This is a genomic window from Kitasatospora sp. NPDC090091 (assembly GCF_044747365.1).
Classification (GTDB): domain Bacteria; phylum Actinomycetota; class Actinomycetes; order Streptomycetales; family Streptomycetaceae; genus Kitasatospora.
The window spans coordinates 285,859-343,529 of the sequence record NZ_JBIVDY010000005.1; the positions used below are offsets into that span (position 1 = coordinate 285,859).

Genomic DNA, 57,671 nt, shown 5'->3' on the forward strand with positions numbered 1-57,671 from the left:
AGGAGCCCGAGGACGGCAAGGCCAAGCCCGAGGACGCCAAGGGCGGGCCCGGCGACGAGCAGAAGAAGGAGCAGGGCGGCCCGCAGTCGTTCGGCTTCGCCGGCGGGAACCCGTTCGGCGCGCTGTTCGGGATGGGCATGCCCGGCGGCCCCGGCACACCCGGTGCCCCCGGTGGAGCCGACAACCCGTTCGCGGCGATGTTCGGCGGCCTCAACCCCAACGACCTCGGCGCCGCGTTCCAGCAGCTCGGGCAGATGCTCTCGTTCGAGGGCGGCCCGGTGAACTGGGACCTCGCCAAGGACATCGCCCGGCAGACCGTGGTGGCCGAGCCCGCCGAGGGCAAGAGCAAGGACCGGTCGGTGAGCGCGGCCGAGCGCTCCGCCGTCGACGAGTCGCTGCGCCTCGCCGACCTCTGGCTGGACGGCGCCACCGAGTTCCCCTCCGGCGCCGGCACCGCCGTCGCCTGGAGCCGCGCCGAGTGGATCGAGGCCACCCTCCCGGTCTGGAAGGACCTCGTCGACCCGGTCGCCGAGCGGGTCGGCAACGCCATGGGCGGCGTGCTGCCCGAGGAGATGCAGGCCATGGCCGGCCCGCTGATGGGCGTGATGCGCTCCATGGGCGGCGCCATGTTCGGCACCCAGATCGGCCAGGCGCTCGGCGCGCTCGCCGCCGAGGTGGTCGGCTCGACCGACGTCGGCCTCCCGCTCGCCCCGGCCGGCCGGGCCGCGCTGCTGCCGCAGAACATCGCCGAGTTCGGCGAGGGCCTGAACGTCCCCGCCGACGAGGTCCGCCTCTACCTCGCCCTGCGCGAGGCCGCCCACCAGCGCCTCTTCGCCCACGTGCCGTGGCTGCGCGCCCACCTGTTCGGCGCCGTCGAGGCCTACGCCCGCGGCATCAAGGTCGACACCTCCCGGATGGAGGAGCTGGTCGGCCAGCTCGACCCGAGCAACCCCGAGGCGCTCCAGGAGGCGCTGGCCGGCGGCCTGCTCCAGCCCGAGGACACCCCCGAGCAGAAGGCCGCACTCGCCCGCCTGGAGACCGCCCTCGCGCTGGTCGAGGGCTGGGTCGACGCGGTCGTCCACGCCGCCGCCGAGCCGCACCTGCCGCAGGCCGCGGCGCTGCGCGAGACCGTCCGCCGCCGCCGTGCGGCCGGCGGGCCCGCCGAGCAGACCTTCGCCACCCTGGTCGGTCTGGAGCTGCGCCCGCGCCGGCTGCGCGACGCCTCCCGGCTCTGGGCGCTGCTCGCCGACGCCCGGGGCATCGAGGGCCGCGACGACCTCTGGCAGCACCCCGACATGCTCCCCACCGCCGCCGACCTGGACGACCCGGACGCCTTCGTGCACCGGGACGCCGCCGACGGTCTGGAGGGCGGTCTCGACTTCGCCGCGATCGACAAGCTGCTCGGCGAGGCCGCCGCGGGCGGCGCGCCGGGCGCCTCGAAGCCGGCCGAGCCGGGCACCGGAAAGCCGGACCTGCAGAAGAAGGACGACGAGGACGGAAAGGGCGAGCCCACCGCATGACGCTCACCGAGACGGGCTCCTCCGCCCTGCACGCGGACGCCGTCGCCACCCTGGAGCGCTGGCGCCCGGCCGACCCGGAGCAGGAGCTGCTGCGCCGGGACTACCTCGCCCACCTCGCCGAGCAGCCCGGGGGCCTGTTCCGCTCCTGCCTGCCCGCGCACATCACCGCGAGCGCCGCGGTCGTCGACCCGGCCGCCGGGCGGGTGCTGCTCACGCTGCACCCCAAGGTCGGCCGGTGGCTGCAGATGGGCGGCCACTGCGAGCCGGGCGACCGCGACCTGGCCTCGGCCGCGCTGCGCGAGGCCACCGAGGAGTCGGGCATCCCGGACCTCGTGCTGCTGGCCGTGGACGGCCTGCCGGTGCCGGCCAAGCTCGACCGGCACCAGGTCCGCTGCACCGGCAAGGACCAGCCGGAGAACACCCACCTGGACGTCCAGTACATCGCGGTCGCCCCGCCCGGGGCGCAGGCGCTGATCAGCGAGGAGTCGCTGGACCTGCGCTGGTTCGACTACGACCGCCTGCCCGAGCTGACCGACCACTCGGTGCGCGACCTGGTGGCTCGGGCGCGGAAGCTGACCGGCTGACGCCGGGGCGCGACACGGCGAAGGGGCGCGGACCTGTATGGTCCGCGCCCCTTCCGCGTGTCCGGGCGGCCGGCCCGGCCTGCCCCCGGGTGGGCCTGCTCAGCCGCAGGAGGCGGCGGGGTCCGGGTCCTGCGGCCCGGCGTGCCGGGCCCCGGGGATGTGCGGCAGCCGGGCCGCCGACACCACACCCTCCAGGTAGCCGCGGGCCCGCTCGGTGCGCGGGTAGGCCTCCAGCAGCGCCCAGAAGGCGGGCCCGTGGTCCGGCACCAGCAGGTGGGCCAGCTCGTGCAGCAGCACGTAGTCGACGACGTACTCCGGCATGCCCTGCAGCCGGTGGGAGAGCCGGATGGTCCGCTCGCTGGGCGTGCACGAGCCCCAGCGCGAGTTCTGGTTGGTGACCCAGCGGACCTGCAGCGGCCGGGCCCGGCCGCCGAGGTAGGCGGCGGACAGCTCCCGCGCCCGCGCAGCCAGGGCGTCGTCGCCGAGCACCCGGCGGCTCTCCTGGGCGGCCAGCTTCTCCAGCATCTGGGCGACCCAGCGCTGCTCCTCGGCGTGCGACATCCGGGCGGGGATCAGCACGATGGTGCGGTCGCCCTCGCGGTACGCGGAGACGGTGCGGCTGCGGCGGGCGCTGCGGCGGACCTCGACCCGGGAGCGGTCGGGGTACCGGTCGGCGTGGCCGTCCACGTGCGGGGCGGACGACGGGGCGTCCGCGGAGCTCGGCCGCTGGTCCGGGCGCCCGCGCGTGCTCGGCGCCGCCACCTGCGACCCGGACGCTGCACGGGCACGCCGACGCGACGCCGGGGGATGGGAGTCCCGTTCGGCTGCCATGGCACACGACGTTACCCGGTATCACTGACAGAAGTCCGCTGCCGTGGCCGAAATCTTTCGTGGAGTGATCGGGAACGAAAAGCCGACGGCAGGTGTCCGGAACCCGACCCCGGACCGACCGGCGGGTTATCCACAGGGCGTGCGAACGGATCTTGTGATCATGAGGCCGGGCCTGTGGACAACCCGGCGCACGGGAGCCGACCGGTCGGGCATGCTGCCGACAGCCGTCCGGAAACGATCGGAAGGGAGGCCGCCGTGCGCCTCGCCCTGAAGCCCGCCCTGTCCCGCGGCTGGCGGGACTCCGAGACCCTGCAGTTCGGCACCGTCCAGCGCTACGCCGGGGTGCTCGACAACGTGGACGCGATGCTGCGCGACTTCCTGGAGCTGCTCGACGGGACGCGCGACCGGGCCGCCCTGCTGGAGGCCGGCGAGCGGGTGGGCCTCGGGCGGGAGCCGGCCGGCGCCCTGCTCGACCGGCTGGAGCGGACCGGGCTGCTCGACGACCCCGACGCCGCGGGCGCCGCGCTGGCCTGCTTCCCGCAGCCGCTCCGGGAGCTGCTCGGCCCCGACCTCGCCTCTCTCTCGCTGGTGCACTCCGGCCCGGGCGCCGGGCCCGCCGTGCTGGCCCGGCGCGGCGAACGGCGGGTCGAGGTCCACGGCGCCGGGCGGGTCGGCGCGGCGATCGCCGCCGTCCTCGCGGCGGGCGGCACCGGCACGGTCACCGTGGCGGACCACGGCCGCGTCCGGCCCGGGGACTGCTCCCCCGCCGGGCTGCCGGCCTCCGACGTCGGACGGCTGCGGGCCACCGCCGCCCGCGAGGCCGTCGACCGGGCCTCGGCCCGGCGGGCACCGGCGGGCCCGCGGCACGACCCCGAGCGGCGCCCGCCCGACCTGGTGGTGCTGGCGCCCCGGGACGGCAGCGGCGCCTTCGCCGGCGGCACGCACGCCGCACGGCAGCTGCTGCGCAGCGGCGTCCCCCACCTGTACGTCGGGGTGGTCGAGGAGATCGGCGTGGTCGGCCCGCTGGTGGTGCCGGGCCGCTCGGCCTGCGGCCACTGCCTGGTGCTCGCCCGCGAGGACGAGGACGCGGCCTGGCCGCGGCTGCTCGCCCAGCTCGCCGACGAGGGCCCCGGCCGGGCCCGCACCCCGGCCTGCGACACGGCGCTCGCCACCGCCGTGGCCGGCCTCGCCTCCCTGCACGTCGGGCTCCACCTCGACGGACTCCGCGCGCCCAGCGTGAACGGCTGGTGCGAGGTCTCGGCGGCGGACGGCATGGCCCGCCGGCTCCGGCTGAAGGGGCATCCGGACTGCGGCTGCCTCTGGCAGCCCCTGCCGCCGGGCTGAGGCCCCGCCCGGACTCCGGGCAGTGTGACCCGAATCACAGTCGCGCCGGCCGGGCGGATCGCCCACCATGGGACGACCTTCCGCGGCCGGCCGGGGCCGGGGCCGGTCGTCCGAGACCGGCGCGGCACTCGCGGCGGCCGCAGGTGCCGTTCCCGCACGGCTCGGGCCTGCCCCTGCGGCGGGCCGACGCCCGGGCGGGAGCGTCCCCGGCAGTCGCGGCCCGGCCCGCGCGGCCGGGCGCGTCCGAGCTCCTGACCGCCCTTCAGGAGTTCCGGTGGTCGGCGGCGTCGCCGCCGGGCCGCACGACGGCTTCGGCCGACCGGCGCCCGGCTCGGCGGGTCCGGAGATCCGGGCCGGGGCCGGGGAGGTCAGCGGGCACAATGGCGTAGTGATGGTCGGCCCCCGAGGACGGGGTGCCGTGGGCGTGTGAATGGAGGCCCGGGTGAGCGATCTTCCGCGCAAGGCAGTGACCCGCACGGCACGGCTCGCCGCCCTGCCCCTGGGGATCGCGGGTCGAGCCACGCTCGGCCTGGGCAAGCGGATCGGCGGCCGGTCGGCCGACGTGGTGACGGCCGAGCTCCAGCAGGCCACCGCCGACCAGTTGTTCAAGGTCCTGGGCGAGCTCAAGGGCGGGGCGATGAAGTTCGGGCAGGTGCTGTCCGTCTTCGAGGCTGCGCTGCCGGAGGAGGTCGCCGGCCCCTACCGGGCGGCCCTGACCAAGCTGCAGGACGCCGCTCCCCCGATGCCCGCGGCCAAGGTGCACGCGGCGCTCGCCGAGCGGCTGGGCAAGGACTGGCGGAAGCTCTTCGTCGAGTTCGACGACCGGCCGGCCGCCGCCGCGTCGATCGGCCAGGTGCACAAGGCGGTCTGGCACGACGGCCGGACCGTCGCGGTCAAGGTCCAGTACCCGGGCGCGGGCGACGCCCTGCTGGCGGACCTCTCCCAGCTGAGCCGGGTGGCCTGGCTGCTCGGGCCGCTGATCCCCGGCCTCGACATCAAGCCGCTGATCACCGAGCTGCGCGAGCGGGTCGCCGAGGAGCTGGACTACGAGCTGGAGGCGCAGGCCCAGCGCCTGCACGCCGAGGAGTTCGCCGAGGACCCGGACATCGTGGTGCCCCAGGTGGTGGCGCAGGCCGACCAGGTGCTGGTCACCGAGTGGATGGACGGCACCCCGCTGGCCGAGGTGATCGCCGGCGGCACCCAGGAGGAGCGTGACCGGGCGGGACACCTGCTGGCCCGGTTCCTGTTCGCCGGCCCGTCCCGGACCGGACTGCTGCACGCCGACCCCCACCCCGGCAACTTCCGGCTGCTGAAGGACGACGGGCCGGCCGCCGGCTGGCGGCTGGGCGTGCTGGACTTCGGCACCGTGGACCGGCTGCCGGGCGGGCTGCCCGCCCCGATCGGGGCCTCGCTGCGGATGGCGCTGGACGGCGACGCGGCGGGCGTCCTGGAGATGCTGCGCGAGGAGGGCTTCGTCAAGCCCTCGATCGAGCTGGACCCGGACGCCGTGCTGGACTACCTGCTGCCGATCATCGAGCCGGCCACGGTGGACACCTTCCACTTCACCAGAGCCTGGATGCGGGCCCAGGCGGCCCGGATCGCCGATCCGCGCTCGCCCGCGTACAACCTGGGCAAGCAGCTCAACCTGCCCCCGGCCTACCTGCTGATCCACCGGGTCACCCTGAGCACCATCGGGGTGCTCTGCCAGCTGGGCGCCAACGCGCCGTTCCGGGCGGAGATGCTGCGCTGGCTCCCCGAGTTCGAGCCCGCCCCGAAGGTCTGAGCCCGACCTCACAACGGCCGCAGGCCGCTCCCCACTCCGGGGGGCGGCCTGCGGCACGACGGGGGTGAAGCTCTCCGGCTCCGGGCGCTACATCAGCGCGACGGCGAGGGCCTTGCGGGCCCGCAGCGAGGCCCGCTCGGCCTTCTGCTTGAGCCGCCGGGCGCGGACGACCCGGGAGACGAGCCGTTCGTGCTCGGCCTCCTGGAGGCGCTCTTGCATATGGGCCCGGGCCAGGGATTCGTGGAGGAGTTGCATTTCGAGGGTCCTGTTCTGGATCTGAAGTTCGGTGGTCTGCTCGGCGCGGACGGTCGGATCGATGGCGGCGGCGGTCATGTGGTGGTCCTGCTCGTGGTGATGCGCTGGGAAGTGGACGGTGCGGGCTGCGTCGGCCTTGGCGGCGGCGATTCGCACGGAGCGGCGGAGGGCGGTGTCCAGCGGGGGCTGCTCTCCCCGGCGGACGGCCTCGGCTCCGAGCGCGGGGTTCACGCTGCGACCTCGGTCTTGCGCGGACGGCCACGCGGCCGCTTGCGGGCCACGACGACGCCCTGGACGAAGAGCTCGCCACCCCAGACGCCCCACGGCTCACGCCGCTCCAGGGCGCCGGTCAGACAGGCGTCCTTGACCGGGCAGGTGCCGCAGAGGGACTTCGCGTACTCGACGTCGGCCGGCGTCTCCGCGAAGAAGACCTCCGGGTCGAAGGCGCGGCAGGGGATGGGGAGACCGAGCGCCTCGGCCTGCTCGATCGAGGTGAGCTGCATCAGGGAAACCTCCGGGGGGTCGGCCTGGTCGGCCTTGGTGATCTGACTTGTCGTCGGTACGGACGGGGTGGGCGGCGTGATGACCGTGGACACTGTGGGCGTCTTCCTCGTCTTCTCAGTGGGTCCGGCCAGCTGACTGGTGGGGCTGGGCCGGAGGCCCCGGGGGGCCTGGGTGGTCTTGCGTACCGGACAAAACAGAAGGGCCGCGGATCCCGGTGTGACGGGTTCCGCGGCCCTGGAGGTGCCGACCTGAGGCTGACTCAGGTTCGTTCTCTCCAGGGTTCAGGCCCGCGGAAGGCCCGCATCCGGATGGCCGTGGCGCCGGTAAAGGCGGCCGTGGCCGTGATGATCTGCTGCTTGTTCTGCTTCTGGGCGTTTCCGGCACCGATGACCTGCGCATAGCCGCCATGCTTGGCGGCGGCTACGGCCGCCTTCGGTGCCTGGGTCGGTCGCTCATCACGCAGGGAGCGCGACAGCTCGACCGAGGCCCAGTCACGGGACAGACCGGTCTCGACAGAGGTGCCGCCGATGCCACGCTCCATGCCCGTGCCGCACAGGTCAGTGTGTCCGAGACCACTGACAGCGGAGGCGAGGGAAGCGGGGACGACGGAGACACCGGTGGTGTCGAGACCCAGACCGGTTCCGCCCAGCACGGCGAGAGCCCTCAGGCGGGCGGCACGCAGGGAGGCAGCGACGGCGGTCTGGCCAGTCATTTTGGTGATCATCGTGGTTTCCACTGCCTTCGCCTCCTCTCGGCGTCTCGCGGAGCCTGGTCTCCCGGGCTCCGAACTGTTCGGATGTCTGTCTCGGTGGTGCAGGTGAAGCTCTGTGGTGCAAGTGAAGTCGGCGGGCGCACGAGGACATGGCACAGGCGTCACCCCGTGCGATCGCGTCCCCTTGACCGCTCCGGCAGGCTATTGCGCTCCCGGTACGGCGCGCAAACTATTTTTCCGGCGAGTTTCCCGATGAGTTCCCGGACGCCGCACGGCACCGACTCGCACCGCCCAGGACCGGCTCAGGCCGGTTCACCCGGCTCGCCGTCCTCGACGTCGACCGGATCCTCCTCGGGCTCCTCCCCCGCACACAACGAGAGCACGGCGGCCCCGTACTTGTCCAGCTTCATCGCGCCGACCCCCGAGATCACCGCCAGCTCCTGCCGGTTCGCGGGGACGTCCTCGGCGATCGCCATCAGCGTCGCGTCGGTGAAGACGACGTAGGCCGGCGCACCCTGCTTCCGGGCCTGCCCGGCCCGCCACTCGCGCAGCCGCTCGTACAGCGCCTCGTCCATCGTCGAGGGGCAGCTCTCGCAGCGGCGCAGCTTGCGCTCGACCGCCTCGGTGAGCACCCGCTCGCAGACCCGGCAGGTGACCGGGCCGCGCACCCTGCGGCCGGCCTGGCGCTCGCCCGGCTCGACGCCGCCGCGACCGCCCCGGCCCCCGGAGCGTGCGCCCGGAGCGCCGGACCCCGGGCGCAGCCCGTCCAGGAAGCGGGTCGGCTTCCGGCTCGCCCGGCCGCCCGGGGAGCGGGAGAGCGCCCAGGAGAGCGAGAGGTGCTTGCGGGCCCGGGTGACGCCGACGTAGAGCAGCCGGCGTTCCTCCTCGACCTGCTCGTCGGTCTTGGCGTAGATGATCGGCAGCGTGCCCTCGGTGAGGCCGACCAGGAAGACGGCGTCCCACTCCAGGCCCTTGGCGGCGTGCAGCGAGGCCAGCGTGACGCCCTCGACGGCCGGCGCGTGCTGCGCGGCGGCGCGGGCGTCCAGCTCGGCGACGTAGGCGGCGAGGTCGGCGGGCCCCCCGGCGGCGGCCTGGGCGCGCTCGAACTCCTCGGCCAGCCGGACCAGGGCGGCCAGCGACTCCCAGCGCTCGCGCACCGCGCCGGAGCCGGCCGGCGGCTCGGCGGTGAAGCCTCGGGTGGCGAGCACCGCGCGGACCTGGGCGGCGAGGCCCGGGGCGCCGTCGGTGAGCGGGTCGGAGCCGGCCCGGGCGGCGCCGCGCAGCAGCACGCCGGCGTCGCGCACCTCGGGCCGCTCGAAGAACCGCTCGGCGCCCTTGAGCTGGTAGGGGACGCCGAGGTCGGAGAGCGCCTGCTCGTAGACCTCGGACTGCCCGTTGGTGCGGAAGAGCACCGCGACCTCGCTGGCCCGCACCCCGGCCGCCAGCAGCTCCTGGATCCGGCGGCCGGTGGTCTCGGCCTCGGTCGGCTCGTCCTCGTACTCGGTGTAGACCGGCTCGGGGCCGGCCTCGCGCTGCGAGACCAGCTCCAGCCGGTGCCGGGCGGCCTGCCCGCGGGCCTGGGCGAGCAGCCCGTTGGCCAGGTGGACGACCTGAGGGGTGGAGCGGTAGTCGCGGACCAGCTTGACCACCGTCGCCTCGGGGTGGCGGGTGCGGAAGTTCAGCAGGTAGTCGGGGGTGGCGCCGGTGAACGAGTAGATCGTCTGGCTGGCGTCGCCGACCACGCAGAGGCTGGCCCCGCCGCCGGGGCCGGTCCACTGGTCGAGCAGCCGCTGCTGGAGCGGGGAGACGTCCTGGAACTCGTCGACCGTGAAGTGCCGGTACTGGGCGCGGACCTGGTCGGCGATGTCCGGCCGGTCCTCCAGGATGGCGGCGGTCAGCAGCAGGACGTCCTCGAAGTCGATGACGCCGCGGCGGGTCTTCGTCTCCTCGTAGACGCGGTAGACCTGGGCGGTCTCCGCCGGGTCGCGCGGGGCCTCGCGGCCGGACTTCTGCACCGCGGCCGGGTAGTCGTCGGGGCCGATCTGGGTGACCTTGGCCCACTCCAGCTCGGCGGTGAGGTCGCGCAGCTCGGTGCGCTGGACCCGCAGCCCGCAGCGCGCGGCGGCCTCGGCGACCAGCTGGACCTTGCGCTCCAGCAGCTGCGGCACCGGCCCGCCGACGGCGCGCGGCCAGAAGTACTGGAGCTGGCGAAGGGCGGCCGCGTGGAAGGTGCGGGCCTGGACGCCCTCGGCACCGAGCTGGCGCAGCCGGCCGCGCATCTCGCCCGCCGCGCGGGCGGTGAACGTGACGGCGAGGACCTGCGCGGGCTGGTAGACGCCGCTGCGCACGCCGTAGGCGATCCGGTGGGTGATGGCGCGCGTCTTGCCCGTCCCGGCGCCGGCCAGGACGCAGACGGGCCCGTGCAGGGCGGTGGCGACGGCGCGCTGCTCGGGGTCGAGCCCGGCGAGCACCGCGTCGGGGCCGGCGGCGGGCCCGGCACCGCCGAAGTCGAACGGGCTGCCGCTCAAGAGGTCTTCCTGCATGCGTTCCATCCTCTCAGCCCGGTGGGACAACCCGGGAGGAGTTGTCCACAGGAGCGGTGTGATCGCAGGATGATCGCTGCGCACACCGGCGCGCGCGGCCGACGTCACTCCGGGCGCATGCACCATGTACGCGGAATGACTGATGTCTTTGAGGCGTTCTCCTCCGAGATCGCACGCCCCCCTCTCCGAAGGAGTCCCCTCGATGTCCGGCAGCGTCACGATGTACAGCACGACCTGGTGCGGCTACTGCAACCGGCTCAAGAGCCAGCTGGACCGTGAAGGCATCGGCTACACCGAGATCAACATCGAGGAGGACCCGGCCTCGGCGTCCTTCGTCGAGTCCGTGAACAACGGCAACCAGACCGTGCCGACCGTGCTGGTGGTGCCGGAGGGCGGCGGCGAGCAGGTCGTCATGACCAACCCGAGCCTGCTGCAGGTCAAGAAGGCCCTCGCGGCCTGACCCGCCCCCGGGCACGACGGCCCGGTCCGGCGCGTCACGGCGCGTCGGCCCGGGCCGGGTCGACCGGGGCGGCGGGCGCCGGCAGCTGGGCGGCGCGGGCGGCGAGGTCGCCGACGCCGTAGACCAGCCGGCTGCGGTCGGCGGAGTAGCGCGTCTCGATCACCCGGACCGGCCCGCGCCGGTCGTACGTCACCCGGGTCTGGACCACCAGCGGCACCCCGGGGCCGCCCTGGAACCACTGCGCCTCCTCCGGTCCGGGCATCCGCGCCACCAGGTGGTCGACGGCGCCGATCTCGGTGCGGCCGAGCGCGGCGAGCACCGACTCGTCGCCGCCCTCGATCTGGTCCGGCTCCATCAGCGGGGTGCCGGCGGCGAGGCCGGCCCGGTAGTGGCTCTCCTCGATCGAGTAGGGCTCGCGGTCCAGCAGCCGCAGCTGGCGCCGGACCACGATGGCCTCGCCGGCCCGCAGCCCGAGCCGCTCGGCGATGTCGCCCCGGGCCCGGACGATCATCATCTCGAAGTCGACGGTGAGCTCCCGTCCGGCCTCGGCCGCCTCGCCCCGGTAGACGGCGGAGGGCAGCGCCAGGCAGTCCCGCATCCCGACCAGCGGGTCCCGCGGCGCGGACCGCAGCGCGGGTCCGTAGGCGCGGTGGTCCAGGACGGGGTGCTCCCGCAGATAGGTGCCCTTGCCCTGGAGGCGGACCAGCCGGCCCTCGTTGACCAGGACGTCGACGGCCAGCCGGACGGTGTTGCGGGCGACTCCGTACTGGCGCTCCAGTTCGCTCTCGACCGGCAGGGCGGCCTGGGCGGTGAACTCGCCCTCGGCGATCCGGCGGCGCAGATCGGCGGCGAGGCGCTGGTATTTGGGGGATTGGGCGGTGCCCCGTGGGATTGTCACCCGAGTGAATGTAGCGAGGGCGGTGACGTCGTTTCAGCCGATTCGGGCAATGTCGGCCAGGATCGCCGCCGGACCGCCCGGCGCACCCGCCCGTCGCGCCGGACGAGCTGCGGGAACCGGCCCCTCCGGATACGAACATCTGGCCGCCACGGCCTCGGAATATCCACCGGGATCACCCGTTCGGCCGTATCGGGCGACCGATCATCGGGCTCGAAAGCAGGCGCGGAACGGAAATAGGGGCGCGCGGCATTGGCCGCACGCCCCCAATCCGGGGAATTACCAGCGCGCCGCCGAGGGCAGCGGCCCGCCGTACCAGAGTTCGACCAGGTGACGCGCGATCGAAATCCCGGACGGCGGCAGGATCTCGCCCGCCGCCATGCCGGCCTTCAGCTCCTCGCGGGAGAACCAGCGCGCCTCGGCCAGCTCCTCGCCGTCCACGGTGATCTCCGTCCCCGCCGGGTCGGCCTTGCCCATGAAGCCGAGCATCAGGCTGGACGGGAACGGCCACGGCTGGCTCGCCACGTAGGAGACCTCGGCCACCCGGACCCCGGCCTCCTCGAAGACCTCCCGGACCACCGCCTGCTCGATCGACTCGCCGGGCTCGACGAAGCCCGCCAGGGTCGACCAGCGGCCCTCCGGCCAGAGTGCCTGGCGGCCGAGCAGGCAGCGGTCCTCCTCGTCGGTGATCATCATGATCACCGCCGGGTCGGTCCGCGGGTAGTGCTCCGCCGCGCACGAGGTGCAGCGCCGCACGTGCCCGGCGCCGGCCTTCTCGGTCGGGTGACCGCAGCGCGAGCAGAAGCTGTGCAGCCGGTGCCAGTGCTCCAGCGCGACGGCGTGCACCAGCAGCCCGGCGTCCCGGTCCGACAGCAGCCCGCCCACCTCGCGCAGCCCGGCCGGGCGGGCGTCGCCGTCCAGCCGTCCGGGCAGCGACTCGCCGGCCAGCGCGAAGTACGAGACGCCGTCCTCGTCGGTGCCGAGGAAGTAGCGGTCCCCGGTCTGCGGCGCCTCGAAGGAGGGCAGCAGGACCAGCTCGGTGCCCGCCCCGGTGTCCACCACGAACGCCTCGCCGCCCGCGATCGGCAGCACCTTGGTGGTCGGGTGGCTCCACGCGGCCGCCAGCCAGGGCTCGTCGAACCGGTGCTGCGCCGCCCGGTCCACCCCGGCCCGGGCCAGCGCCAGGTGCAGCGGGCGATCGGTCTCAGGCACGGTGCTCAACTGTTCCATCCCCACGTGAAATGCGTCATCCGGATGAGTGGTCCGCCCGCCGGGCGGGCGGCGGCGCCCTCAGGCACCGTCGCCGCCTCCCGGCCGCCAGTTCTCGGCCAGGTCGGCCCAGAGGTACGCGGCCGTCTCCACGCCCTTCGACAGCAGGTCCAGCTCGACCTTCTCGTCGACCGAGTGCCAGCCGTCCGAGGGCACCGAGATGCCGAGGAACAGCACCGGCGCGCCCAGCACGTCCTGCAGGTCGGCGGCCGGGCCGGAACCGCCCTCCCGGGTGAACAGGATCCGCTGCTCGAACGCCCGACCCATCGCCCGCACGGTGGACTGCAGCGCGGGGTGGTCCAGCGGGGTCAGGCAGGGCCGGGTCGCTCCCGGGAACACCAGCTCGTACCGGATGCCCTCCGGCACCCGCGCGGCCACCCACGCCCGGACGGCCTCCCGGACCTTCTCCACCTCCTGCCCGGCGACCAGCCGGAAGGAGAGCTTCAGGTGCGCCGAGGCCGGGACGATGGTCTTGCCGCCGGGGCCGGTGTAACCGCCCCAGATGCCGTTGACCTCGGCGGTCGGCCGGGCCCAGATCCGCTCCAGGGTCGAGTATCCCGCCTCGCCGCGGGTGCCGTACGACTTGGCGACCCGCAGCCACTGCTCCTCGTCGAACGGCAGCTCGGCGAAGAGCTCGCGCTCGCGCTCGGTCAGCTCGATCACGCCGTCGTAGAAGCCGGGGATGTCCACCCGCCGGTCCGCGTCGTGCAGCCCGGCGGCCAGCTCCGCGGCGACCGCGGCCGGGTTGGGAACGGCCCCGCCGAAGGAGCCGGAGTGGATGTCGGTGTCCGGGCCGAACAGGTCGATCTGGGCGTCGGCCAGACCGCGCATGCCGGTGCAGACGGTCGGCGTGGTCTCGGACCACATGCCGGTGTCCGAGATGATCACCACGTCGGCGGCCAGCCGCGCGGCCTCCCGGCGGACCAGGTCGGCGAAGTGCGGCGAGCCGGACTCCTCCTCGCCCTCGATCAGCAGCTTGAGGTTGACCGCCGGCGCGGTGCGCCCGGTGGCGGCCAGGTGGGCGCGGACGCCCAGGGTGTGGAAGAACACCTGCCCCTTGTCGTCGGCGGCGCCGCGGGCGAACAGCTGCCGGCCGACCACCGTCGGCTCGAACGGCTCGGTGGCCCAGCCGTCCTCCTTGGCGGCGGGCTGCACGTCGTGGTGCCCGTAGACCAGCACGGTCGGCGCGGACGAGTCCCCGGAGGGCCACTCGGCGAACACCGCCGGCAGGCCGTCCGTCTCCCAGACCTCGGCCACCGGGAAACCGGTGTCCCGCAGCTTCGCGGCCAGCCACTCGGCGGAGCGGCGCACGTCACCGGCCCGGCCGGGGTCGGCGGAGACCGAGGGGATGCTCAGCCACTCGGAGAGATCGGCGAGGAAGGCGGGCTGGTGCTGGTCGATGAAGGAGCGGACGACGCTGTCCGGGGTTCTCGTCATACGGACGACTTTAGTTCGCCCGTGAGGGTGTCCGCCCCGGCCGTCCGGCCAGCGGTCACCGCAGCGGCTGTAACCTCCGTCACCCCCGGCCGCACGGGGGCGGCGGCCGGGGGTGACGGGGCGGTGGCGAGGACGGATGGCCGGCTCAGCCCGTGCGACGCAGCAGCGAGATGCGCGAGCGGGTGAGCAGGGCGGCCAGCGCCACCGCGATCATGGGCAGGACGACGGCGGTGAGCCCGACCTGCAGCCACGGGAAGACCACCAGGCCCTTGTCCGCGACCTCGTCGGCGGTCATCCCCGGGAAGGTGTCGGCGGCGGCCTCCACCTTGCGCAGCGCCACCGCCGGGACGACGCCGGCGACGACCCCGAGCAGGGCGCCCATCGCCGCGATCACCCCGCACTGGAAGCCGGACAGGGTCCGGCGGATCCGGGGCGCGGCACCGACCGCGGCGAGCGTGGTCAGGTCGCGCTGGGAGTCGGCCGCGGCGAGGCCGGTGGCGATGCCGGCGGCGCCGAGGGCGACCAGTCCGGCGAAGCCGGCCAGGCCGAGGCTGATCAGGTCGCGGTCGGACTGGTAGCCGCGTTCGATCTCGAAGTGGGTGCCGTCGGAGAGCTTGCTGAGCGCTCCCGTGGCCTTCTGCTCGGCGCTGTCGGACGGCACGGTCTCGGGCAGCCAGACCGATCCGGCGTCGCTGGTGGTCAGGCCGACCTTGCGGGCGGTCTCCGGGCCCACCACGACCTGGCCGCCGGTCGGGGCGACCGCGGTGGCCAGCACGGCGTCCACCTGGACGTCGTGGGTGACCTCCTTGAAGTCCCCGTTCGGGGTCGGGGCGGCGTTCTCGTCCCGGGGCTCGGCCAGCCGGACGATGATCTTGCCGTCCTTGAGGTACTTGGGATCGAAGACCACCGCCTTGCCCTCGGCCACCGCCCGGGCCGCGGCCGGATCGGTCACGCCGAAGAGGTTGCGCAGCAGGGCGCCGTCACCGACGGCGAGGTCGCCGAAGGGGTTGGCCCGATAGGTCCGGCGCTCCTTGCAGCGCGGGTCGTCGTGGCGGATCCGCTCGATCTCCTGGTCCGAGACGGGCCGCGAGTCCCGCGAGCTCAGCGGGCACTTGCGCTCCTCGGGCATCTCGACGGTGGCGTAGCCGCAGGTGCCGTGGGCGGCGGCGCAGTCGCCCTTGTAGTTGGCCTTCTGGACGTCGGCCCTGGTACCGAGGGCGGGGATGTTGCCCTCCACCGCGCCGCGCAGCTTGGGCAGCAGCGCGCCGTCGGCGGCGGAGCCCCAGCCGCTGCTGAGCACGACCGCGCCGGCGGGGCCGGTGGCGACGTAGCCGCGGCGGATCTCCTCCTCACTGCTGGTGGTGTAGATGCCGACCGCGACCGAGCCGGCGACGGCCGCCATCACCGCGGCGACGGCGGGCGCGGTGCGGCCGCGGTGGCGGACGGAGTCGCGCAGGGCGAGCCGGGGGCCGAGCGGCAGCCAGCGGCCGAGCCGGCCGAAGAGCCCGACCAGGAAGGGCGTCAGGGCGACCATGCCGAGCTCGGCGATCACCGAGCCGCCGAGGACGGCCAGGCTGCGGCCGCCGAAGCCGCTGGTCCCGCCGAGCAGGGCCAGGGCGGCCCCGCCGCCGAGCATCACCAGGCCGAGGGCGGCCAGCCGGCGGCTCGGCGGCTTGAGCGAGTCGCGGCCGGTCAGCGCGGCGACGACGTCCTGCCGGGAGGCCTGCACGGCCGGGACGACGGCCGCGAGCAGGCCGGTGACCAGGCCGATGAGGAGGACGCCGAGCAGGTCGATCGGCTGCAGGTCGAAGTGGCCGAACCGCTCGCCGGCGAAGTCCTCGGCGCGGGTGCGCAGCAGCGCGACCAGGCCGACGCCGAGGCCGAGGCCCACCGCGGCGCCGGTGACGCCGAGCACGACGCCGCCGCCGAGGACGACCGCCCGGATGTTGGCGCGGTCACCGCCGCCGGCCGCGAGCAGGCCGAGCTGCCGCCGGGAGCGCCTGGCCCCGACGGCGAAGGCGGGGCCCGCCAGGAGCACGATCTCCAGCAGCGCCATGCCCACCACGGTGGCGACGATCACGACCGAGGTCTTGTCGAGGAGGCTGCCGGACCGGCCGCCGCCCTTCGCGTCCTGCTGGACGTAGAGCGGCACGTCGGCGCGGGCCGGCGGGTCGAGAAGGACGCTACGCGAGGCGGCGGTGAAGCCGTACTTGTTGAGCTCCGTCACCTTCGGCCAGTCGAGCGCGGCCCCGGCGGGGAGCTTGAGAAGCCACGTGGTGGTCTCGCCCGGCGCGGTGCCCCGGCCGTTGCGGGACTGGTCGGCGCCGGGCAGCTTGGCCAGCTGGTCGATCAGGGCGCCGGGCCGGGCGACCAGGCCGGTGGTCCGGAGTTCGCCGGGGTACTCGACGACGCCGGTGATCGTGTAGGGCGTGGCCTCCAGGCCGCGCAGGGCGGTGCGGTCGCCGAGCTTGAGCCCGGACCGGTCGAGGAAGTCCTGGGTGGCGGCGATCTCGTGGTCGGCGCCGGGGGCGCGGCCGTTGACCAGGTCGAACTTGCCCCGCCAGACCGGGTCGGTCAGGTCGGCCTCGACGGTCTGCACGCTGAGCAGGCCCTCGGCGGTGCTGGTGGGGGTGTACGGGCCCTGGCGGAGCGGGACGAACACGGTGCCGGCCGGGACCAGCTGGCGGGCGAGCGTGCCGGGCTCGGTGTCGAGGCTGCGGCGCTGCTCGGGGGTGTACTTGGGCTGCCCGTTCTCCGTCTTGGCCTCGGAGGGGCTCTCGTGCGAGTAGTCGGTGTCCGGGTCCGGCGCCTGGAGCACGATCGCGCCGCGCTCCATCAGGCGCAGCTCGGCGTCGGACTGCCCCATGGTGCGGACGACCCTCTCGACGGGGTCGAGTTCGGCGCTGCGGAACACCACGTCGGCGCCGGTGACGCCGAGGACGGGCAGGGCGACCATGGCGACGACGAGGGCGCTGCGGCCCTTGGCGCGCAGGGCGTCGCGGCGGGCGATGCGCAGGGCGACCCGCCAGGCACTGAGCCTCACTCCGCCACCGGGCCCTTCGCGTTGGCGGCCGCGGAGACGAGCAGGCTGCCGGCGTCCTGGCTGACGCTCTCGTCGACCATCCGGCCGTCGCGCAGGAAGACGACGCGGTCGGCCCAGGCGGCGTGGCGGGGTTCGTGGGTGACCATCATGGCGGCGGCGCCGTCGTCGCAGCGGGCGCGCAGGACGGCGAGGACGGCCTCGCCGGTGGTGGAGTCGAGGGCGCCGGTGGGCTCGTCGGCGAGGACGAGGCGGCGGTCGCCGATCAGGGCGCGGGCGATGGCCACGCGCTGCTGCTGGCCGCCGGACATGTCGTCCGGGAACCGGTCGGCGAGCTCGGGGATGCCGAGCTCGGTCAGCGCGGCCAGCGCCTCGCGGCGGGCGGCGCGGGCGGAGAGGCCGTCGAGCTCCCGCGGCAGGGCGATGTTCTCGGCGGCGGTGAGGGCGGGTATCAGGTTGTAGTCCTGGAAGACGTAGCCGACCGAGCGGCGCCGGACCTCGGCGAGCTTCTTGCGGCTGAGTCCGCCGAGCGCGACACCCTCCACCAGCACCCGGCCGGTGGTGGGGCTGTCCAGGCCGCCCGCGAGGGTCAGCAGGGTCGACTTGCCGGACCCGGAGGGGCCCATCACGGCGACGAACTCGCCCGGGCGCACCATCAGGTCGATGCCGCGCAGCGCCTGCACCTCGGCCGCGCCCTGGCCGTGCACCCGGGTGACGTTCTCCAGGTGCAGCACCGGCTCGGCGGCGCCCCTGGTCGGATCGGTGTGGGACACGATTCCCCCTGCTGTTCGTGGGCCCGGGCCGGATGACCGGCCGGACCGGGTGGTTCCTGTGGTCCGGACGGGTTTCAGGCCCTGGTCCGGCGGCGGCCGATCCGGCGGGTGCCGGCCTCGGGCGCGGCGGCGGTCTCGGCGGCCCTGGCCTGCTCGATCTCGGCCTGCTGGGCCAGCCTGGTCTCGCAGTGGTCGAGCCAGCGGATCTCGGCCTCGGTCTGGAAGATGAGCTGTTCCAGGACGAGCAGCCAGGCGAGGTCGGCACCGGGCCCGGCCGACTGGCCGCCCCCGGGCCGGGTCTCGCCGGCCAGCGCCCGGCCCTTGAGCCGGGTGTAGTCCTGGAGCGCCTTGATGCTGTGGCGGCGCTGGCCCTGGACGACGGCGGGCACGTCCACCCCGGGGACGGTCACCGCCATGGCCAGCTTGATCGCCAGCTCGTCGCGCGGCGGGTTGGTCCGGGGCACCGGGGTGTCGAACCAGGCGCGCAGCTCGTCCCGGCCGGACGCGGTGATCGCGTAGAACTGGTGCCCCTCCTCGTCCTCCCCCGCGGGCTCGACCAGGCCGTCGCGCTCCAGCCGGGACAGCGTGGTGTAGACCTGGCCGACGTTGAGCGGCCAGGTGGCGCCGGTGCGCGCCTCGAACTCGGTGCGCAGCTGGTAGCCGTAGCGCGGGCCCTGGTCGAGCAGGGCGAGGAGACCGTGACGGATGGACATACCGAGTATGTATACCCGGTATGCCCCGCAGGCTCAAGCGGCGCCCGCTCCGCCGGCGAGCGGGTACCGTCGTCCGGTGTGAGCCAGTTGCGCATCGCCACCTTCAACCTGTTGCACGGTCAGCCGCTCGCCCCGGACGGCGGTCCGCGGCCCTTCCCGGCCGACCCGGACGCGCCGCTGGCCGAGGCGGTGGCCGCGCTGGACGCCGACGTCCTGGCGCTCCAGGAGGTGGACCGGTACCAGGCCCGCTCCGGCGGCACCGACCAGACGGCGGCCGCCGCCAAGGCGATGGGCGCGGCGGACTGGCGGTTCGCCGCCGCACTGCACGGCCGCCCGGCCCCGGTGGCCGGCTGGCTGCCCGACCCCGCGGCACCGGCCGGGATCCAGGTGTACGGGCCGGGCGAGGTCGGCGACGACGCCCCGCCCTCGTACGGCACCGCACTGCTGACCCGGCTGCCGGTCCGGCACTGGCGGGCCCGCCGGTTCGCCCCGGCGCCGTTCGGGCTGCCGCTGCGGGTGGCCGGGCGGCGCGGGCTGACGCCGGTCCCGGACGAGCCGCGGGCGGCGCTGGCGGCCGTCCTGGAGGGCGGGCGCGGGCCGTTCACGGTGGTGGCCGCGCACCTGTCCTTCGTGCCGGGCTGGAACATGGCGCAGCTCGCCGCGATCCGGCGGTGGATCGCCGACCTGCCCCAGCCCTACCTGGTGCTGGGGGACTTCAACCTGGTCGGCGCGGTGCCGCGGACGGTGCTGGGCGGGGCGGCGGCGCTGGAGCGCACGGCGCCGCGGACCCGGGTCCGCGAACTGCGGGAGGCCCGGCGGGCCCGGCCGGCACTGGTGGAGCCGCGCCGGCGGCGGGTGCGCGAGCCGCGGGCCCGGCTGCAGGGCTGGCACGACCTGGCCCGCACGCCCACCTACCCCTCGCACCGGCCGGCCGTGCAGTTCGACCACGTGCTGGCGGTGGGCGTGCCGAGGGCGGCCGTCGGCCCGGCGGCCGCACCGCGGGCGGCGGTCTCGGACCACCGCCCGCTGGTGGTGCGGGTCAGCCTCTGACCGGCCCCGGACGCGGGCCGGCTCAGGCCCTGGGCTGCGCCGCCAGCCCGTTCTGGTGCGGCAGGTGGGCTCCCGGCGGCACCGGGGGGTCGTACTGGAGCAGCAGCATCGCCGCGTCGTCGCCGAGCTGGCGGCCGACGTGGCGCACGACGTCCTCGTGCAGCCGCTGCAGGACGTCCACCGGGCTCCCGTCCGCGCACCGGGGCAGCCGGTCGGCGAGCGGGTAGAAGGTGCCGGCCCGGTCGCGTGCCTCGATCACGCCGTCGGTGAAGAGCAGCACGCGATCACCCCGGCGCAGCGGGATCCGGTGCACCGGCGGCCGGACGTCGGCCGGGTCGAGCACACCGAGCGGGGGCACCGTCTCGGCGAGCTCCAGTTGCCGGACCGGCTCGCCGCCGCGCAGCAGCAGCGGCGCGGGGTGGCCGCAGTTGACGATCTCGGCGGTGCCGTCGGGGCGGACCCCGATCAGCACCAGGGTGACGAACTCCTCCTCCACTCCGGGGTGGTCGTTCTCGTGCAGCGCGCGGTCGAGGCTGACGGCGAGCCAGCCGGCCACCCGGTCCAGCGCGGGCTCCTGGTGGGCGGCCTCGCGGAAGGCGCCGAGCACGGCGGCGGCGGTCTCCACCGCGCCGAGCCCCTTGCCCCGGACGTCGCCGACCACGGCCCGGACGCCGTGCCGGGTGTTGACCACCTCGTAGAGGTCCCCGCCGATCCTGGCGTGCGCGGCGGCGGCCTCGTAGTGGACGGCGGCGCGAACGGTGCCGACCCGCTCGGGGACCGGCCGCAGCAGCACCCGGCGGGCGATCGAGGCGACCAGCTGGGCGTCGGCGAGCGCCTTCTCCTGGCGCAGCCGCAGGGTGGCGCTCACCCAGCCGATCACGGCGACCAGCACGATGGCGAAGACGGTGGCGCCGTGCACCGACTCGCCGAGCACGTCGTTGTGGAAGGCCATCAGGAAGGCGGCGGCCTCGGTCCAGAGGCCGATCGCGAGCGGGTACCAGGTTCGGCGGCTGACCACGGCGGCCAGCGCGGGGACGGCGGTGAGGGCCGGTTCGACGGTCACCGCGGCATCAGTGAAGTAGTCGAGGACGACGACCAGCGCCATGCCGATGAACGGCAGCGACAGTGCCGTCCTCGGCCAGGTGCCGGTCGCGCCCGGAGCGGCCCCCGGGGTCGGCCCGGCGAACCGCTCTCTGATCCATCCGGTCGCGCTCAACTTCGGTCTCTCCAGCAGAAGACGCCGATGCCCTTGGGCACCTGCGGTGATGACTGAGGGTTAGGGGATACGGGCCTCGCTGGCGGCCGGAGCACGGGGGTTGACCGGTTACCGACCCCACAATAGGCGCGAAACGTGCACTACGCACTGGTTTCGCCCGATGCCATGATGAGTTGGATGCTCTCCGTGACTCATTCTTCACTGTTCCCGATCAGGAGCCGTTCCAACTTCTTTCGGTCGGGAAGTCCTGCGGGTTGTTCGATCCGGCCGCTGCGGACGTACAGGAACGACGCGGTGACCTGCTCCAGCGGAACGCCCAACTGTTCGGCCCAGGCGACCCGGTAGACCGCGAGCTGGAGCGGATCGGCGGTCTCCTCGCGGTGCGTCTTCCAGTCCACCACTTCGTAGCGTGACGCGCCGCCGAATTCTGACCCGCCGTCACCGTCCCGGTAGACCGCGTCGATCCGGCCGCGCACCACCCGGCCCGCCAGCACCAGCTGGAACGGCGCCTCCACCCGGTAGGGCGTCCGGTTCGCGTACGGGGTGCGCAGGAACGCCTCCTTGAGCCGCTCCAGGTCCTGCTCGTCCTCGATGCCGTCGTCGTCGGCACCGGGCAGCGCGCCCGGCTCGACCAGCAGCAGCGGCTCGATCCGGGACTGCACCCAGGCGTGGAAGCGGGTGCCCCGGCGGGCCGCGGGCTGCGGCGGACGCGGCATCGGGCGGGCGAGGTCGTGCGCGAAGCCGTCCGGATCGGCGGCCAGCCGCATCAGCTGGGTCGCGGAGAGCGCCGCCGGCAGCGGCACGTCCCGGACGCTGCGCCGGGAGCGCGCGAGCTCGCCGAGCAGCGCCGTCAGGTCGCGGTCCCAGGACTCCACCAGGCGGCGGTCCTCCGCGGCCATCGGCTCCGGCTCGGGCGCGGGCCGCCCGGCGAGGCGCCGGTGCACCACCTCGGCGACCCGGCGCCGGGCGTGCTGGGCGGCCGGGTCCAGCGGCAGCGGCCACGGCCGCTCGACCGGCGCGGCCAGGGCCGGGTTCCCGGCGCCCTTCTCCGGCGGCTCGGCCCAGTGCTCGATCTCGCCCGCGCCGGGCTGCTCGCAGTGCTCCCGCAACTGCTCCAGGAAGGCGGACGGACCGCGCGGGGTCTTCTGGCTCGGGCCCCACCAGTGCCCGGAGGCGAGCAGCAGCGAGCGCGGCCGGGTGAAGGCGACGTAGCCGAGCCGCAGCTCCTCGGTGCCGGAGTGCTCGGCGAGCGCCTGCTTGAAGGCGGCCATCGACTTGGCGTTCCAGCCGCCGCGGACGTCGGGCAGGGTGGAGGCGTCGCCGCGCAGGGCGTGCGGGAGCACCCGCTTGGTGCTGGTCCAGCGCTCGCGCGCGGTCGAGGACGGGAACGCGCCCCGCACCAGGCCGGGGACGGCGACCACGTCCCACTCCAGGCCCTTGGACTTGTGCGCGGTGAGCACCTTCACGGTGTCCTCCCCGCCGGGCAGGCTGCTGTCCAGACCGCGCTCGTACTCCTGGGCGGCACGCAGGAAGCCGAGGAAGGCCGGCAGGCCCGGATCGCCGTCCAGGTCGGCGAAGCCGGCCGCGACGTCCAGGAAGGCGTGCAGGGTCTCCCGCCGGCGGGCGGCCAACGCCTGCGGGGAGGCGGCGAGTTCGACCTCCAGGCCGGTGACGGCGAGCACCCGGTGCAGCACGTCCATCAGCGGCTCGGCGAGCGAGCGGCGCAGCTCGCGCAGTTCCTGGGCGAGCCGGGCGAAGCGCGGCCGGGCCTCGGGCGAGAACGGCAGGTCGTCGGGCTGCGCCCCGTCCGCTCCGGCCGGGGCGGACAGGAAGGTCTCCAGCGCGTCGGCCAGCGAGACCACCTCGGTCGGGTCGGTCTCGGCGACGGCGGCGGCCAGCGCCTCGACGCCCTCCGCCCGGTCGGTGCGGACCAGTTCGGCAGCGCGGCGGCCGAGCAGGGCGAGGTCACGCGGACCGATCCGCCAGCGCGGACCGATCAGCAGCCGGACCAGCGCGGCGTTGGCGGTCGGGTCCTGGAGCACCTCGCAGACCGCCACCAGGTCCGCCACCTCGGGCAGCTGGAGCAGCCCGCCGAGGCCGACCACCTCGACCGGCACCTCCCGGGCGACCAGCGCCGCGTGGATGTCGGGGAAGGCAGCGCCGCCGCGGCAGAGCACCGCGATCCGGCCGGGGGCGGTGCCGGTGGCGACCAGGTGGGCGATCGAGTCGGCCAGCCAGTCGACCTCCTCGGCGTGGGTGGGCAGCAGCGCGGCCCGGACGTAGCCGTCCTGCTCGGCCCCCGGGGCCGGGCGCAGCGCCTCGACGCCCTCGTGCATGGCGCGCAGCGGCGCGGCCAGCCCGTTGGCGAAGGCGAGCAGCCACCCGCCGCTGCGGCGGTTCTCGCTCAGCGCGTACCGGGCGGCGGGGCTGCCGCCGGCCCGGGGGAAGTGCCGGGGGAACTCGTCCAGGTTGGCCACCGAGGCGCCGCGCCAGCCGTAGATCGCCTGGCACGGGTCGCCGACGGCGGTCACCGGATGGCCGCTCCCCCGCCCGTCCGGGCCGGCGCCGAACAGTCCGGCCAGCATCAGCCGCTGGGCGACCGAGGTGTCCTGGTACTCGTCGAGCAGCACCACCTTGAACTGGCCGCGCAGCAGCTCGCCGACCTCGGGGCGCTGCTGGGCGAGCCGGGCGGCGGCGGCTATCTGGTCGCCGAAGTCCATCAGCCCGGCGGCGGCCTTGCGGCGCCGGTACTCCTCGACCAGGCGGAGCAGCTCCAGCCGGGCCCGGGCGGCACCGGGGACGGCCCGCAGGTCCTCGTTGGTGAGCCTGGCCGTGGCCAGGGCGTCGAGCAGCTCCTCGTCGAAGGCGCGCAGCGCGTCCGGCTCGACCAGGTGCTCGGCAAGCTCGCCGTCCAGCGCCGTCAGGTCGGCGACCAGGTTGGCGAAGGTCCCGGTGAGGGCCGGGAACGGGCCGCGGGCGGTGCGCAGCACCTTGGCGGCGAGCTGGAACCGGGTGGCGTCGGCGAGCAGCCGCACGTCGGGCTCGATGCCGATCCGCAGGCCGTGCTCCTTGAGCAGGCGGCCGGCGAAGGCGTGGTAGGTGGAGATCTCCGGCTCGCCGAGCGACTCCCCGTCCGCCTCGGCGACGCTCCCCCAGCCTTCGGCCGGGGGCACCCCCAGCCCTCCGAGACGCAGGGCCGAGCGGACGCGTTCGGCGAGCTCGGCGGCGGCCTTGTTGGTGAAGGTGAGGCCGAGCACCTCGGCGGGGGCCACCGCCCCCGAGCCGACCAGCCAGACCACCCGGGCGGCCATCACGGTGGTCTTGCCGGAGCCGGCGCCGGCCACGATCACGGCCGGCTCCAGCGGGGCGCCGATGGCCGCCATCTGCTCCCGGTTGAAGGGGATGCCGAGCAGCTCCTTGAGCTGGTCGGGATGGCTGAGCACTGCGGTCACCCCGCAACGTTAACGGGGTGCACCGACAGGCCGGGCCGACGGCCGGGGTGACCCTCGCTACTCCGCGCCCCTTCTACCTACTCCGCGCCCGCCACCTCTACTCGACGAGCTGGGCGCCGTCCCGCTGGGCCGAGCAGCTGCGGCGGAACGAGCAGCGGTCGCAGCCGCCGCCGGTCTGCGGCACGAAGCGCTCGGCGAGCACCTTCCCGGCCGCCTCGGCGAGCAGGCTCTCGATCCACGGCTCGCCCTCGGGCGGATCCTGGCGCTGCACCTTCGGCACGTCCGGGCCGGACTTGTCCGGCTTGCGGAGCTGCACCAGCTCGGCACCGCCCGACTCGGGTGCCCCGCCGCCGAAGCCCGGCAGCTCGTTCAGCGCGCCCGCGCGGACGGCCAGCTGGTAGACGGCGAGCTGCTTGTGGTCGGGCAGCGACTTGTCGGTCGGCACCTCCTTGCCGGTCTTGAAGTCGACCACGTACGCGCGCCCGGCCTCGTCCTTCTCGACCCGGTCCATCGAGCCGCGGATCCGCACCCGGACCCCGCCCGCGTCCAGGGTGACGTCGAAGCCGTGCTCGGTGGCGACCACGTCCCGGCCGCGCTCCAGCACGTGCCAGTTGAGGAAGCGCTCCAGCGCCGCCCGCGCCTCGGTCTTCTCCTGCTGGGACTTCCAGGGCGCGTCGAAGGCCAGCGCGTCCCAGACCGTGTCCAGCCGCTCCATCAGGACGGCGAGGTCCGCCGGGGTGCGGCCGGAGCCCACCTCGTCGGCGAGGGCGTGCACCACGTTGCCGAAGCCCTGGGCCGCGGAGCCCACGGCGCGCGCCTTGACCTCCTTGTCCAGGAACCACTGCAGCGAGCAGTTCTCCAGCTGCTCCAGACCGCTGCCGGACAGCCGGACGGGCAGGTCGGCGCTGCGCAGCGGCTCCGGGGCGGCGGTGGCGTCGTCCAGGCCCCACCAGCGGTCGGGGTGGGCGGCCGGCACCAGCGGCAGGCCGTCCTCGTCGGCGGCCAGCGCCAGGGTGGCGAGGCGCTCGGCGGCGGCGCGGCGCAGCTCGGGCGAGCGGGCCGGGTCGACGGTGACCGCGCGCAGCTCGGCGACCAGCGCGGCGACCGAGAGCGGGCGGCGCGGGCGGTGGGTGACGTCCTCGACGGTGGCCGGCGGGGTGCGGCTCAGCACCCGGCCGGTCCTGGGGTCGACGTCCTCGCGGTAGAGCTCGCGCAGGAAGCGGGAGGGCTCGTCGCCGTCCTCGGCGGGCGCCTTGACGGCGGTGACGATCAGCCGCTCCTTGGCCCGGGTGGCGGCGACGTAGAAGAGCCGGCGTTCCTCGCCGAGCAGTGCGGCCGGGGAGAGCGGTTCGGCGAGGCCGTCGCGGCCGATCCGGTCCGCCTCCAGCAGCGAGCCGCGGCGGCGCAGGTCCGGCCAGAGGCCCTCCTGGACGCCCGCCACCACGACCAGGCGCCACTCCAGGCCCTTGGAGCGGTGCGCGGTCATCAGCCGGACGGCCTCCGGGCGGACGGCCCGCACGGTGAGGGTGTCGGCGGCGATGTCCTGCGCCTCCAGCTCGGCGAGCAGGTCGAGGGCGCTGCGGTGGCCGGTGACCTGCTCCTCGGCGCGGGCGGCGGTCTCGAACAGCGCGCAGAGCGCGTCGAGGTCCCGGTCGGCGTTGCGGCCGGCCGCGCCGCCGCGCAGTGCGGCCCGCTCCAGGCGTTCGCGCCAGCGGCGGCTGCCGTCCCAGAGCTCCCAGAGCGCGTCCTCGGCGGTGCAGCCGCCGGCCAGCCGCTCGCGGACCTTGCGCAGCAGCATGCCGAGGTCCCGGGCGCGCCGGGCGTACCCCGGGTCGAGCGCGATCAGCCGCTCCGGCTCGCCGAGGGCCTCCCGGATCAGCTCGCCGGCCGGGCGCGGCACGGTGGCGGGCCGGCCGTCGGCGCGCAGCGCGGCCCGCTCCTCCTCGCGCAGGGCGCGGCCGAGGCGTCGCAGGTCGGAGCCGTCCATGCCGCCCAGCGGGCCGGTGAGCAGGGTGTGGGCCAGCTCGGTGGTGAGCGGGTCGGGGGCGTCGGGGCCGGCGTGCCGGTCCCGGGCCGCCTGCTCGGCGCAGACCCGCAGGGCGAGCAGGAGCTGGGCGACGGCGGGCTCCTCGCGCAGCGGCAGGTCGTCGCCGTCTATCTCCAGCGGGACGCCGGCCGCGCTGAGCGCCCGCCGCACGCCGGGGATGGAGCGGCCTCCGGCCCGGACCAGGACGGCCATCTCCCCCCACGGCACGCCCTCCTCCAGGTGGGCGCGGCGCAACAGGTCGGCGATCGAGTCCAGTTCGGTGCCGGGGGTGGGGTAGGTGTACACCTCGACCCGGCCGCCCTCGCGGGAGGGCAGCAGGGCGCGGTGCTGGGCGAGCTTCTCGGCGGGCAGCCGGCCCATCGGCATCCGCCGGGCCAGCTCCCGGGAGGCGGCCAGCAGGACGGCGCCGGAGCGCCGGGAGACCCGCAGCACCCGGACGTCGGCGGGGGCGCCGTCGGCCTGCGGGAAGGTCCGGGGGAACTCCAGGATGCCGTTGATGTCGGCGCCCCGGAACGCGTAGATCGACTGGTCCGGGTCGCCGACCGCGACCAGGTCGCGCCCGCCGCCGGCCAGCCGGCGCAGCAGCCGGACCTGGGAGGGGTCGGTGTCCTGGTACTCGTCGACGAAGACCACGTCGTACCGCCCGCGCAGCTGCTCGCCGACCTCGGGGCGCTCGGCGAGCAGCACCGCGCGGTGGACCAGCTCCGCGTAGTCCAGGACGCCGCGCAGGTCGAGCACGTCCAGGTAGTCGGCGAGGAAGTGCGCGGCGGCGGCCCAGTCGGGGCGCCGGACGCCCTCGGCGAAGCGCTCCAGCTCGGCCTCGCCGAGGCCCAGCTCGCGGCTGCGGGCGAGCACGGCGCGGACCTCGTCGGCGAAGCCGCGGGTGGTCAGGCAGGCCCGCAGGTCGAGCGGCCAGGCGATGCGGGGACTGCCGAGCTTGGCGTCCTCGGCACCGCCGGCCAGCAGCTCGCGGACCATCACGTCCTGCTCGGGCCCGGAGAGCAGCCGCAGCGGCTCGGCGTAGTCGTGCGGGTCCTGGTGGGCGCGGAGCAGCGCGTAGCAGAAGGAGTGGAAGGTGGTGGCCTGCGGCGCGGCGGCCGAGGCGCCGAGCCGGCCGGACATCCGGTCGCGCAGCTCCATCGCGGCCTTGCGGCTGAAGGTCAGCACCAGGATCCGCTCGGGGTCGGTGCCGCGCTCGATCCGCCGGGCGACGGCCTCCACCAGCGTCGTGGTCTTGCCCGTGCCGGGCCCGGCGAGCACCAGCAGCGGGCCGCCCGCGTGCTCGACCACGGCGCGTTGGTAGTCGTCCAGCACGGGCGGGTCGGGCTGTGCGAGGGGGCTGCGCACCAGACGGTAGGGGGAGCTCACGGATGTCCTGGGGGGTTGTGCTGCGGGCCACGGACGGCGGGCCCCGCCGGGGGCCCGCCGTATCGAGCCTACGATCCTGCCCCGTCATTCCCGTCCGCGCACCCGCTTCGGCTCAATCCCCCGCGGACCGGCCGTCCCACCGGGCCCGTCCGAGGTCGACCCGGGGCGGGTCGGCGAGCTCGCGCAGCGGCGTACCCTCGTCGCCGTAGTGGGCGAGGGCGCGCTGTTCGTGGCCGGGCAGCAGCCGGCCGTCGGCCCGGATCACCCGCCACCACGGCACGGCGCCGCCGTAGAGGGCCATCACCCGGCCGACCTGCCGGGGGCCGCCCTGGCCGAGGTACTCGGCAACGTCCCCGTAGGTCATCACCCGGCCGGGTGGAATCCGCTCGGTCAGGTCGAGCACCAGTTCGGCGAAGGGCGGCAGTTCCGCCCGGCCGCCGTCGTCGTCAGCGTCCGTCACCTGCGGCATTCTTCCTCATAGGGGCGGAGCGGCGGTCCGGTACGAACGATCCGCCGCGCCCGATCCGGCCCCTGTCCAGCACGGGGCGCCGAGGCATGCCACCATCTTCGGGGCGGTGAGTGGTGATACGAGGACAAGACCAGATGACCGGGACGGCTGACGTGGGCGTGCACGAGGACTCCGACGAGTCCGCCGACGCGCGGTCCGCGGCACCCTCCGGTGCACCCGGCGCCGAGCCGCCGCCGGCAGTCTCCCTGATCAAGGACCGGACGATCAAGACCCCGCAGCAGACCGACGCCGGGGCCGCAGCGGCGCCCGGCACCGCACCCGTACCCGCGGCCGAGGCGGCGCAATCCGCCGTACTGGCCCAGCCACCCGGGCCGGTCAACGGCCACGGGGCCGCCGCGGCCCACCAGCCACCGGCCCCGGTCGAACCGGCGGACACCGAACCGGACGGGCCCGGCGACGCTCACGAACCGGGCGAGGCGCACGAACCGGACGAGCCGGGCGACGCGGGCGACCCGGGCGACGCGGGCGAGGCGCACGACGACACCCCGCAGATCGACGTCGACGAGCCGCTGCTCGCCGCCCGCGCGCACCGGCCGTCCGACCTGATCCGCTTCCTGGCCGGCGTCCTCGGCATCGTCGCCGTCTTCGTCCTGGCCGGCGTGGCGACCTCGACCACCACCGGCATCGAGATAGACATCGCCTCCAACGCGCCGCGGTTCTCCCCGGTGCTCTCCACCATCACCGGCCTGGTCTCCAGCGTCGCCGTCCTCGCCGTCCCGCTCGCCTTCGCGGTCGAGCGGCTGATCAAACGCGACGGCCTGCGGGTCGCCGACGGCGTGCTCGCCTCGGTGCTCGCCTACGGGGTCTCGCTGGGCATCGACTGGTGGGTCGCCGAGGGCGCCTCGGAACACATCCGGGAGGCCCTCACCCGGTTCCCGCTGGACAGCACCAGCACCCTGACCGACCCGGTGCACGGCTACCTGGCCCCGGTGATCGCCTACATGACCGCGGTCGGCATGTCGAGCCGGCCCCGCTGGCGGGTCGCCCTCTGGGTGGTGGTCGTCTTCAGCGGGATCACCGAGCTGCTCGGCGGCTACACCACCCCGCTGTCGCTGGTGCTCACCGTCCTGATCGGCTGGTCCGTCGCCTACGGCACGCTGTACGCGATCGGCTCCCCGAACATCCGGCCCACCGGCCAGCACCTCATGATCGGCCTGCGCAAGGTCGGCTTCACCCCGGCCAGCGCCCACCGCGCCCAGGACGCGCCCGGCGGCACCCGCCGCTACTTCGTCGCCCAGCAGAGCGGCCCGCCGCTGGACGTCCACATCATCGACCGCGAGCAGCAGGCGTCCGGGTTCTTCTACCGCGCCTGGCGGCGGCTGCGGCTGCGCTCGGTGGCCGTCCGGCGCAGCCCGCAGTCGCTGCGCCAGGCGCTGGAGCAGGAGGCGCTGATCGCCTACGCGGCCGCCGCCTCCGGCGCCCGCGCCCCGCAGCTGGTCGCCACCTCCGAGCTGGGGCCGGACGCCGCGATCCTGGTCTACGAGAACGTCGAGGGCCGCCCCCTGGACGACCTCGCCGCCGAGGAGGTCACCGACCAGGTGATGGCCTCGCTCTGGGAGTCCGTCGCCGCCCTGCACGAGCGCCGGATCGCCCACCGCCGGCTCACCGGCGAGTCGCTGCTGGTCGTCGACGAGAAGACGGCCTGCCTGGTCAACCTCTCCGGCGGGGACATCGCCGCCACCGACCTGACGCTGCGCATCGACGTCGCCCAGCTGCTCACCACCTTCGCGCTGCGGATCGGCCCGGAGCGGGCGGTCGCCACCGCCAACGGGGTGCTCGGACCGGACCGGGTCGCCCAGGCGCTGCCACTGCTCCAGCCGGTCGGGATGAGCCGCTCCACCAGGGTCGACCTGAAGAAGCTGAGCAAGGAGCGGAAGGCCGCGGCCCAGGCCCGGGCGCTGGAGCAGGTCGCCGCCGGCGAGCGCACCCAGCAGCAGGCCGAGGAGGACATCGCGGCAGCCGGGGAGGACCTGCTCAGCCGGATCCGCGGCCAGATCCTCCAGATCGCCCCCGAGGCGCCGATGGAGCCGGCCAAGCTGGAGCGGCTCAAGCCGAAGAGCCTGATCATGGTGATCGCGCTCACCTTCGCCGCCTACCTGGCGCTGACCACCATCAAGCCGGCCCAGCTCAAGCTCTCCCAGATGAACTGGGCCTGGGCGGCGGTGGCCCTCGCCGCGGCGGCCTTCAGCTACGTGGCCGCGTCGATGAGCCTGACCGGCTTCGTGCCGGAGAAGCTGCCGTTCCGGCGGACGGTGGCGGCCCAGCTGGCCGGGTCGTTCGTCAAGCTGGTCGCCCCGGCGGCGATCGGCGGCATCGCGCTGAACACCCGCTACCTGCAGAAGGCCGGGATCCGCTCCGGGCAGGCGGTGGCCTCGGTCGGCGCCTCCCAGCTGGCCGGCCTGGCCGGGCACCTGCTGCTGCTGTTCAGCTTCGGCCTGATCACCGGCAGCCAGAACAACGGGGACCTCTCGGCCTCCCGCGCGGTGATCATCGGCGTGCTGACCGCCGCCGTGCTCTCCCTGGTGATCGCGGCCGTCGCCCCGCTGCGGCGGTTCGTGCTGAACCGGCTGCGCTCGCTCTTCTTCGGCGTGGTGCCGCGGATGCTCGACCTGATGCAGACGCCGAGCAAGCTGGTCACCGGCTTCGGCGGCATCCTGCTGCTGACCCTCTCCTTCACCGCCTGCCTGGACGCCTCGGTGCAGGCCTTCGGCGGCTCGATCAGCTTCTCGGCGGTCGCGGTGGTCTTCCTGACCGCCAACGCGGCCGGCTCCGCCATCCCCACCCCCGGTGGCATCGGCCCGGTCGAGGTCGCCCTGATCGGTGCGCTCACGGTCGCCGACGTGCCCCCGGCGGTCGCCACCCCGGCGGTCTTCCTCTACCGCGCGCTCACCTTCTGGCTGCCGGTGCTGCCCGGCTGGATCTCCTACAACGTGCTGCAGCGCAAGGGCGCCTTGTAGGGGCCGCCCGGGGAGCGGCTCCGCTCCCCCGAGGACGCCGAAGGGCCCGCCGGATCGCTCCGGCGGGCCCTTCCCGTCTGCCGACGGCTGTCTGTCAGTAGACCGGCTTGTGCGGCTCGACCTGGTTCACCCAGCCGAGCACGCCGCCGCCGAGGTGGACGGCGTTGGCGAAGCCGGCCGACTTCACCACGGCCAGCACCTCGGCCGAGCGCACGCCCGACTTGCAGTGCAGGACGATCTTCTTGTCCTGCGGCAGCGACTCCAGCGCGTTGCCCATCAGGAACTCGTTCTTCGGGATCAGCACGGCGCCGGGGATGCTGACGATCTCGTACTCGCCGGGCTCGCGGACGTCGACCAGGAAGATGTCCTCCTTGTCGTCCTGCCACTGCTTGAGCTGCTTCGAGGTGATCGTCGAGCCGGCGGCGGCGGCCTGCGCCTCCTCCGACACGACGCCGCAGAAGGCCTCGTAGTCGATCAGCTCGGTGACGGTCGGGTTCTCACCGCAGAGCGCGCAGTTCGGGTCCTTACGGACCTTCACCTGGCGGTAGTTCATCTCCAGGGCGTCGTAGATCATCAGTCGGCCGACCAGCGGCTCGCCGACGCCGGCCAGCAGCTTGATCGCCTCGGTGACCTGGATCGAGCCGATGGACGCGCAGAGCACGCCCAGCACGCCGCCCTCGGCGCAGGACGGGACCATGCCCGGCGGCGGGGCCTCCGGGTAGAGGCAGCGGTAGCAGGGGCCGTGCTCGGCCCAGAAGACGCTCGCCTGGCCGTCGAAGCGGTAGATCGAGCCCCACACGTACGGCTTGCCGAGCAGCACCGCGGCGTCGTTCACCAGGTAGCGGGTGGCGAAGTTGTCGGTGCCGTCCACGATCAGGTCGTAGCCGGAGAAGATCTCCATGACGTTGGAGTTGTCGAGGCGCTCCTCGTGGAGGATCACGTTGACGTAGGGGTTGATCTCCGTGACGGAGTCCCGCGCCGACTCGCCCTTGGAGCGGCCCACGTCCGACTGGCCGTGGATGATCTGCCGCTGCAGGTTGGACTCGTCCACCACGTCGAACTCGACGATCCCCAGCGTGCCCACACCCGCCGCGGCCAGGTACATCAGCGCGGGCGAGCCCAGGCCGCCGGCGCCGACACAGAGCACCTTGGCGTTCTTCAGCCGCTTCTGCCCGGCCATCCCCACGTCGGGGATGATCAGGTGGCGGGAGTACCTGCGGACCTCGTCAACGGTGAGCTCGGCGGCCGGCTCGACCAGGGGTGGCAGCGACACGGGGACTCCGATGGTCGTCGGTTCAGGTGGCCGGGGGCCAGCCTCTTCAAACTTGCGCGACGCCACCGACGGGTGGCTCTGCTACGCCAACAGTGTCATGCCGCACCGGTATTCCGAGACAGCCCGTCCGATGGGCGAGACGGGCATCCTCGGATGCTGGAACCGTGCCCGCCCCCCGGGGCACGGCCGCCCGAGGGCGCGCCGGCCCGCCCCGCACGGGCCGTTGCACCCTCGGCCGGCCGCCCGGCACCGCTCAGACCCGGCAGGCCGTCTCCAGCCAGACGTCCCCGAGCGACTCCTCCAGCGGCACCTGCGTCCGCCAGCCGAGACGGTCCCGGGCGGTCCGCACGTCCGCCTGCCGCCACGGCACCGGCTCGCCCGCCACGACCCGCGCCTCGCCCGGCCGCGGCTCCGGCCCCCGGTGGCCCGGCACGTGGTGGCCCAGGTGCGGGACGCCGTGCTCGGCCGGCCCGCCGGCCTGCGCAGGCAGCACGACCTGCCGGTTCTCCTCGACCACGGCCCCCTCGAAGCCCGACGCCCGGACCAGCAGCCGGGCCGCCTCCCGGGCCCGGACGGCGTGCCCGCTGCCGATGTTGATCACCCCGGTGGCCGCCGACACGGCCGCCGCCCGGATCGCCCGCGCAACGTCCCGGACATCCACGAAATCCCGGTATCCGGACAGGTCGGGCATCCGCACCTGCGCCTCGTCCCGCTCCAGCGCCCGCCGCAGCCCCTCGGCCAGGCGGCCGAACAGCGAGGCGGTCGGCGCGCCCGGGCCCACCACGTCGAACACCCGCAGCACCGTGGCGTCCAGCCCGGAGGCCAGCACCAGCTCCGTCCCGGCGAGCTTCGACACCCCGTACGGGCCGACCGGGCGCGGCTCTGCGCTCTCCGAGACCGGCACCCCGCCCGGCACCGGCCCGTACTCGGCCGCCGAGCCGACGTGCACCAGCCGGGCGGGCTCGCGGCTGCGCCGGATCGCCTCGCAGACGGTGGCGACGGCCAGCGTGTTGGCCCGGATCAGCGTGCGCGAGCTGCCGTAGGTGGCGCCCGCGCAGTTGATCACCACCTGGGGCGCGACCGCGTCCAGGAACCGGGCCAGCGCGCCCGGACTGCCGGTGGTCAGGTCGAAGCGGATGTCGGCCGAGTCACGCCGGCCGAGCACCGTCACCTGCAACTCCTGGTCCACGAGCAGACGATCGGTGACCCGGCGGCCGATGAAGCCGTCGGCGCCCAGCAGCAGCACCCTCATCGGGGGCGTCCTTCCACGAAGCGAGGTCGGGTACGACCTGGCGGACAGAGTGTGAGACGGATGGTGGGACAGAGTTCGAGCACAACGGGGCCGGCGCCCGCGGGAGCGGCGCCGACGGGCCGGTGGCCGGTCGGGGGCGGCCCTCAGCGGTGCGCACCGGCCCGGCCGAGCGCCGGCCATGCGTACGCCAGCACCGCCAGCGCGACGGCCGCGCCGCCGAGCAGCCCGGCCGCCGCCGCGGACCGGCCCAGGGCCGGCGGCAGCGCGGCGGCCGCCGCCCCGGCCAGCGCGCCCAGCGCCGCCGCGCCGCTGCGGCCGCAGTGCGCCAGCAGCGCCGGCAGCACCAGCAGCAGCCCGAGCACGCCCTGCGCCGCCAACTGGGCGGGCTCGGCCCGCTCGACCGCCAGATGCAGCAGCCCGCCGCCGTGGCCCGGCCCGGGGCGCGGCGCGACGGCCGTCAGCACGGCCAGCGCGGCGAAGCTGAGCACCGCAAGCACCGCCAGGTGCAGCGCGACCGCCACCGGCAGCACCGGCCGCATCCGGGCCCGGAACTCGGCGAGGGTGCCGGCGGCCCGCAGGTGGCCCCGGCCGACGTGCCGGAACCAGCGGGCGGCCCACTCGGCCGAACCGGCCGACAGCGCGGCCGCCAGCATCAGCGCGGCCGTCACCCGGCCGTCCGGCGCCCCGGCACCGGACGCCGCGAGCGGGAGCAGCAGCAGCCCGGCCACCCCGGCACCGTGGCCGAGCGCGGCCGGCCGCCACCGGCGGGGCGGCACTCCCGGCGGGGCTCCGGCCGGCCAGGGCGCGGCCTGCGGGCCGAGCTCACTGCCTGCAGCAAAGCCGGCGGTGGCCGCCGGATCGGCCGTGCCCACCGCCGCCCGGGCCGGCGGGCTCTCCCCGGCGGCCCCGGCCGGCAGCAGCACGAGCGGGACGGCGGCCGGCAGCAGCGCCGGCCACCGGCCACCGAGTCCGGCGGCCACCGCGACCGGCAGGGCCGTCAGCACCGCCGACCGCAGCGCCCCGCCGCCCCGCCACTGCCGGCTCTCCGGTGGCCCGGCGTCCCGCGGCGCGGGCGGACGGCGCGGCACCCGGGCGTACAGCTCCTCGGCGAGCGAGAACAGGTCGGCGTGCCGGCAGCGCGCGGCCGCCGCCGGGCCCAGCCCGGCCGCCTCCAGCCCGGCGGCGATCTCCAGCGGGTCGACGGCACGCTCGCAGAGCTCGCGGTGCTCCGCCATCACCTCCCGGACCGGGTCGACGCCGGGGGCCCCGGCCGCCGCCCCCTCCCGGGCGGCCCGCGGGCCGGCCATCAGACCGCCTCCGCGAGGGCACCCGCCCGGTCGGCCGCCGCACCGGCGCCGCCGTCCGCGGCCTCGTCGTCCGCCGCCCCCGCACCGACCGTGACGACCGCACGACCCGCACCGGCCGGAGCGCCGCCCTCCCCCGCGCTCCCCGCGCCGCGGCGGTCGGCCAGCCAGTACTCGGCGGGCCGGGCGAACGGGCGCGGCGGCGCGGCGGCCGCGCCGCCGGCCCCGGCCGCCGGGAAGGCCGGCCACTGCGAGACCAGCTCCAGGTAGATCTCCCGGAAGGCGCCGATCACCGGCTCCACGGCGAAGCGTTCCTGCGCCCGCAGCCGCCCGGCCAGCCCCAGCCGGGCCCGCCGCTCCTCGTCGCGCAGCAGTGCCAGGCAGGCCCCGGCCAGCGCCTGCGGGTCCCGCGGCGGGACGAGCAGCCCGGTCGGACCGACCACCTCCCGGGCCACCCCGACATCGGTGGAGACCACCGCCCGCCCGCTCAGCATCGCGTCCGCCAGCAGGCGGGGGCTGCGCTGGGAGAGGGCCGAGAAGACGATCACCGTGCCCCCCTCCCAGGCCCGCGCCACCGACTCCGGCCGCCCGGCGAACTCCACCGCCCCGGCGACCCCCAGCCGCGCCGCCACCGCCTCGCAGTGCACCCGGTAGCCGCCGGCCGCCTCCTCGCCGTGGATCACCAGCCGGGCCTCGGGCAGCTCCGCCCGGACCCGCGCGAAGGCGTGCAGCGCCAGCTCGGTGTCGCGCCCCGGCTCCAGCGCCCCGGCCCAGACCAGGGTCGGGACGGCCGGCTCCGGGCCGGCCGCCGCCCGGGACACCGCCGGGGTGCCCTCGTGGACCACCCGGGTCCGCGCCGCGTCGGCGCCGCAGCGCCGCTGCCACTCCTGGTCGTGGGCGCTGCCGGGGGTGAGTATCGCGGCCTGCCGGTAGGTCTCCTCGGTGAGCGCCCGGAAGAAGGAGAGCAGCAGCGCCCTGACCGGCCACCGGTACGGCGCCTCGCGGTAGCCGAGGTACTGCTCACGCAGGTGCAGGCCGTGCTCGGTGACCACGAACGGCACCCCGTGCAGCCGCTTGGCCACCAGGGCGGGCAGCGCCGCCGGGCCGCCGCCGACCACGTGGCAGAGGTCCGCCGCGCCGAGCCCGCCGGGCCCGGTGCCGTACCAGGACGCGGAGAGCGGGCGCAGGCACTGCTCCAGCAGGTCCGCGGCCACCAGCACGTCGCAGACCAGCGGCTGCCCGGCCGAGGTGTCGGCGCCCGGACCGCGCCAGACCCGCTCCAGGGTGCGGCGGGCGTGCGCGGAGGCCAGGAAGGCGGGCAGCGCGCCGTCCTCGGCGGCCAGCGCGGCCAGCCGGTACAGCCCGGCGCCGAAGCCGGCCCGCTCGCCGGGCACCACCAGCGCCCGGACCAGCTCCTCGTACGCCCGTGCGTACCGGCGTCTGCCCAGCGTCCCGGGCGCCCGGCCGGCCGGGCGGCGCCCCCAGAGCGCCAGCTCGTGCACGCCGAGCCACCGGCCGCGCGGGCTCCCGGCGATCCCGGACCCGGCCCGGCCTGCCAGGACGTACAGCTCGAAGTCGTGCTCGCGCAGGCCGTCGACCAGTCGGGCGCACCAGCCGCCGAGGCCACGCTGGGGGTGCGGACGCGCACCCTCGGTGAGCAGAGCAACGCGCACGGGAGACCTCCAGGGCAGAGCGGATCGGGAGCGGATCGACGGATTGCTTGAGCGGCCACGGCCGGCGCCCGGGCCCCGCGGGACGGCGCGGGGAGGAGCCCGGGGGTGGGGGAGCCCGGTCGGCCGGGCACACGGCGGCCCGGGCCGGCGGTCGCACCGGCCCTGCCGACCCGTCTGCCTGCGGCCACGCTCTCCGGACATTCCGGGGGTACTCCGGTGGCCGCGACTCCCCCACACCAGTTCGGTCCGACAGCAGAAAGGTAGGACCGGCCCCCGGCAATCCATCGGTCACATGCCTGGCTGCCACCTGAACGAGTGAACCGGCGTGACCTCGCCCCGAACGGGGGCGTTACGGCCGCCCCGCCGGCGGGCGGTCCGCCGCCCCGCCGGGCATGCCGGAACCGCCGCCGGCCCCGTGCCGGCGGCGTCCGCGCCGCTCAGGCCCCGCGCGAGCGGCCCCGCTCCGCCCGTACCGGCGGCCCCGCTCGGCTCAGACCCGGGCGAGCAGCTCCCGCACCGCGCGGGCCACCTCGTCGGGGTGCTCCATCATCGCCACGTGTCCGGAGTCCGGCAGGACCAGCAGCCGGGAGTCCTCGAAGGCCGCGCAGGCCCGCCGCGCCGAGCGGTAGGAGACCAGCTTGTCGCGCAGCCCGTAGACCAGCAGCGTCGGCACCTTCACCTGGCGGGCCTGCCGCCAGAGCGCCTGGTCGCCGCGCTCGGTGTAGGCCGTGACGATCCCGCGCGCCGAGCCGACCAGCGCCTGCATCGCGTACGGCACCTCGATCCGCCGCCGGTACTCGGCCACCGCCTCGGCCCGGGTGGCCGGCGGCAGGGCGGCCGGGTCGCCGTAGACCAGCCGCAGCAGCCCCTCGGTGGCCTCCTCGGGGGTGCGGCCGTTGGCCGGCAGCCGGCGCAGCAGGGACGGGACGCCGGGCACCGCGAGCAGACCGGTCGGCCAGGCGTACCGCTGCGGCGGCAGCTCGGGCAGCGCGGGCGAGATCAGCGTGAGGCTGCGCACCAGGTCCGGCCGGAGGGCGGCGAGCCGGACCGAGACCGCTCCGCCGAGCGAGTTGCCGAAGAGGTGGACCGGGCCGCGGCCGGTCGCCTCCAGGTAGCCGATCACCGCGCGGACGTGACCGTTGACCGTGAGGTTGCCGTCGGCCGGCGGCGCCGAGCGGCCGAAGCCGGGCAGGTCCACGGCCTCGCCGTCGACCAGGCCGCCCAGCCGTGCCATGAGGGCCGTCCAGTTGGCGGCCGAGCCGCCGAGGCCGTGCACGAAGAGGGCCGGCGCGTGCCCGTCGACCGGGCCGCCGTCCGCCTCGGAGCGGTGCACCGCGAGCACCGCTCCGGGCACCTCGACCGTGCGGAACGGTGCGGGCCGGCCCGCCTCCGGGCGTATCTGCTGCTCAGCGCTGCTCATGGTGGACGATGGTAGTGAGCCACCGGCCGGCCGGCCTCGATCGGGACCACCGTCTCAGACCTTGTCGCACCACTGCCGTTGCCCGTGGTCAGCGCCGTATTGTGGGCTCCTGACAAGGGGGCACCGTGCTTTTCTCAGGCTCGCCAAGCGCGAACGCGGTTACCGAAAAGTAGAATCGGTCACCTTGCCAGCCCCGAACAACCCGTGAAGTGAGGAGCGCCGTGACGGCCATCCAGGAGGCGCAGGAGCGCCCGCGCGGTGCCCGCCTGCCGCGAAGCGCCCGCCGTGAACAACTGCTCGGTGCCGCCCAGGAGGTGTTCGTCGCGCAGGGTTACCACGCGGCCGCCATGGACGACATCGCCGACCGCGCCGGGGTCAGCAAGCCGGTGCTGTACCAGCACTTCCCCGGGAAGCTGGAGCTCTACCTGGCGCTGCTCGACAAGCACTGCGACGCCCTGGTCGAGTCCACCCGCGAGGCGCTCTCGACGACCACCGACAACAAGCTGCGGGTCGCGGCGACCATGGAGGCGTACTTCAACTACGTCTCCAGCGAGTCCGGCGCCTTCCGCCTGGTCTTCGAGTCCGACCTGACCAACGAGCCGGCCGTGCGCGAGCGCGTCGAGCGGGCCTCGGAGGCCAGCGCGACGCTGGTCAGCCAGGTCATCCAGGAGGACACCGACCTCCCCGAGGCCGAGTCCAAGCTGCTCGCCGCCGGCGTCTGCGGCCTGGCCCAGATCACCGCGCGCTACTGGCTCTCGCAGGGCCTGGAGATCCCGCGCGACGAGGCGGTCCGGCTGGTCGCGAGCCTGGCCTGGCGCGGTCTGAAGGGCTTCCCGATGCACCCCGCCGCCGAGGCGGCCGAGGCCCCGTCCGCGGAGCACTGAGCCGCGGGGTGATCGGCCGACCTTCGCCTCGGCCTTGATCCCGTGCTCTATGGTGAAGCCGTACGGCGCGGTCGCCGCGATCGCCTGTCCCAGGTGGTCCGGTACCGCGCGTGGATGGCTGCAACCCCGGAGGGACGGAAGCCGTGGAGGTCAAGATCGGCGTGCAGAACGCGCCGCGCGAGATCGTGATCGAGAGCTCGCAGACTGCCGATGAGGTCCAGAGCGCGGTCGCCAAGGCGCTGGAGGGCACCGAGAAGCTCTTCACGCTGACCGACGAGCACGGCCGCCGCGTCATCGTCCCGGCCGAGCGCCTGGCGTACGTGGAGATCGGCGAGCAGGCCGCCCGCAAGGTCGGTTTCGGCACGCTCTGAAGTGTCCGGCGGTGCCCCGTCCCCCACCGGGGGGCGGGGCACCGCCGCGTGTACGGCCGGGGGCGCCGGGGTACGGCCTGGGGTGCGGACGCCCCGCGCCGCACGCCCGCGCCCCTGGGGAGGCACCCTTGCTGGTCGAGACGCTCGCCTTCGCCCTCATCGGCCTGATCGTCGGCGCGGCCGCGCTGGTGTCGCTGCCCGCCTACTTCCCGGGCGGCCGGGCGCTGACGGCCGGGACGGCCCTGGTGGCCGCGCTGCTCGGCGGGGTGATCATGCACTTCACCCTGGACGGCGCGTTCCCGGGGGTCAGCATCGCGGTCTCGGCGATCGTCTCGGGCCTGCTCACCTCGGTCCTGGCCCGGCCGGACCTCGCGGCCGGGCGGCTGCCCGTGCACCGGCACCAGCTGCACCGGTCCGACGGCGGGCGTCACCCGCACCGGGCCGGCGGCGCGCACCGGCGCCACCGGCACGCCTGACCGGCACCCGTGTCGGGCCGGCCGGGCCCGCGGGGCCCGGCGCCGGCCGCAGGCGTCAGGAGGCGAGGCCCAGGGCGGCCATCCGCTTGGTGTGCGCCTCGGTGATCCGGTTGAACATCTTGCCGACCTCGACCAGGTCGAAGCCCTGCACCTGGACGCCGCCGACCAGCAGGTTGGAGAGCGCGTCCCGTTCGGCGACCACCCGCTGGGCCTGGCTGAGCGCCTCGCCCATCAGCCGGCGGCCCCAGAGCGCGAGCCGGCCGCCGGCCCGCGGGTCGGCCTCGATCGCCTGCCGGACCTTGTCGACGGCGAACTGGGCGTGACCGGTGTCCGACATCACGCCGAGGACCAGCTCGCGGGTGTCGTCGTCCAGGCGGACGGCCACCTCGCGGTAGAAGTCGGTGGCGATCGCGTCGCCGACGTACGCCTTGACCAGGCCCTCCAGCCAGTCCGAGGGCGCGGTCATCCGGTGGAACAGCTCCAGCGGCTCGACGAACGGCCGCATCGCCTCCTGCGGGTCCGCGCCCACCTCGGCGAGGCGGTCGTGCAGCCGCTGGTAGTGCTGGAACTCGGCGGAGGCCATCCGGGCCAGCGCCGCCTTGTCGGCGAGGTCCGGCGCGAGCTTGGCGTCCTCGGCGAGCCGCTCGAACGCGCTCAGCTCCCCGTACGCGAGGGCGCCGAGCAGGTCCAGCACGGCCGCGCGGTACCCCGGGTCGGCCGAGCAGCTCGCCCAGTCGCCGATCGAGCCGGCCGCGATGTCCTGCGTCTCACCATGGGTCTCCATGACCCGCCACCTTAGTCCGGCCGGGGCCCGCGCACACGCACGCCGCCGCCCGGCCCGGGGCGGCGGCGCCCTGGCTCCCCGCCCGGTCCCGGGCGCCCGGGGCGGCGCCCGCGGACCCCGCCCCGGCGCACCGCCGACGGGCCCCGTCACCTGGGATGTCACCGGCGTCACGTGTTCGAGTCGTCGCGTGACTGTATGGTGGTAGGGAGACCCGTAGTGCTTGCACGGTGTCACCGCCGTCTCGGTGGCCCCGGCGAGTCCGCTCCGAAGCGGAGCCGTCCGACGGACGTGCCCGCACCGGAAGCCGGGTACTCACGTACGCGGATGCCCGGTCGGAGAGCCGATCGGCTCCGACCATGGCTTGGACTTCAAGCCTTGGCACCGCATCAGTGGCCGAGCGAGGGCCGCCGAGACCGCGCCAGCCCGGCGCAGGTCCCGCGCAGGTCCCTCACGGGAATCCTCCCCGACGCCGCCGAGACCGCGCCCCTCACCGGGCCGCGCGGACCGGCCGGCCGCAGGGACCGGCGCGGTTGTGCGTCCGCGCAGCTGTATTCAGGGCCTTCCGGGCCCCTACACAGCCGCGCGGCTGCCCGCCCGCCGCTCGCTCTCGGCCCCTCCACACGGAAGAGGCAGCACCCTGTCCACCACCGCTGAACCGACCAAGACCACCTTCCGGGACCTGGGGATCCTCCCGGAGACCGCCGAGGCCCTTGAGGCCGTCGGGATCGTCCACCCCTTCCCCATCCAGGAGATGACCCTCCCGGTCGCGCTGACCGGCCACGACGTCATCGGCCAGGCCAAGACCGGCACCGGCAAGACGCTCGGCTTCGGCCTCCCGCTGATCGAGCGCGTCATCGTCCGCGCCGACGTCGACGCCGGCCGGGCCGAGGAGGAGCAGCTCTCCGAGTTCCCGCAGGCGCTGATCGTCGTCCCGACCCGCGAGCTCTGCACCCAGGTCACCAACGACCTGCAGACCGCCGGCAAGGTCCGCAACGTGCGCGTGCTCGCGGTCTACGGCGGCCGGGCGTACGAGCCGCAGGTCGAGGCGCTGAACAAGGGCGTCGACATCGTCGTCGGCACCCCGGGCCGCCTGCTCGACCTGGCCGGCCAGAAGAAGCTGAACCTGTCGAAGGTCCGCTCGCTCGTCCTGGACGAGGCCGACGAGATGCTCGACCTGGGCTTCCTGCCGGACGTCGAGAAGATCCTCACCATGCTGCCGGCCAAGCGGCAGACCCTGCTGTTCTCGGCCACCATGCCGGGCCAGGTCATCAGCCTCGCCCGCCGGTACATGAGCCAGCCGACCCACATCCGGGCCACCGCCCCGGACGACACCGGCACCACCGTCGCCAACATCGAGCAGCACATCTTCCGTGCGCACTCGCTGGACAAGGTGGAGATGGTCTCGCGCATCCTCCAGGCCGACGGCCGCGGGCTGTGCATGATCTTCTGCCGGACCAAGCGCACCGCCGCCGACGTCTCCGACCAGCTGACCCAGCGCGGCTTCGCGGCCGGCGCCGTCCACGGCGACCTCGGCCAGGGCGCGCGCGAGCAGGCGCTGCGGGCGTTCCGCAACGGCAAGGTCGACGTGCTGGTCTGCACCGACGTCGCGGCCCGCGGCATCGACGTCGAGGGCGTCACGCACGTCATCAACTACCAGTGCCCCGAGGACGAGAAGACCTACCTGCACCGGATCGGCCGCACCGGCCGGGCCGGCGCGTCCGGCACCGCCGTCACACTGGTGGACTGGGACGACATCCCGCGCTGGCAGCTGATCAACAAGGCGCTGGACCTGCCGTTCAACGAGCCGGAGGAGACCTACTCCACCTCGGCGCACCTGTACGAGCTGCTGAAGATCGCCAAGGGCACCACCGGTGTGCTGCCGCGTTCCGAGCGCACCCGGGCCGGCCTGAACGCCGAAGAGGTCGAGGACCTCGGCGAGACCGGCGGGCGCGGTTCGCGTTCGGCCGGCGGCCGCGGCCGGAACGGCTCGCGGGGCGGCTCCGGCCGGTCCGACGCCGCCGCCGCGACCACCGAGGAGAAGCCGGCCCGCCGGACCCGTGAGCGTCGCCGCACCCGCGGTGGCGCCGCGGTCGCGGGCGACGCGGCCACCGCGCCCGTCGCCGAGGCCGTCGAGGCCGCCGCCGTCGAGGCTCCGGCCGTACCGGCCGCCGAGGGCACCGAGGCTCCGCGCCGCCGCCGTCGCCGTCCGCGCAGAACCGCCGCGGGCGAGACCGCCGTCGCCGCGGTGGCCGAGGCTCCGGCCGCGGTCGCCGAGGCTGCCGCGCCGACGGCCGCCCCGGCCGCCGACGCGCCCGCGGAGAAGCCGGCCGCCAAGCGGACCCGCAGCCGGGCCAAGGCGAAGGCCGAGCCGGCCGCCGAGGCCGCTGCCGCCCCGGAGGCCGGCGGCGACGCCCCGGCCGAGGCCCCGGCTCCGCGCCGCCGGACCCGGACCCGCCGTCCGGCCGCCGCCGCGCCCGAGGCGACGCCGGAGGGCTGACCACCGACGCACCGCCCGGAGGGGGCGGTCCGGACCCCGGCCGGGGCCGGGCCGCCCCCTCCGGCGTCGGGGCCGGGGAGTGTGCGGTGCACCGCCCGGCGTCGGCCGGCCCGACCGGCCCGGCCCCGGGGCGCCCGCCCGGCTACCCTCGGGGGTTACCGGCCGGTCACTCCGGCGGCCGGCCGCACCGCAGGAGCCCCAGGAGATCCGCCCATGAGCACCCCGCCGTTCCTCACCCTCCCCCACTGCGCGCGCCCGCTGCGGCTGGCGACCACGCGCGGGGAGTTCGCCGCGCTGCGGGCCGAGCCCGCCGGCGCGGCGCGCGGGTCGGCCCTGCTGGTGCCCGGCTTCACCGGCAGCAAGGAGGACTTCATCGCGCTGCTGGAGCCGCTCGCGGCGGCCGGCTACCGGGTGACCGCGATCGACCAGCGCGGGCAGTACGAGACCGGCGGCTCGGACGACCCGGCCGAGTACGCCGTCGACGCGCTGGGCGCGGACGTCCGGGAGCTCTCCGCCGTGCTGCGGGCCGAGCCCGGGGGCGACACCGGCCCGCTGCACCTGCTGGGCCACTCCTTCGGCGGTCAGGTGGTCCGCGAGGCGGTCCTCGCGGCCGCGGCCGGGGGCCCGCTGCCCTGGCGGTCGCTGACCCTGATGTCCACCGGCCCGGGCGCGATCGACCCGGCGGAGGCGGAGCGGACCAAGCTGCTGCTGTCGGTGCTGCCGACGATGAGCCTGGAGGAGATCTGGCAGGTGCTCCAGCAGATGGAGGAGGGCTCCGGCGACCCGGCGCGCCGCCCGGCCCCCGAGGTGACGGACTTCCTGCACCGCCGCTGGGTGGCCAACGTGCCGCAGGCGCTCGCCACCACCGGCGGGCACCTGGTCGCCGCGCCGGACCGGGTGGACGAGCTCGCGGCGGTGGCGGCCGCGGCCGCGCTGCCCCTCCTGGTGCTCTCCGGGGTCCGGGACTACGCCTGGCCGGTGCCGGAGCAGACGGCGATGGCCGGACGGCTGGGCGCCCGCCGCGTGGTGGTCGAGGACGCCGGCCACTCCCCCAACGCGGAGCAGCCCGCCGGGACCGCCGAGGCCCTGGCCGCCTTCTGGTCCCAGGCGCCGGCGCCGCACGCGGCGTAGGGCCCACCCCGCGCGGCGGTCCGCAGGGCGACCTGCCGGACAACCCGCGGGGCAAACCACGGGACAAAATTCGTTAGTTGCGGTAATATTTGATTCTGTCCGGGAATCATCGTCGCCATCGACGTCGGCGTGAATCCGCCGAAACCCGGGCTTCACGGACGGGCAACGGCCCGGTAGCAACACCACGCGACAGTGGTTCACGAGGGACCAGGCGTGCCCGGCAAGCAGGGGGGAGCCCTTTTGCCGCAGCAGACCGTCGACCCCGTCGACCGTTCGACCCGACAGACCGAGAAAGGGCTGATACCGACTCAGCCACGACCGCCCCGCCCGACGGGGCCGGGAAAGGAGACGCCCATGCGCTTCGAGATCCTCCGCCTGGACGACGCCCACGGCACCGCCACCGACCGCCTGATCGCCGACGCCGAGACCGTCCGCGAAGTGGTCCAGGCCGCCGCCAGCACCGGCGAACGCCTGCTCATCCGTCCGTGCCCGACCGTCTGACCCGGCGCGGCGCCCCCGCCCCGGGGAGCTCACCCGCCGCCGAAGAGCCGGGAGCGTCCGACTCCGACGTTCCGATACCCGACTGACGCCCCGTCGCCGCACCAGCGATGACGGGGCGTCAGTGCGTCCGGCCCCGCCGCCGCCCGGGCGGGCCGACGTTTGCCGCCGCCCGCCGCTGGACATCCCCTACCGGGAGCCGCCCGTTTCGCGCCCACCCTGCGCGGGGTCGGGCACCCGCCACCGACAGGTGCCGCCGAGCCCTCCGTACGGGTGATCGTCCTTGACGCGGCGGTCCGGAGGGAGGAGCGTTGTCGGCTATGAGGGGCGAGCCAAGCTGCCCGAGGTGCGCCGGTCGGGTCCGCGCCCCCGGTCTGTTCTCAGACACCTGGCAGTGCGACCGGCACGGCGCCGTGCACCCGATGCAGCCGGTGCTGCCCCCGAGCGTGGAGGCGCTCGGTGTGGCCGTCGCCCGCTCGCAGGTCCCGGTCTGGCTGCCCTGGCCGCTCCCGGTCGGCTGGCTGTTCACCGGCATCGCGCACGTCGGCGACGACGTCTCGGGCGCCCGGGCCACCGCCGTCGCCTGCTCCGGCCCGGCGCCGCTCGGCGGCTTCGGGGAGCTGGTCCTGGTCGCGGAGGAGCTCGGCGTCGGCCTCGGTGCCCGGTACGCGGGGCTGGCCGGGCCGGACCCGGGCGAGTCCGTCGCCCTCTACAAGCCGGCCGACGCCAAGCTGATGGCGGCCGGGCGGCCCACCCCGATGTTCCACGTCCCGGACGCCCCCGCCGACCGCGCGGTCTTCGTCGGCGAGGCCCGCGGGCTCTGGCTCTGGGCGGTGGCCTGGCCGGAGCAGTCGGCCCTGGTGATGTACGACGAGCTGGTCCTCACCGATCTGCGCGAGGCCGGCGCCGAGCTGGACCTGCTGCCCTGCGGGGCGCTCTCCCCCCGTCTGCTCGGCTGACCGCCGCACTATCCTGGGCGCCAGCCGACCCCCAGGGAGCCCCGCCCGTGCGCATCGACCTGCACGCCCACAGCAACGCGTCCGACGGCACCGACAGCCCGGCCGAGCTGGTCGCGGCGGCGGTCGCCGCGGGCCTGGACGTGGTGGCGCTGACCGACCACGACACGGTGGCCGGCCACGCCGAGGCCGCCGAGGCGGTGCACGCGCTGCCCGCGGGCACCCGGCTGACCCTCGTTCCGGGCGCCGAGCTGTCCTGCGTCGTCGAGGGCGTCAGCATGCACCTGCTGGCCTACCTGTTCGACCCGGCCGAGCCGGCCTTCGCGCAGGAGCGCGAGCTGGTGCGCACCGACCGGTTCCGGCGCGGGCGGGCGATCGTCGAGCGGTGCCGGGCGCTGGGCGCGGACATCAGCTGGGAGCAGGTCCGGCGGATCGCCGGCGCGGGCTCGGTGGGCCGCCCGCACATCGCCAGCGCGCTGGTCGAGGCCGGCGTGGTGGCCACCGTCTCGGACGCGTTCACCCCGGAGTGGCTGGCCAACGGCGGGCGGGCGGACGTCCGCAAGCACGAGACCGACCCGGTCGAGGCGGTCCGGCTGGTCCGGGCGGCCGGCGGGGTGCCGGTCTTCGCCCACCCGGGCGCGGTCAAGCGCGGGCGCACCGTCTCCGACCAGGTGATCGCGGACCTCGCGGCGGCCGGTCTGGCGGCGCTGGAGGTCGACCACACCGACCACGACGAGGCCGCCCGGGAGCACCTGCGCGCGCTGGCCGGCGACCTCGGCCTGCTGACCACCGGGTCCAGCGACTACCACGGCACCCGCAAGACGGTCCGGCTCGGCGAGCACACCACCGATCCCGCCGTCTACGAGGCGCTGGTGGCCCAGGCGACCGGCGCGAAGCCCATCGGCGGCTGAGCGCGGCCCCGGCGCGTGCGCCGGGGTACAGGAGCGTCCACCGTGGCGCGGCTCCGGCTCGGCGCCGCCCCCGGTTCCGGTCCGGGGCCGGGCGCCGCGCGGCCGGGTTGACGCCGCATCGGCTGAGCCGCGGTCAGTCCAGCGGCACCGCACGGCGCTCCGGGTCGCGCAGATCCGTCCCGTGCTTGAGCCAGCGCTCCTCCAGGGCCGCGGCCCCGTGCACCCGCTTCCAGCCGGCCTCGTTGGGGGTCATCGGCAACAGGGGCAGGAAGCGGACCGGATCGGCCGGCTCGTCCAGCTCCAGATCGGGCACCAGGCCGCCCGGTTCGGCGGTCAGCACCGAGGTGAACGGCGCGCCCTCCCAGAGCGGGGAGCCGAGGTCCAGCGAGCCGCCCGGGGCCACCACCAGGCCCTCCACCTGCGGCGTCGCGGCGAAGGTGGCCAGCGCGCGGAGCACGCCGTCGCGCCCCCCACGGACCGTCAGGACCAGTTCGGCGCGCGGGCCGCGCAACTGGTCGGCGACCGGCGAGGTCGGATCGGCCATCGGGGCCGCGGACATCCCGAGCGTCGCGTAGCGGACGAGGCCCTCGGCGTCGGGGCCGAACCGCAGCACCTCGATCCGGTCCGTCCCGAGGAAGGTGACCGCGGCGCGGCCGCCCGGTTCGCCGAAGGTGGTCAGCAGCCGGGCCTCGACGGCGGCCAGGACCGCCTCCCGGGTGAGGCCGGAGGAATCGTGGCCGCCGGAGTGGCCGGACGTGCCCGAGGGATCGCCGAAGAGCGGGAAGTCGTGCGCCATGCCGGTGAGCGTAACCCGGGCCGCCGCCGGGCCGGCACGGCCGCCGCCGGAACACCGCAGCGGCAATGGCCGGTCAGATGTTAGTGTGAGCGACTGGCCACCGGGGATCCTTCCACCGGGGCAGCGGCGCGAAGGAGGTGGTTGCGGTGGATACCAGCCGACCATGCAGTACCGGCAGCTCTACCCGGCCCGGACGCCTTCCCCGTACCCCCCGCCACGCAGGCTGAAACAGCACCCACGAGAGCTGTGATCGCCGCGTTCGCGGATCGCCGAGGCGGCGTCGGACCGGCCGGGAGAGCACCCCACCGGCGTCCGGCCGATCCAGCGCGTGCCCCAGCAAGGCCGAGGACCGACCGCGGACGCCCTCCACACCGGTGTTCCTCCGCCGTCGCACCACGGCCTGCACCACCGCGCCGCCGTGCGGCGGCTCCTGCCCCAGGGAGCCTGCCATGTCGATGATCAACAGCCTGCGTGCCGCCGTCCGCACCAACCGCCGCCGCTCGGCGGCCGGTCTGTTCGACTCGATCCACCCCGGCGCGTCCACCTCCGCCGTGGTGGACTGCGCGGTGTACCAGCACGGCAAGCGCAGCGGCGACAGCTGCACCCCGCGCGAGGCCGTCCGCCGCGTCAAGGCCTCGCAGCAACTGCCGGACGGTGCAGGATCGTTCAGCTGGATCGGGCTGCACGAGCCGACCGAGGCCGAGTTCGAGGGCATCGCCCAGCGGTTCGGCCTGCACCCGCTGGCGGTCGAGGACGCGGTGCACGCGCACCAGCGGCCCAAGGTCGAGCGGTACGACGACGTGCTGTTCGCCGTCTTCAAGACGATCCGCTACGTCGAGCACGACCAGCTGACCCCGACCAGCGAGGTGGTCGAGACCGGTGAGCTGATGGTCTTCGCCGGGCGGGACTTCGTGATCACCGTCCGGCACGGCGGGCACAGCTCGCTGCAGGAGCTGCGGCACCGGCTGGAGGCCGACGCCGACGGCACCGGGCTGCTGGCCAAGGGCCCGTCCGCGGTGCTGCACGCGATCGCCGACCAGGTGGTGGACAACTACCTGCTGGTCGCCGACCGGCTGCAGACCGACGTGGACGAGATCGAGTTCGACGTCTTCTCCAACCGCGGCGGCCGGGGCACCGACGTCGGCCGGGTCTACCAGCTCAAGCGCGAGGTGCTGGAGTTCAAGCGGGCGGTGGCGCCGCTGCTGCGGCCCATGCAGCAGCTCTCCGAGCCGCTGCAGCGGCTGGTCGACCCGGACATCCAGAAGTACTTCCGGGACGTAGCCGACCACCTCGCCCGGGTCACCGAGCAGGTGCACGGCTTCGACGAGCTGCTGAACTCGCTGCTCCAGGCCAACCTGGCGCAGGTCTCGGTGGCGCAGAACGAGGACATGCGCAAGATCACCGCCTGGGCGGCGATCTTCGCCGTGCCCACCATGATCACCGGCGTCTACGGGATGAACTTCGACTACATGCCGGAGCTCCACCACAAGTACGGCTACCCGATGGTCCTCGGCAGCGTCGTCCTGATCTGCATCGGGATGTACCGCGGGTTCCGCCGCAACGGCTGGCTGTAGCCCCCCTGCGCCCCGGCGCCCCCGGCGCCCCTCCCGGCCGCCCCTCCCGGCCGCCCCTACCGGCGGCCGCCGCGGGCCACCAGGACCAGCCCGAGGAGGATCAGCAGCACGGCCGGGTAGGCCGCCACCGGCGGCCACTGGCCGAGCCAGAGCGCCGCGATCAGCGCGGCGCCCGGGGTCTCCAGCAGGATCGCGGTCGAGGTGACGGAGGGGCCGAGGGTGCGCACCACCCGGTTGCTCAGCGAGTGCCCGAGCAGCTGGGCGGTGACCATCAGCAGCGCGATCTGCCACCAGACGCCGGCCGGCCAGCCGCCCATCGGCGTCCCGGCGACCAGACAGACCGCCAGCAGCACCGCCGCCGTGGTCGCGTAGCAGACCAGGGTGTACGCGGTGGTGCTGACCGTCTTGCGGACCTCGGCGCCGATCAGCATGTAGCCGGCCGCCGCGAGGCCGGCGCCGAGCGCCAGCGCGTCGCCCAGCAGGGCGCGCGGCGACAGCGACAGGTCGACCCCGGTGAGCACCAGCACGCCCGTGAACGCCACCGCCGTCCCGGCCCAGACCGCCCGGGGCGCCCGGACGCCGAACAACCGCATCAGCAGGATGGTCCAGAGCGGGGTGGTGGTGACCAGCGCGGTCGCCGAGGCCACCGAGGTCATCCGCAGACTCGGCATCCAGAGCGCGAAGTGGACGGCCAGCAGCGCGCCGGCCGCCGCCGCCAGCAGCAGCTGCCGGCGGCCGATCCCGCGCAGCTCGGCGCGGTGGCGCAGCAGCGCGTACGGGCCGAGCACACCGACCGACATGACGTTGCGCCAGAACGCGATCGCCAGGGCGGGTGCGGCGGTGGCGCTGATCAGCGGCGCGGACAGCGAGATGCCGGAGACCGAGACGGCGAGCAGCAGCAGGTCGATCCTGGGGAGCGGGCGCGCCGGGGCCGCCGGGTCGGCGGGGTGGGGTGCGGTGCTGGCGGATGCTGCGGTCGCGGGCCGGGCGGCGGGCACGGAGCTCCTCCGGTTCGTGGTCTGCGGCCGGGCGGCCGGTGGTCGGCCTCCTAAGGTAAGGCCCGTGCGGCCATCACGGAACTGTCGCCCGACGGGTGAGACACCCCGTGGACGCCGCAGGCCGTACGCTGTGCGCCATGGACCGCACGCCTGCCGCCGCCGCGAACGCCGACGTCTTCCTCGACCGGGCCCTGCTGGAGGAGGCCGCGAAGAAGTCCGGCCTGCTCTGGGTCCGCGCGGACGGCGAGGAGCACAGCCGGGCGCTCTGGCACGCCTGGCACGACGGCGCGGTGGTGGTCGTCGGCGACGGCGGCGAGCAGCCGCTGCACGGGCTGACCGCCGGCTCCGGCGCGATGGTGACCGTCCGCAGCAAGGACAAGGGCGGCCGGCTGACCGGCTGGCCGGCCCGGGTCGGCGTGCTGGAGCCGGGGAGCGAGGCCTGGCAGGGCGCCGTCGAGGAGCTCAAGGGCAAGCGGCTGAACGCGCCCGACACCGACACCATCACCGACCGCTGGGCCCGGGAGTGCCGGGTGCTCCGGCTGGAGCCGGTCGCCGGGCTGACCGAGCGCCCCGGGGAGATGCCGGACGCCTCGCACGCCGCCGTCCCGATGCCCACCCCCGCCACCACCCGGATGCCGATCCCGGCCGGCCTGCCCAAGCTGCTGTTCAAGCGCCGCCGGGGCTGAGCCACCGGCTGTTCGCCCACCCGCCGCCTGCCCGTCCGCCTGCCGCCCGCCCGTCCGCCTGCCGGACCGCGCGGGGCGGCCGCTCGCCGGGCCGAGCCCGGGGAGCCCGGGTAGATTGGCCGCGGGGCGCTGCCTCGCGCCCCCTCAGCGCGTCGAGCGAGTCGAGGGAGTCCATGGCAGGGCCAGGCAGCCGGGTCTTCATCTCGCACCTCTCCGGCATCGCCGTGTTCGACCCGAACGGCGACCAGGTCGGCCGGGTCCGCGACGTCGTCGTCACGCTCCGCCTGGGCGGGCGGCCGCCCCGGGTGCTCGGGCTGGTGGTCGAGGTGATCGGCCGGCGCCGGATCTTCCTGCCGATGACCAGGGTCACCAGCCTGGAGACCGGCCAGGTGCTCACCACCGGCGTCATCAACATGCGCCGCTTCGAGCAGCGCCCCTCCGAGACCCTCGTCCTCGGCGAGCTGCTGGACCGCACCGTCACCTGGAGCAAGACCGGCCAGGAGGTCACCGTCCTGGACGTGGCCATGGTGCAGACCCGGCTGCGCGAGTGGGAGATCGGCAAGGTCTTCGTGCAGGTCGGCCGGGTCGGCCGGCTGCGCAAGGCCCGGGGCGAGACGCTCACCGTGCAGTGGCGGGACGTCACCGGCTTCGCCCTGCCGGAGGAGGGCCAGGGCGCCGCCAACCTGCTCGCCACCTTCGACCAGCTGCGCGCCGCCGACCTCGCCAACGTGATGCACCACCTCTCCGCCAAGCGCCGTGCCGAGGTCGCCGCCGCGCTGGACGACGAGCGGCTGGCCGACGTCCTGGAGGAGCTGCCCGAGGACGACCAGGTCGAGATCATCGGCAAGCTGAAGGACGAGCGGGCCGCCGACGTCCTGGAGGCGATGGACCCGGACGACGCCGCGGACCTGCTCTCCGAGCTGCCCGGCGACGAGGCCGAGCGGCTGCTCCAGCTGATGGAGCCGGACGAGGCCGAACCGGTCCGCCGGCTGCTGAAGTACGAGGAGAACACCGCCGGCGGTCTGATGACGACCGAGCCGATCGTGCTGGAGCCGGACGCCACGGTGGCCGAGGCGCTGGCCCGGGTGCGGGTCTCCGACAACAAGCCGGCGCTGGCTGCGCAGGTCTTCGTCTGCCGCCCGCCGAACGAGACCCCGACCGGCAAGTACCTGGGCACCGTGCACTTCCAGCGGTTGCTGCGGGAGCCGCCGTACACCCTGGTCGGCTCGCTGGTCGACGACGACCTCGACCCGTTGCCGCCGAACACCCCGCTGCCGCTGATCACCAGCTACCTGGCGACCTACAACATGGTCGCCGCCCCCGTCGTGGACGAGGCCGACCACCTGGTCGGCGCGGTCACCGTCGACGACGTGCTCGACCACCTGCTGCCCGACGACTGGCGCGAGGCCGCCCTGCACGGGCTCTCCGAGGAGAGGGAGACCGCCGGTGGACGCTGACCGCAAGGGCCGCCGCGACGACAGCCTCCGCCAGCGCCTGCACGGCGAACTCCGGGAGCTGCGGCAGCTGCGCGAGCTGCGCTCGCGCGAGGGCGTCCGCGAGCGGCGCTCCGAGACGCCCTCCGGCGGGCCCGGCCGGTCCCGCCTCGACCAGCCGCGTACCACCCGGCCCGGCCTGATCACGCTGCCCACCTACGACCCGGAGGCCTTCGGCCAGCTCTCCGAGCGGATCGCGCGCTTCCTCGGCACCGGGCGGTTCATCGTCTGGATGACGGTGGTGGTCATCGTCTGGGTGGGGTGGAACACCCTGCTGCCGGACACCGTCCGCTTCGACGACTACCCGTTCATCTTCCTCACCCTGATGCTCTCGCTGCAGGCCTCGTACGCGGCGCCGCTGATCCTGCTGGCGCAGAACCGCCAGGACAACCGGGACCGCGTCAACATGGAGCAGGACCGCGCCCGCAGCGACCGGAACATCGCCGACACCGAGTACCTGACCCGCGAGGTGGCCGCACTGCGGCAGGGCCTCGGCGAGGTCGCCACCCGCGACTTCATCCGCTCCGAACTCCAGTCACTGCTCAAGGAGATCGAGGACCGCCGGGAGTCCTCCGAGTTGCTGTGACCGGCAGCACGCTACCGACCGGTTAAGCGGTCCGTCCGGCGCCGTACCATCAAGGCATGGCCAACGAGACAGAGGTTGCGGCCGGCGTCACGGAGGAGTCCGTGCGCCAGGCGCTGGCGACCGTCAACGACCCGGAGATCAACCGCCCGATCACCGAGATCGGCATGGTGAAATCGGTCGAGATCGCCGAGGACGGCGCGGTGCGCGTCGCGGTCTACCTGACCGTCTCCGGCTGCCCGATGCGCGACACCATCGTCACCCGGGTCCGCGAGGCGGTCGGCCGGGTGCCGGGCGTGACCGGGGTCGAGGTGGAGCTCGACGTGATGAGCGACGAGCAGCGCAAGGAGCTCTCCCAGCTGCTGCGCGGCGGCGCCCCCGAGCGGGAGATCCCGTTCGCCAAGCCCGGCACGCTGACCCGCGTCTACGCGGTCGCCTCCGGCAAGGGCGGCGTCGGCAAGTCCTCGGTGACGGTGAACCTGGCGGCCGCGATGGCCGCGGACGGCCTGAAGGTGGCCGTGGTGGACGCCGACATCTACGGCCACAGCGTGCCGCGGATGCTGGGCGTCGAGGGCCGGCCCACCCAGGTCCAGGACATGATCATGCCGCCGCAGGCGAACGGCGTGAAGGTCATCTCGATCGGCATGTTCACCCCGGGCAACGCCCCGGTGGTCTGGCGCGGCCCGATGCTGCACCGCGCGCTGCAGCAGTTCCTGGCCGACGTCTGGTGGGGCGACCTGGACGTCCTGCTGCTGGACCTGCCGCCCGGCACCGGTGACATCGCGATCTCGGTGGCCCAGCTGGTCCCGAACGCGGAGATCCTGATCGTCACCACCCCGCAGATGGCCGCCGCCGAGGTGGCCGAGCGGGCCGGCACCATCGCGGTGCAGACCCACCAGAAGATCGTCGGCGTGATCGAGAACATGTCCGGCATGCCCTGCCCGCACTGCGACGAGATGATCGACGTGTTCGGCACCGGCGGCGGCCAGACCGTCGCGGACGCGCTCACCCGGACCGTCGGCGCCACCGTGCCGGTGCTCGGCTCGATCCCGATCGACGTCCGCCTGCGCGAGGGCGGCGACGACGGCCGCCCGGTCGTGCTCGCCGCGCCCGACTCCCCGGCCGGCGCCGCCCTGCGCGCCGTCGCCGGCAAGCTCGGCGGCCGCCAGCGCGGCCTCTCCGGCCTCTCGCTGGGGCTCACCCCGAAGAACAAGTTCTAGGACGGCGGAAGGGGCCGGACGCGTTCGGCGTCCGGCCCCTTCCGGCTGTCCGGGGGCGGCCCGGGCAGGGCCTACGGGCGGGTGTAGGCGGTGAGGTCGGGGACGGTGGCGAAGCCGGTGCCGTAGGCGCTCACGCCGCGGCCGAAGGCGCCGAGCAGGACGCCCGGGGCCTCGCCGGCGAGCACCCAGCCGTACTCGGACTCGCGGTAGCGGAACGGCTGCGGCAGCCCGTTCACCGGGAGGCTGAGGGTGGACCAGCCGGGGCCTTCGAGGTCGTCGGCGAGGTCCCAGGCGAGGGAGCTCTGCTGGTCCAGCCAGTCCTGGCGCAGCGCGCGGTCCAGCTGGCCCGGCCAGGTCGCGGCGAGCAGGCCCGAGCCGGCCAACCAGGCCGCGGAGGAGGCGGAGGTCGCCTCCAGGGTGCCGGTGTTGTCGGCGCTGCGGCGGCTGTCCCGGCGGGCGACCGTGACGACCACGGCGAACTTCCGCGTGTCGCGCGGCTCGTACTGTCTGGCCGGCTCCTCGCCGTGGCCCAGCGTGCCGTAGTCGACGCTGCCGGACGCCCCGGCGCGCGGGCCGCCGGCGCCGGCCTGCATCAGGTAGCGGCGGCCGGTCCAGCCGTCGTCCAGGCCGTACCAGGGGAAGTCCGCGGTCAGGTAGGGCACCAGCGGGTCCGCCGGACCGGCCTGGCCGCCGACCACCCGGCCACCGGCCGTCGCCGTCCCCACCGCATGACTCGTCGCGTCCATCCCCGGGCCTCCTCAACGCACGTATCCTGCCGCGGCGAGCTCCCATGGTGGCGTACCGCGGCGTTCCCGGCGGCGTCTTCGGTCCGGAACGGGCCGGAAGTGACTGACGGCACAGCGGGAACAATCAGCACAATAGCGGCGCACACGCCGCCGCCCCGCTCAGCCGTGCGGCCGAGCGGGGCGGTGGTGTCGCCGCGACCTACGTCGCGTCGGGGTCGAACGGGGGGCGCTCACCCGGGCCGAGCGGGGCCCCGGCGCCGGCCGCAGCCGGGGCGGGGACGGTGGACTTGTCCATGCTGACCGTGCCGGCACGGCCGTGGCCGTTCACCGCCGGGGCCGGCTTGTCGTCCAGCACCGAGCGGATGTCGAGGCTCTCCCGCATGTCCTTGAGGCCCAGCGGGTCCTCGTTGTCGCCCATGAGCTGCTTGCGGACGAAGGTCTTGGGGTGGAGGTCCTCGAACTCGAAGTCCTTGAACTCGGGGCCCAGCTCGCTGCGGATGTCCTCCTTCGCGTTGTCGGCGAAGGACCGGATCTTCCGGATGAAGCCCATGGTGTCCTGGATCAGCTTCGGCAGCTTGTCCGGACCGAAGATCACGATGGCCATGATGACCAGGGTCAGGATCTCCAGTGAGCCTACGTCGCTGAACAACTAAGCTCCCTAAGCTCGTCGGGCAACAGTTCCTACCAGCGTAATGGCCACCGGCGGGTCCGCGGCCCACACTGTGATGAAGCCGTGGTGAAGACCCGCCGATGGCCGCGCCCTGGGAGCCCCGGGTGACCTAGCGGTTCTCGTGGTGCAGTCCGGCGAGGCCGGAGCTGGGGGTGCGGTCCGGCAGCGCGTACGGCGGGGTCGCCTCGCGGTTGGCCGACACCGGGCGGACCGGGAGGTCGACCGGCACCTTCGCGGTCATCGGGACCGGCCCGCCGCCGCTGCGGCCGGTGTCACCGACCGGGCTCACCGACGTGCCGCCGTGCTGGTCCTCGCTCTGCGTGCTGAGGCCACCGACCCCGCCGAGCGTCACCGCGGCCACCGAGAAGGCCCCGGCGGCGGCGAAGACGAACCGGCGGCCGCGCGGCGGTGCCGGCCGCAGCACCGCGGGACCGGCGGAAGCCGCCGCGGCCTGGGGCCGCACGGACTGCTCCGGGCGGACGGACTGCTCGGGGCGGGCGGCGCGCCGCCCCATCAGCGGACGCAGTACGGACCCGCCGCGCCCGAATGCACGCGGATCGACCCCGGGCACCGGCGCGTCGGCGCCGAGCGCACCGCCGCCGAAGGAGGCGCCGGCACCGCGGCCGAAGGAGCCGCCGTTCAGCCGGCTGCCGCCGAGCGTGCCACCGCCGGCCTCCGGCCGGGGGGAGCCCCACGCGGCCGGGAGGCCGCCGCCGGGCAGGTCGTCGTCGTCGCGGCGGGGCCGGTCGGCGGCCCCCGGCCGGTCCTCCTCGTCCAGGGCGCCGACGGCCATCAGCCGGGCCATCAGCGACGAGGACGGGCCGGGCGTGTCGGTGCGGGTCAGCAGGTGCTTGACGGCGCGGCCCTCGTCGGCCTCGGCGAGGCACTGCGGACAGGTGGCCAGGTGCGCCTGGACGCGGTCGCGCGAGTTGTGGCCGAGCTCGCCGTCGACGAAGGCGGAGAGCCGCTCACCCAGGTGGTGCTCGTCGGCGGGCTCGGTGGGGCGTACGGCGACCGCACGCAGTGCGGGCGTGCCCGGCAGCGCGTCGGCGGGCGGTAGGGGCGTCTCGGGACCGTCGTGGTTGCGGCGGCCCAGCTGGGCCCAGCCGCTCCGGCGGGTGGCGGCCCGGCCGCCCGCCTCCGGCCCGCCCGGCCCCGATCGGCCGGTTCCGCTCACGATCGCCTCCGTCCGCGCCCGCCCGGGGAGCCCGGGGCCTCCCCGGCCACGGCGCCGACCGGCACCGGCTCCGGCTCCGGTTCCGCGGAGCCGCCCCGGCGCTCACGGCCGGGGGCCGCGCCGGGCGCGCGGTGCTTGAGCGCGGCGCGCAGGTGCGAACGGCCGCGGTGGATCCGGCTGCGGACGGTGCCGAGCTTGACGCCGAGCGTGGCGGCGATCTCCTCGTAGGAGAGACCCTCGATGTCGCAGAGCACCACGGCGGCCCGGAACTCGGGGGCGAGGGTGTCCAGCGCCTGCTGGACGTCGGCGTCGAAGTGGGTGTCGCTGAAGTGCTGGGCCGGGCTGGGCTCGCGGCTGGCCAGGCGCTCGGCCGCGTCCTCGCCGAGCGCGTCGAAGCGGATGCGCTGGCGTCGGCGGACCATGTCCAGGAAGAGATTGGTGGTGATCCGGTGCAGCCAGCCCTCGAACGTGCCGGGGGTGTAGGTGGACAGCGAGCGGAACACCCGGACGAAGACCTCCTGGGTGAGATCCTCGGCGTCGTGCTGGTTGCCCGTCAGGCGGTAGGCCAGGCGGTAGACGCGGGCGCTGTGAGCCTCGACGATCTCCTCCCAGGTGGGCGGAGTCCAGGTCTGCGCGTCGGGGCCCTCGGCGAAGCTCGCGAGAGCGGCGGGGGCCTCGGCGGTACCGGCGGCCGGCGTCGCGGCGGCCGGCAGGTCCAGGGGGGAGTGCGCAGGCTGGTTCATCACGGGCTTCGGCGTACGGGCCGACGCGGTGCCGCGGGGATGCCGCCGCACGGGGACGTCGCCCTCGGCCACACCTCCTCGGTCGGCTCTTCTGCCCAGCAGGGCCACCACCATATCCACCTCACCCGTCAAGCCCGGATAAAAGTGCCCCGGTTGTCAAGCCCCGGGGTCCGGCCCGGGAGGCGTCGCCTTCACCGGGTCCCTTCTCCAGCAACGGCCCGCCGCCGTACGCGGTTCCCGGGCGGCCAGTAATCTGTGGCAGGAAATATCGAC

Annotated in this window: 47 protein-coding genes (1 of these 47 running past the window's edge); 20 read left to right on the plus strand and 27 right to left on the minus strand. The window is 75.3% G+C overall.

Features of this window, described 5'->3' with window-relative positions; translation table 11 throughout:
• Nucleotides 1-1,520: the 3' portion of a zinc-dependent metalloprotease gene (locus ACIPSC_RS11145; RefSeq protein ID WP_400824772.1), read on the plus strand. Its footprint begins 37 nt before the window's first position; only the last 1,520 of its 1,557 coding nucleotides appear in the window; its start codon lies beyond the left edge, outside the window; its stop codon occupies nt 1,518-1,520.
• Nucleotides 1,517-2,104, plus strand: a complete 588-nt coding sequence (locus tag ACIPSC_RS11150) for an NUDIX hydrolase (protein ID WP_400824773.1) — start codon at nt 1,517-1,519, stop codon at nt 2,102-2,104. Before ACIPSC_RS11145 ends, ACIPSC_RS11150 begins: the two co-directional genes overlap by 4 nt.
• Nucleotides 2,105-2,203: 99 nt before the next feature.
• Here ACIPSC_RS11150 and ACIPSC_RS11155 read toward each other — a convergent pair whose 3' ends face one another.
• Nucleotides 2,204-2,935 (minus strand): M48 family metallopeptidase, encoded by a 732-nt coding sequence (locus ACIPSC_RS11155; RefSeq protein WP_400824774.1) that lies wholly within the window; start codon nt 2,933-2,935, stop codon nt 2,204-2,206.
• 255 nt (nt 2,936-3,190) lie between these two features.
• On the opposite strand from ACIPSC_RS11155, the gene ACIPSC_RS11160 reads away from it, so the two are divergent.
• Together ACIPSC_RS11160 and ACIPSC_RS11165 are read left to right on the plus strand one after the other, a co-directional pair.
• Nucleotides 3,191-4,279, plus strand: coding sequence for a ThiF family adenylyltransferase (locus ACIPSC_RS11160; RefSeq protein WP_400824775.1), 1,089 nt, complete (start codon nt 3,191-3,193; stop codon nt 4,277-4,279).
• 442 nt (nt 4,280-4,721) lie between these two features.
• Nucleotides 4,722-6,062, plus strand: coding sequence for an ABC1 kinase family protein (locus ACIPSC_RS11165; RefSeq protein ID WP_400824776.1), 1,341 nt, complete (start codon nt 4,722-4,724; stop codon nt 6,060-6,062).
• 87 nt (nt 6,063-6,149) lie between these two features.
• Here ACIPSC_RS11165 and ACIPSC_RS11170 read toward each other — a convergent pair whose 3' ends face one another.
• From ACIPSC_RS11170 to ACIPSC_RS11185, 4 genes are all read right to left on the minus strand, one after another.
• On the minus strand, nt 6,150-6,395 hold the full coding sequence (locus tag ACIPSC_RS11170) for a hypothetical protein (protein WP_400824985.1): 246 nt from the start codon (nt 6,393-6,395) through the stop codon (nt 6,150-6,152).
• 149 nt (nt 6,396-6,544) lie between these two features.
• Complete coding sequence (locus tag ACIPSC_RS11175) at nt 6,545-6,913, minus strand: WhiB family transcriptional regulator (RefSeq protein ID WP_374209253.1); 369 nt, start codon at nt 6,911-6,913, stop codon at nt 6,545-6,547.
• 167 nt (nt 6,914-7,080) lie between these two features.
• Nucleotides 7,081-7,557 (minus strand): hypothetical protein, encoded by a 477-nt coding sequence (locus ACIPSC_RS11180; RefSeq protein WP_400824777.1) that lies wholly within the window; start codon nt 7,555-7,557, stop codon nt 7,081-7,083.
• A 278-nt stretch (nt 7,558-7,835) separates the two neighbouring features.
• Nucleotides 7,836-10,004: an ATP-dependent DNA helicase UvrD2 gene (locus ACIPSC_RS11185; protein WP_400824987.1), complete on the minus strand. Its 2,169-nt coding sequence runs from the start codon at nt 10,002-10,004 to the stop codon at nt 7,836-7,838.
• A 274-nt stretch (nt 10,005-10,278) separates the two neighbouring features.
• Here ACIPSC_RS11185 and ACIPSC_RS11190 point away from each other — a divergent pair, with 274 nt between their 5' ends.
• A complete protein-coding gene (locus tag ACIPSC_RS11190; RefSeq protein WP_313765434.1) occupies nt 10,279-10,536 on the plus strand; it encodes a mycoredoxin in 258 nt (85 codons plus the stop codon).
• A gap of 34 nt (nt 10,537-10,570) precedes the next feature.
• Here the strand turns inward: ACIPSC_RS11190 and ACIPSC_RS11195 are convergent, their stop codons facing one another.
• From ACIPSC_RS11195 to ACIPSC_RS11220, 6 genes are all read right to left on the minus strand, one after another.
• The gene (locus ACIPSC_RS11195) at nt 10,571-11,434 is read right to left on the minus strand and encodes a GntR family transcriptional regulator (RefSeq protein ID WP_400824778.1); all 864 of its coding nucleotides are present in this window, start codon (nt 11,432-11,434) and stop codon (nt 10,571-10,573) included.
• Nucleotides 11,435-11,710: 276 nt separating this feature from the next.
• On the minus strand, nt 11,711-12,661 hold the full coding sequence (nudC, locus tag ACIPSC_RS11200; protein ID WP_400824779.1) for an NAD(+) diphosphatase: 951 nt from the start codon (nt 12,659-12,661) through the stop codon (nt 11,711-11,713).
• Nucleotides 12,662-12,721: 60 nt separating this feature from the next.
• Nucleotides 12,722-14,137: a dipeptidase gene (locus ACIPSC_RS11205; protein ID WP_400824780.1), complete on the minus strand. Its 1,416-nt coding sequence runs from the start codon at nt 14,135-14,137 to the stop codon at nt 12,722-12,724.
• Nucleotides 14,138-14,282: 145 nt separating this feature from the next.
• On the minus strand, nt 14,283-17,180 hold the full coding sequence (locus ACIPSC_RS11210; protein WP_400824781.1) for an FtsX-like permease family protein: 2,898 nt from the start codon (nt 17,178-17,180) through the stop codon (nt 14,283-14,285).
• Entirely contained in the window at nt 17,177-17,950 is a 774-nt protein-coding gene (locus ACIPSC_RS11215) for an ABC transporter ATP-binding protein (RefSeq protein WP_400824782.1), read from the minus strand. Before ACIPSC_RS11215 ends, ACIPSC_RS11210 begins: the two co-directional genes overlap by 4 nt.
• 74 nt (nt 17,951-18,024) lie before the next feature.
• Nucleotides 18,025-18,663, minus strand: a complete 639-nt coding sequence (locus tag ACIPSC_RS11220) for a PadR family transcriptional regulator (RefSeq protein WP_400824783.1) — start codon at nt 18,661-18,663, stop codon at nt 18,025-18,027.
• Between the two features lie 78 nt (nt 18,664-18,741).
• Here ACIPSC_RS11220 and ACIPSC_RS11225 point away from each other — a divergent pair, with 78 nt between their 5' ends.
• Nucleotides 18,742-19,713, plus strand: a complete 972-nt coding sequence (locus tag ACIPSC_RS11225; protein ID WP_400824785.1) for an endonuclease/exonuclease/phosphatase family protein — start codon at nt 18,742-18,744, stop codon at nt 19,711-19,713.
• A 22-nt stretch (nt 19,714-19,735) separates the two neighbouring features.
• On the opposite strand, the gene ACIPSC_RS11230 is transcribed toward ACIPSC_RS11225, so the two are convergent.
• The 4 genes from ACIPSC_RS11230 to ACIPSC_RS11245 all read right to left on the minus strand — a co-directional run bounded on the left by ACIPSC_RS11230 (nt 19,736) and on the right by ACIPSC_RS11245 (nt 28,265).
• The gene (locus ACIPSC_RS11230; protein ID WP_400824786.1) at nt 19,736-20,929 is read right to left on the minus strand and encodes a PP2C family protein-serine/threonine phosphatase; all 1,194 of its coding nucleotides are present in this window, start codon (nt 20,927-20,929) and stop codon (nt 19,736-19,738) included.
• Between the two features lie 191 nt (nt 20,930-21,120).
• Nucleotides 21,121-24,381: a UvrD-helicase domain-containing protein gene (locus tag ACIPSC_RS11235; RefSeq protein ID WP_400824787.1), complete on the minus strand. Its 3,261-nt coding sequence runs from the start codon at nt 24,379-24,381 to the stop codon at nt 21,121-21,123.
• A 97-nt stretch (nt 24,382-24,478) separates the two neighbouring features.
• Nucleotides 24,479-27,796 (minus strand): ATP-dependent helicase, encoded by a 3,318-nt coding sequence (locus ACIPSC_RS11240; RefSeq protein WP_400824788.1) that lies wholly within the window; start codon nt 27,794-27,796, stop codon nt 24,479-24,481.
• A gap of 112 nt (nt 27,797-27,908) precedes the next feature.
• Entirely contained in the window at nt 27,909-28,265 is a 357-nt protein-coding gene (locus ACIPSC_RS11245) for an MGMT family protein (protein WP_400824789.1), read from the minus strand.
• Between the two features lie 134 nt (nt 28,266-28,399).
• Here ACIPSC_RS11245 and ACIPSC_RS11250 point away from each other — a divergent pair, with 134 nt between their 5' ends.
• A complete protein-coding gene (locus ACIPSC_RS11250) occupies nt 28,400-31,282 on the plus strand; it encodes a flippase-like domain-containing protein (protein ID WP_400824790.1) in 2,883 nt (960 codons plus the stop codon).
• A gap of 94 nt (nt 31,283-31,376) precedes the next feature.
• Here ACIPSC_RS11250 and moeZ read toward each other — a convergent pair whose 3' ends face one another.
• From moeZ to ACIPSC_RS11275, 5 genes are all read right to left on the minus strand, one after another.
• On the minus strand, nt 31,377-32,555 hold the full coding sequence (moeZ, locus tag ACIPSC_RS11255; protein WP_400824791.1) for an adenylyltransferase/sulfurtransferase MoeZ: 1,179 nt from the start codon (nt 32,553-32,555) through the stop codon (nt 31,377-31,379).
• Between the two features lie 253 nt (nt 32,556-32,808).
• Entirely contained in the window at nt 32,809-33,807 is a 999-nt protein-coding gene (locus ACIPSC_RS11260) for an NAD-dependent epimerase/dehydratase family protein (protein ID WP_400824792.1), read from the minus strand.
• 143 nt (nt 33,808-33,950) lie between these two features.
• Nucleotides 33,951-35,114 (minus strand): hypothetical protein, encoded by a 1,164-nt coding sequence (locus ACIPSC_RS11265; protein WP_400824793.1) that lies wholly within the window; start codon nt 35,112-35,114, stop codon nt 33,951-33,953.
• Entirely contained in the window at nt 35,114-36,784 is a 1,671-nt protein-coding gene (locus ACIPSC_RS11270) for a DUF3492 domain-containing protein (RefSeq protein ID WP_400824794.1), read from the minus strand. Before ACIPSC_RS11270 ends, ACIPSC_RS11265 begins: the two co-directional genes overlap by 1 nt.
• Before the next feature lie 490 nt (nt 36,785-37,274).
• Complete coding sequence (locus tag ACIPSC_RS11275) at nt 37,275-38,204, minus strand: alpha/beta fold hydrolase (protein WP_400824795.1); 930 nt, start codon at nt 38,202-38,204, stop codon at nt 37,275-37,277.
• A 221-nt stretch (nt 38,205-38,425) separates the two neighbouring features.
• Here ACIPSC_RS11275 and ACIPSC_RS11280 point away from each other — a divergent pair, with 221 nt between their 5' ends.
• The 3 genes from ACIPSC_RS11280 to ACIPSC_RS11290 all read left to right on the plus strand — a co-directional run bounded on the left by ACIPSC_RS11280 (nt 38,426) and on the right by ACIPSC_RS11290 (nt 39,935).
• Nucleotides 38,426-39,088 (plus strand): TetR/AcrR family transcriptional regulator, encoded by a 663-nt coding sequence (locus tag ACIPSC_RS11280; protein WP_400824796.1) that lies wholly within the window; start codon nt 38,426-38,428, stop codon nt 39,086-39,088.
• A 143-nt stretch (nt 39,089-39,231) separates the two neighbouring features.
• Entirely contained in the window at nt 39,232-39,459 is a 228-nt protein-coding gene (locus tag ACIPSC_RS11285; RefSeq protein WP_238950083.1) for a DUF3107 domain-containing protein, read from the plus strand.
• Nucleotides 39,460-39,587: 128 nt separating this feature from the next.
• The gene (locus ACIPSC_RS11290) at nt 39,588-39,935 is read left to right on the plus strand and encodes a hypothetical protein (protein WP_400824797.1); all 348 of its coding nucleotides are present in this window, start codon (nt 39,588-39,590) and stop codon (nt 39,933-39,935) included.
• A gap of 55 nt (nt 39,936-39,990) precedes the next feature.
• Here the strand turns inward: ACIPSC_RS11290 and ACIPSC_RS11295 are convergent, their stop codons facing one another.
• A complete protein-coding gene (locus ACIPSC_RS11295; protein WP_238950078.1) occupies nt 39,991-40,719 on the minus strand; it encodes a ferritin-like fold-containing protein in 729 nt (242 codons plus the stop codon).
• A gap of 532 nt (nt 40,720-41,251) precedes the next feature.
• Here ACIPSC_RS11295 and ACIPSC_RS11300 point away from each other — a divergent pair.
• From ACIPSC_RS11300 to ACIPSC_RS11320, 5 genes are all read left to right on the plus strand, one after another.
• On the plus strand, nt 41,252-43,216 hold the full coding sequence (locus tag ACIPSC_RS11300) for a DEAD/DEAH box helicase (protein ID WP_400824798.1): 1,965 nt from the start codon (nt 41,252-41,254) through the stop codon (nt 43,214-43,216).
• Nucleotides 43,217-43,429: 213 nt separating this feature from the next.
• Nucleotides 43,430-44,347 carry an alpha/beta hydrolase gene (locus ACIPSC_RS11305; RefSeq protein ID WP_400824799.1) on the plus strand — a complete coding sequence of 306 codons (918 nt, stop codon included), beginning with the start codon at nt 43,430-43,432 and terminating at the stop codon, nt 44,345-44,347.
• 354 nt (nt 44,348-44,701) lie between these two features.
• Nucleotides 44,702-44,848: a hypothetical protein gene (locus ACIPSC_RS11310; RefSeq protein WP_400824800.1), complete on the plus strand. Its 147-nt coding sequence runs from the start codon at nt 44,702-44,704 to the stop codon at nt 44,846-44,848.
• A gap of 317 nt (nt 44,849-45,165) precedes the next feature.
• Nucleotides 45,166-45,804 (plus strand): DUF6758 family protein, encoded by a 639-nt coding sequence (locus ACIPSC_RS11315; protein ID WP_238950043.1) that lies wholly within the window; start codon nt 45,166-45,168, stop codon nt 45,802-45,804.
• Between the two features lie 47 nt (nt 45,805-45,851).
• Complete coding sequence (locus ACIPSC_RS11320; protein WP_400824801.1) at nt 45,852-46,712, plus strand: PHP domain-containing protein; 861 nt, start codon at nt 45,852-45,854, stop codon at nt 46,710-46,712.
• 133 nt (nt 46,713-46,845) lie between these two features.
• Here the strand turns inward: ACIPSC_RS11320 and ACIPSC_RS11325 are convergent, their stop codons facing one another.
• Complete coding sequence (locus tag ACIPSC_RS11325) at nt 46,846-47,508, minus strand: suppressor of fused domain protein (RefSeq protein WP_400824802.1); 663 nt, start codon at nt 47,506-47,508, stop codon at nt 46,846-46,848.
• Nucleotides 47,509-47,957: 449 nt separating this feature from the next.
• Here ACIPSC_RS11325 and corA point away from each other — a divergent pair, with 449 nt between their 5' ends.
• On the plus strand, nt 47,958-49,082 hold the full coding sequence (gene corA / locus ACIPSC_RS11330; RefSeq protein ID WP_313765411.1) for a magnesium/cobalt transporter CorA: 1,125 nt from the start codon (nt 47,958-47,960) through the stop codon (nt 49,080-49,082).
• A gap of 56 nt (nt 49,083-49,138) precedes the next feature.
• On the opposite strand, the gene ACIPSC_RS11335 is transcribed toward corA, so the two are convergent.
• Complete coding sequence (locus tag ACIPSC_RS11335) at nt 49,139-50,080, minus strand: DMT family transporter (protein WP_400824803.1); 942 nt, start codon at nt 50,078-50,080, stop codon at nt 49,139-49,141.
• A 137-nt stretch (nt 50,081-50,217) separates the two neighbouring features.
• Here ACIPSC_RS11335 and ACIPSC_RS11340 point away from each other — a divergent pair, with 137 nt between their 5' ends.
• The 4 genes from ACIPSC_RS11340 to ACIPSC_RS11355 all read left to right on the plus strand — a co-directional run bounded on the left by ACIPSC_RS11340 (nt 50,218) and on the right by ACIPSC_RS11355 (nt 54,062).
• Nucleotides 50,218-50,766: a hypothetical protein gene (locus ACIPSC_RS11340; protein WP_400824804.1), complete on the plus strand. Its 549-nt coding sequence runs from the start codon at nt 50,218-50,220 to the stop codon at nt 50,764-50,766.
• A 173-nt stretch (nt 50,767-50,939) separates the two neighbouring features.
• On the plus strand, nt 50,940-52,223 hold the full coding sequence (locus ACIPSC_RS11345) for a magnesium transporter MgtE N-terminal domain-containing protein (protein ID WP_400824805.1): 1,284 nt from the start codon (nt 50,940-50,942) through the stop codon (nt 52,221-52,223).
• A gap of 37 nt (nt 52,224-52,260) precedes the next feature.
• Nucleotides 52,261-52,845, plus strand: coding sequence for a DUF1003 domain-containing protein (locus ACIPSC_RS11350; protein ID WP_400824989.1), 585 nt, complete (start codon nt 52,261-52,263; stop codon nt 52,843-52,845).
• Nucleotides 52,846-52,901: 56 nt separating this feature from the next.
• Complete coding sequence (locus ACIPSC_RS11355; protein ID WP_313765407.1) at nt 52,902-54,062, plus strand: Mrp/NBP35 family ATP-binding protein; 1,161 nt, start codon at nt 52,902-52,904, stop codon at nt 54,060-54,062.
• 71 nt (nt 54,063-54,133) lie between these two features.
• Here the strand turns inward: ACIPSC_RS11355 and ACIPSC_RS11360 are convergent, their stop codons facing one another.
• The 4 genes from ACIPSC_RS11360 to sigE all read right to left on the minus strand — a co-directional run bounded on the left by ACIPSC_RS11360 (nt 54,134) and on the right by sigE (nt 57,398).
• Nucleotides 54,134-54,808, minus strand: coding sequence for a hypothetical protein (locus tag ACIPSC_RS11360; protein WP_400824806.1), 675 nt, complete (start codon nt 54,806-54,808; stop codon nt 54,134-54,136).
• A 199-nt stretch (nt 54,809-55,007) separates the two neighbouring features.
• Nucleotides 55,008-55,457: a sec-independent translocase gene (locus ACIPSC_RS11365; RefSeq protein WP_400824807.1), complete on the minus strand. Its 450-nt coding sequence runs from the start codon at nt 55,455-55,457 to the stop codon at nt 55,008-55,010.
• 130 nt (nt 55,458-55,587) lie between these two features.
• Entirely contained in the window at nt 55,588-56,655 is a 1,068-nt protein-coding gene (locus ACIPSC_RS11370; RefSeq protein ID WP_400824808.1) for an anti-sigma factor family protein, read from the minus strand.
• Nucleotides 56,652-57,398 carry an RNA polymerase sigma factor SigE gene (sigE, locus tag ACIPSC_RS11375; RefSeq protein WP_400824991.1) on the minus strand — a complete coding sequence of 249 codons (747 nt, stop codon included), beginning with the start codon at nt 57,396-57,398 and terminating at the stop codon, nt 56,652-56,654. The genes ACIPSC_RS11370 and sigE overlap by 4 nt, the downstream gene beginning before the upstream one ends.
• Nucleotides 57,399-57,671: the final 273 nt, after the last annotated feature.

Bases quoted from the DNA above. Each gene is read 5' to 3' on its own strand.
- ACIPSC_RS11150 (WP_400824773.1), top strand. From the start codon at position 1,517: ATGACGCTCACCGAGACGGGCTCCTCCGCCCTGCACGCGGACGCCGTC.
- ACIPSC_RS11155 (WP_400824774.1), bottom strand. From the start codon at position 2,935: ATGGCAGCCGAACGGGACTCCCATCCCCCGGCGTCGCGTCGGCGTGCC.
- ACIPSC_RS11170 (WP_400824985.1), bottom strand. From the start codon at position 6,395: ATGACCGCCGCCGCCATCGATCCGACCGTCCGCGCCGAGCAGACCACC.
- ACIPSC_RS11190 (WP_313765434.1), top strand. From the start codon at position 10,279: ATGTCCGGCAGCGTCACGATGTACAGCACGACCTGGTGCGGCTACTGC.
- nudC (WP_400824779.1), bottom strand. From the start codon at position 12,661: ATGGAACAGTTGAGCACCGTGCCTGAGACCGATCGCCCGCTGCACCTG.
- ACIPSC_RS11205 (WP_400824780.1), bottom strand. From the start codon at position 14,137: ATGACGAGAACCCCGGACAGCGTCGTCCGCTCCTTCATCGACCAGCAC.
- ACIPSC_RS11220 (WP_400824783.1), bottom strand. From the start codon at position 18,663: ATGTCCATCCGTCACGGTCTCCTCGCCCTGCTCGACCAGGGCCCGCGC.
- ACIPSC_RS11245 (WP_400824789.1), bottom strand. From the start codon at position 28,265: ATGCCGCAGGTGACGGACGCTGACGACGACGGCGGCCGGGCGGAACTG.
- ACIPSC_RS11250 (WP_400824790.1), top strand. From the start codon at position 28,400: ATGACCGGGACGGCTGACGTGGGCGTGCACGAGGACTCCGACGAGTCC.
- ACIPSC_RS11260 (WP_400824792.1), bottom strand. From the start codon at position 33,807: ATGAGGGTGCTGCTGCTGGGCGCCGACGGCTTCATCGGCCGCCGGGTC.
- ACIPSC_RS11265 (WP_400824793.1), bottom strand. From the start codon at position 35,114: ATGGCCGGCCCGCGGGCCGCCCGGGAGGGGGCGGCGGCCGGGGCCCCC.
- ACIPSC_RS11275 (WP_400824795.1), bottom strand. From the start codon at position 38,204: ATGAGCAGCGCTGAGCAGCAGATACGCCCGGAGGCGGGCCGGCCCGCA.
- ACIPSC_RS11295 (WP_238950078.1), bottom strand. From the start codon at position 40,719: ATGGAGACCCATGGTGAGACGCAGGACATCGCGGCCGGCTCGATCGGC.
- ACIPSC_RS11305 (WP_400824799.1), top strand. From the start codon at position 43,430: ATGAGCACCCCGCCGTTCCTCACCCTCCCCCACTGCGCGCGCCCGCTG.
- ACIPSC_RS11310 (WP_400824800.1), top strand. From the start codon at position 44,702: ATGCGCTTCGAGATCCTCCGCCTGGACGACGCCCACGGCACCGCCACC.
- ACIPSC_RS11315 (WP_238950043.1), top strand. From the start codon at position 45,166: ATGAGGGGCGAGCCAAGCTGCCCGAGGTGCGCCGGTCGGGTCCGCGCC.
- ACIPSC_RS11325 (WP_400824802.1), bottom strand. From the start codon at position 47,508: ATGGCGCACGACTTCCCGCTCTTCGGCGATCCCTCGGGCACGTCCGGC.
- corA (WP_313765411.1), top strand. From the start codon at position 47,958: ATGTCGATGATCAACAGCCTGCGTGCCGCCGTCCGCACCAACCGCCGC.
- ACIPSC_RS11340 (WP_400824804.1), top strand. From the start codon at position 50,218: ATGGACCGCACGCCTGCCGCCGCCGCGAACGCCGACGTCTTCCTCGAC.
- ACIPSC_RS11345 (WP_400824805.1), top strand. From the start codon at position 50,940: ATGGCAGGGCCAGGCAGCCGGGTCTTCATCTCGCACCTCTCCGGCATC.
- ACIPSC_RS11355 (WP_313765407.1), top strand. From the start codon at position 52,902: ATGGCCAACGAGACAGAGGTTGCGGCCGGCGTCACGGAGGAGTCCGTG.
- ACIPSC_RS11360 (WP_400824806.1), bottom strand. From the start codon at position 54,808: ATGGACGCGACGAGTCATGCGGTGGGGACGGCGACGGCCGGTGGCCGG.
- sigE (WP_400824991.1), bottom strand. From the start codon at position 57,398: ATGAACCAGCCTGCGCACTCCCCCCTGGACCTGCCGGCCGCCGCGACG.